We start from the raw sequence: 57,671 nt of genomic DNA on the forward strand, positions 1-57,671 counted from the left end.
TGTCCTGACGCTAGGCTCTTTCTTATGGCTTAATCGCCCGCTGGCGTGCCTGTTTATTCTGGTCGGCGCGTCGGCGCAATATTTCATCATGACCTATGGCATCGTCATCGACCGCTCGATGATTGCCAATATTATTGATACCACTCCGGCAGAAAGTTATGCGCTGATGACACCACAAATGTTATTAACGCTAGGGTTAAGCGGCGTACTTGCGGCGCTGATAGCCTGCTGGATTAAAATCAAACCTGCCAACTCACGTCTGCGCAGCGTTCTTTTCCGTGGGGCCAATATCCTGATTTCAGTGCTGCTGATTCTGCTGGTCGCCGCGCTGTTTTATAAAGACTACGCCTCGCTGTTTCGCAACAACAAAGAGCTGGTGAAATCCTTAAGCCCGTCTAACAGCATTGTCGCCAGCTGGTCATGGTATTCCCACCAGCGACGGGCAAATCTGCCGCTGGTGCGCATTGGTGAGGATGCTCACCGCAACCCGTTAATGCAAAACGAGAAACGTAAAAATCTGACCATTTTGATCGTCGGCGAAACCTCGCGGGCAGAGAACTTCTCGCTCAACGGCTACCCGCGTGAAACTAACCCGCGGCTGGCGAAAGATAACGTGGTCTATTTCCCCAATACCGCGTCTTGCGGCACGGCAACGGCAGTTTCAGTGCCATGCATGTTCTCGGATATGCCGCGTGAGCATTACAAAGAAGAGCTGGCACAGCACCAGGAAGGCGTGCTGGATATCATCCAACGGGCGGGCATTAATGTACTGTGGAATGATAACGATGGCGGCTGTAAAGGCGTCTGCGACCGCGTACCTCACCAGAACGTCACTGCGCTGAACTTGCCTGGTCAGTGCATCAACGGTGAATGCTATGATGAAGTGCTGTTCCACGGGCTGGAAGAGTACATCAATAATCTGCAAGGTGATGGCGTGATTGTATTACACACCATCGGAAGCCACGGCCCGACCTATTACAACCGTTATCCGCCGCAGTTCAGGAAATTTACCCCCACTTGCGACACCAACGAGATCCAAAACTGCTCGAAAGAACAACTGGTGAACACTTACGACAACACGCTGGTCTACGTTGACTATATTGTTGATAAAGCGATTAATCTGCTGAAAGAACATCAGGATAAATTTACCACCAGCCTGGTTTATCTTTCTGATCACGGTGAATCGTTAGGTGAAAATGGCATCTATCTGCACGGCCTGCCTTATGCCATCGCCCCGGATAGCCAAAAACAGGTGCCAATGCTGCTGTGGCTGTCGGAGGATTATCAAAAGCGGTATCAGGTTGACCAGAACTGCCTGCAAAAACAGGCGCAAACGCAGCACTATTCACAAGACAATTTATTCTCAACGCTGTTGGGATTAACCGGCGTCGAAACGAAGTATTACCAGGCCGCGGATGATATTCTGCAAACTTGCAGGAGAGTGACTGAATGAAAATTCTAATTGTTGAAGATGATACGCTGTTATTGCAGGGACTGATTCTGGCGGCACAAACCGAAGGCTACGCCTGCGACGGCGTCACAACCGCGCGGATGGCAGAGCAAAGTCTTGAAGCGGGTCATTACAGCCTGGTGGTGTTGGATCTAGGTTTACCTGACGAAGATGGGCTGCATTTTCTCGCCCGCATCCGACAGAAAAAATACACACTGCCGGTGCTGATCCTCACCGCCCGCGACACCCTGACCGACAAAATCGCCGGGCTGGATGTCGGGGCCGACGACTACCTGGTGAAGCCTTTTGCACTGGAAGAGTTACACGCCCGCATCCGCGCCCTGCTGCGACGCCATAATAATCAGGGCGAAAGCGAGTTGATTGTTGGCAACCTGACGCTGAATATGGGTCGCCGTCAGGTATGGATGGGCGGTGAAGAACTGATTCTGACGCCGAAAGAATATGCTCTGCTGTCGCGCTTGATGCTCAAGGCCGGCAGCCCGGTGCATCGGGAAATTCTCTACAACGACATCTATAACTGGGACAACGAACCCTCGACCAATACCCTGGAAGTGCATATTCACAACCTGCGCGACAAAGTAGGTAAGTCGCGTATCCGCACCGTACGCGGCTTTGGCTATATGCTGGTCGTAAATGAGGAGAACTAATTGAATCTGATGCGTTTTCTGCGTCGGCCAATATCGCTGCGCCAGCGGCTGATATTGACCATCGGGGCCATTCTGCTGGTGTTTGAGCTGATTAGCGTCTTCTGGCTATGGCATGAGAGTACCGAGCAGATTCAGCTATTTGAGCAGGCGTTACGCGACAATCGCAACAACGATCGTCACATCATGCGAGAGATCCGCGAAGCGGTTGCCAGTCTGATTGTCCCCGGCGTGTTTATGGTCAGCCTGACGCTATTTATCTGCTATCAGGCGGTACGCCGCATCACCCGTCCGCTGGCGGAGCTGCAAAAAGAGCTGGAAGCGCGTACCGCCGACAACTTAACGCCCATTGCCATTCACAGTGCCACCCTCGAAATCGAATCGGTGGTTTCGGCTTTGAACGATCTGGTATCTCGCCTGACCAGCACGCTGGATAACGAACGGTTGTTTACCGCTGACGTCGCTCACGAACTGCGAACGCCGCTGGCGGGAGTACGTTTGCATCTGGAGTTGCTGGCGAAAACGCATCACATTGATGTAGCGCCGTTAGTAGCGCGACTTGATCAGATGATGGAGAGCGTCTCCCAGTTGTTACAACTGGCGCGTGCTGGCCAATCATTTTCATCGGGTAATTATCAGCATGTAAAACTACTAGAAGATGTGATTCTGCCCTCGTATGACGAGTTAAGTACCATGCTCGACCAGCGTCAGCAAACCTTGCTGTTGCCAGAAAGCGCCGCCGACATCACCGTCCCGGGCGATGCTACCCTGCTGCGGATGTTATTGCGAAACCTGGTGGAAAATGCCCATCGTTACAGCCCACAAGGCAGCAACATTATGATTAAGCTGCAAGAAGATGGCGGTGCGGTAATGGCCGTTGAAGATGAAGGGCCGGGTATTGATGAGAGTAAATGCGGGGAGTTAAGTAAAGCGTTTGTACGAATGGACAGCCGTTATGGCGGAATTGGTCTGGGATTAAGTATTGTCAGCCGTATCACGCAGTTGCATCACGGGCAGTTTTTCCTGCAAAACCGGGAAGAAACTTCCGGTACGCGTGCCTGGGTACGGCTGAAGAAAGATCAGTACGTGGCAAACCAAATATAGAGAAAGCTACTGACTACCAACACGCTGAACACGGTAGTTAAACGTTCATAAATACGGTTTTTCATTGCACTCTCCTCCGTTAACCTGGAGGAGAGTATGCGCGTCAGAGATTAAGTGAACCTTAAGAGTTCGGGTGTAGGCCTGATAAAACAACCTCGCAGCAGGCAATCCATTTCAGGTTACTCATCAATACGTGGATGTTGCTGCACCAGACGAGAACGTTTCGCCTGCAAATCGGCAATCTCGTGGTCAATATCCTCGATTTTTTGCTCAATATTATCGTAATGCTCGACGAGAATTTCCTTCGCTTCCTGCAAATCTGACGCTGCCGGTGTCGCACCTTTCAGTGGACGATTCGCTGTCTCTTTCATGGTCACGCCGGTAATCAAACCAATCACCGCCACCACCATCAAGTAATACGCGGGCATCATCAGATTCTGCGAGCTTTCCACCAGCCAGGCCGCCAGTGTTGGCGTCAGACCGGCAATCAGCACCGAAATATTAAATGCCGCCGCCAGCGCACTGTAACGGATATGCGTCGGAAACATTGCTGGCAGCGTTGAGGCCATAACACCCGTAAAGCAGTTAAGGATCACTGCCAGCATCAACAACCCGGCGAAAATCAGGCCGATGATATTACTGTTAATCAGGATGAACGCCGGGATCGCCAGCGCAAACAGCGCAACACTACCAAGGATCACAAACGGCCGACGGCCAAAACGGTCACTGAGCAGTCCCATCACCGGTTGCACAAACAGCATACCAATCATAATGGCGATAATAATCAGCACTCCGTGGTCTTCGGAGTAGTGCAGATTATGCGACAAATAACTCGGCATGTAGGTTAGCAGCATGTAGTAAGTGACGTTGGTGGCAATCACCAGGCCAATACACGTCAACAGACTGCGCCAGTGTTTGGTGGCAATCTCTTTAAACGAGACTTTCGGACCATCCTGCAAACCTTCTCGGTCGCCCTGCTCCAGTTTCTCAACATGTTGTTGGAAAGCTGGCGTCTCTTCCAGGGCGTGGCGCAAGTAAAGCCCGATAATCCCTAAAGGCAGAGCGATAAAGAACGGAATACGCCAGCCCCAGTCGAGGAAGTTCTCTTCACCGACGATGGTCGAAATTAACACCACCACGCCCGCACCCAGCACAAACCCGGCAATAGAACCGAAATCCAGCCAACTGCCCATAAAGCCGCGTTTACGGTCAGGGGAGTATTCCGCAACAAATATTGACGCCCCGGTATATTCGCCCCCCACCGAGAATCCTTGCGCCATCTTACAGATCAACAACAGAATCGGTGCCCAAATACCAATAGAGGCGTAGGACGGTATTAAACCAATACAAAACGTACTGATCGACATAATCACAATAGTGATCGCAAGGATCTTCTGGCGACCATATTTGTCGCCCAGCATACCAAAGAAGAGCCCGCCAAGCGGTCGAATCAGAAAGGGAACGGAGAAGGTGGCAAGTGCAGCAACCATCTGCACGCTGGGGTCAGCCCCCGGGAAAAAGACTTTACCTAATGCGTAGGCAACAAAACCATAAACACCAAAATCGAACCATTCCATTGCATTACCCAGCGATGCTGCAGTAATGGCTTTGCGCAGTTTACCGTCATCAATAATAGTGACGTCACGAAGGGTAATCGGTTTTACTTTTTTCCTTTTCAGCATAGCTATCCTCGCAGAGTAAGCCCATTTCCGCACACGCCAGACAAATGACGTGGCGCCCGCAAAAGGGAAGCGGGAATTGCAGGGTGCAATCTCTGTAACAAGCGTAGCGGGTTTACTTACACGTTCCGATTAAGAACTGTACAACCAAACCAGTTGACGCCTGAATTGGGCAGTTAATGACCTTTTTACCCTACCAGCGTTTAAATTTGTGATCAACTTCACACATGAATTTCGTTAAACACTCACCAATGTAACTGATTATTTACACGTAATTTACAGAGAAGATTTCCTCAACCATTGCCTCCACCAGACGTTGCGCTGAACAGAGCCGTGGCATCCCTACCGCAACAGTTTGCCAGCGTTGGGTCACCGACCAGCAAACGGGCTGTTTATCTGCATCGGACCACTTACCCAACCAACCTAAAAAGTCAGCATGTTCCCCACTGCTTACAGCTGTAGGTGATGTGAACCACTGGTGGTAATAATGACGAGTAGTCGGTGCCGCGTTGATACTTTCAGCCAGATATTGCGTCGCTTTCACGCGCAAATCAGCAAGCAACAACGCTGCCGCTTGCGGACTTCCCAGACGGCAGGCATCGCCAAACGCCCCCCAACGCAGTTCTTCCAGAACGATGAAACAACGTCCAGGCAGCGACCAACTGCCATACGCCCCGGCACGCCAGCGAGTAAAAATTTGCTCGCTCTGTTCGCCCGCCTGCACCAGTAACCCTCGTTGCATTAACGCTTTTTCCTTCCAGTGACAACGGGCTGAAAACCACTCATATAAAGCGGTAATTTGCTGCTGGAGTTCCGGGAAAGCGGATTGTGGGCGGAGATCCCTTTTTTGCAGTAACGCCAGATATTGTGCGATCTGTGTCAACGCCAGATGACCGGGGTCAAGCATTGCCGCCAGTTTTTCCACCAATGCCAGGCGTAGACTAAGCGACGCATTTAACATTCCGGCATTCGCCCACGTCTGAAGCTGTGTGCGAGCAAGGATCTCCTGCATCAGTCGTTCACGAAACTGCTGCTGATGGGCATGCGGATGGCGGGTATCATCGCCCAGCGCCAGATCCACTAAAAAGCGGGGATGAACCGACTCCAGCACGCGGCCTGGGCCGTCCAGTAACGTCTTTGTCAATACTGTTCTGCCGTGAAAAGAGTTTGAATATCATCGCGTAACAACTGAGAGTCCGTATAAATCCAGCCGTGCGTTGTTGCAGCCTGCTGCAATTGCTGCTGCATTATTTTCACCACGGATTCATTTTGCTGTCGCAAAGCCAGACTTTCGCGTAAACGCGTGTGTAATTCCGTCAAACATACAGCGAAATCAGCGAAAAATGTGCTCATCCCTGCCGTGACAGAATCATCGACCTGAACCGCCAAAACTTTAGCCATTTGTTGGCAATAGAGGTCAAATTCTTCGGTCAACGTACGTTGTAGCACACTGTAATCAACGGCCTTTTTCGTAGATTTCTCATTACTCTGTCCCCAGTCAGGTTGATTCAACCAGCGCGAGAACGTCTCGCGTACAACGCCTAAACGGGTGACCTGCTCATCCGGCATTTCCTGAGGCGATATTGCATCGTTGAATAGCTGACGAGTATTGAAGTGGGGAACCGCGCTGCGAAAAACAGGAAAATCAAATCCAGGGCGAAACCCAGACTCACTCAATGCCACTTTAACCCGTTGCTCAATGGGACGAATAACATCAGTTAGTACCCGGCAAAGAGTTGATTCCAGTTCAGCAAAACGCAACGTGAAATCCCGGCTGATTTTGGTCTGCGCCGTCTGTAACAGTGTCTCGCAGCGAGTGCGAATCTCGCTTAATGGCCACGAATCATGTTGAAACAGCGCGGCTAACTGGGCATTCACCTCATCTTGCTGCTGACGCAAAAAATCGTTGGCTGATGCCAGGGCCAGCTCAATTTCATGTTGAATCTCACCGCTCACCTGCGCCTGATTGAGTTGCAATAGCTGCAAGTTTTCTTCGAGTTGGTGGATATTTTGCCGCAATTGTTCGCAGGCGACAGTCAGACCGTGGGCGCGAAAATCAAGGTATTCCCGCGCCTGCTGGGCGTAATTCAACAACTTATGCGAGGCAGAACGCAGAGCGTACAACGACGCGTTGGCATACGCGGCATGAAGCAACGCCTGCACCGGCTGTTCGAATAACGAGTCTTCCCACAATTGCTCAACGGCATGGCGAATATGGTCGATATCCTCCAGATCCGCGTTACGCCAGCGCCTGCCGAGCGCCGCATGGGCAAAATCCTCCACCCAGCGTTGCTGTTGAGGATCCGGCAGCCTGCCGCTGCTAGCTAACTCATGGCGCGCCCGATTCGCCAGATAGCCCCACATCGACGATACCGGAAATATCTGCCCTGGCGTAACACAGCCTTTCATCAACGTCCCGGAAATCAGCGCCCGCACCTGTTCGGCATCGTCGCTGTTACGATCCTGCTGATCGAATTTATTGACCAATACATACAGCGGCACCGACTTGCCGACGGCCATAACCGCCGCGCGCACCTCTTCATCGGAGATCGATTTCAGTTGCGTATAATCCATCACCGCCAGCACCGCAGAAGCGCGCGCCAGCTGCTCATTAAGCATTTTTTGCAGATGTGGTTGCCCGGCTTCGTTTGGCCCGGGAGTATCCAGTAATGTTAACTGCCCCGGATAACTTTCCAGCCCCGCCAGATGGACGAATTCCACTTCAATCACCGGGATATGTTCAATAGCTGCGTAAGCAGAAAAAGGAAAATCGACGTCCAGCGCTTTCGCCAGGCGCACCAAATCATTCAAACTTTTCAGACAATGAAAAATAGGCTGGGCGCCCTGGTAATATTTTTCGAAAGCGACGCCATTTTCGATCCGCTGCATAAGTGCACGCATATCTTTATCTATTTCCAGCAGATCGGCCAGATGCTTAATATCGTAATCACGCAGGCGCTGTTGTAATTGTTGGATTAAACAGTCAACTGGCGAGACATGCGAAAAATGCAGCACCGGTTCTTTTTGTCCCGGCGTATGGCGAATAAGCGTTGGCAGCGCAGTCATAGGGCGATTGCGATTAGGAAGAACCTCTGTGCCAACAATGGCATTAATGGTCGTTGATTTCCCTGCTTTCATAGTGCCGACAATCGCCAGCACCATTTCCAGACGGGAAATTTTACGCAGCTCATTATTCAGCATCACGTGACGCTCGACGATATTATGCTGACTCCAGGGTAAAGTCAGTGGCGGTGCATCTTCTCCAGGTACAGTGAGAGGCATTTTTTCCAGTAACTGCAACTGTTGTCGGGAAAGCAGTAACAAACGTTCCGCCTCCTGACTTAACTCATATATTGTCTGTGTGCACATGGAAAGTTCTTCCTTAAAGCAAATTTTATTACTTTTATTTAGCCAGATCGTTTTTTAGTTCTGTTTTCGGCTTTTATAATTACTGCGGGAAATAATTTATATTTAACTTATTTTTTTATTGGAATGACGAAGCCCCTTCCGACAAATTTAAAACGTCAGAAAGATAAAAAACAATTAAATAAAAAAAAGAACAAGAATAAAGTTAACCTTATCTCAAATAATAAACTGAGGCAAAAAGATTATTTTCTTTTTGTCTTCTCTTTCAAATGAAAACGATCGTCGTCTAAAATCAGCAGTACCCCCGACAAACTCAGGGATTTTGTGTATAATTGCGGCCTTTTTCGGCAATCTGCCGTTTTTTGGCGCTTTTGCCCCGCTGACTTTTGAGGAAATCCACATGTCATTACCACACTGCCCAAAATGCAACTCCGAATACACTTACGAAGATAACGGCATGTACATCTGCCCGGAATGCGCCTACGAATGGAACGACGCAGAACCTGCACAGGAAAGTGACGAGCTGATCGTTAAAGATGCTAACGGCAATCTGCTGGCTGACGGCGACAGCGTTACCATCATTAAAGATCTAAAGGTGAAAGGTAGCTCTTCAATGCTGAAGATCGGCACCAAAGTGAAAAACATCCGTCTGGTTGAAGGCGACCACAACATCGATTGCAAAATCGACGGTTTTGGTCCGATGAAACTGAAATCTGAGTTCGTGAAAAAGAACTGATTGTATTGCTCAATGTAATATTGGCACGTAATCGGTAGGCCGGATAAGGCGCTCGCGCCGCATCCGGCAACGGTGCCGAATGCCTGATGCGACGCTCGCGCGTCTTATCAGGCCTACAAATTCCCACACCATCCGGCAACTGTGCTAAATGCCTGATGCGACGCTTGCCGCGTCTTATCTGGCCTACTCGTCATCTGTACAAAATTCAAACTACACTTAACTGACTTCTCTTCACTGAGGTCACCATCATGCCGTTAAGTCCCTACATCTCTTTTGCCGGTAACTGTGCCGACGCCATTGCTTATTATCAACGCACATTGGGCGCGGAGCTGCTCTATAAAATCAGCTTCGGTGAAATGCCAAAATCAGCGCAGGAAAGCGCCGAGGGCTGCCCTTCTGGTATGCAATTTCCCGATACCGCCATCGCCCATGCTAACGTGCGCATTGCCGGAAGCGACATCATGATGAGTGATGCCATGCCGTCAGGAAAAGCCAGCTACTCCGGCTTTACGCTGGTGCTCGATTCACAACAGGTCGAGGAAGGGAAACGCTGGTTTGACAACCTTGCCGCCCACGGAAAAATCGAAATGGACTGGCAGGAAACCTTCTGGGCGCATGGCTTCGGCAAAGTCACCGATAAATATGGCGTGCCATGGATGATTAATGTCGTTAAACAACAACCAACGCAATAATCAGCCGGGAGGCCCGTCCTCCCGCTTTGCCAGCAGACGTTATTGTTGCAAGTGACCGAAGTCGAGGAGTCACTGACGATTCTGGCGACAAGCATTGCGGATAAACTGGAGCTGGAATTAACCAGCTATCAGACAAAAACAATCCGACTAACGCCCATACTCATCTTCCATTCTCCGCTCTTCATCTTCCAGTTGCCGACGCTCCTGATCAAGCTGGCGCTGGCGGTCGTCCAGCTGCCTACGGCGATCTTCAAACTGGCGGCGGCGGTCGTCATACTGTCTGCGACGATCGTCGCTCACTTCACGCTGCCAGCCGTCGTCGCGCGAATCTTCATAGTCTCGCCCACGGTCAGGGTTATAAGCGTCGTTAATCGCCTGCTGAATATTGCCAATGGTGTCGTCGATAATATCGGCCTGGGCCGGAACGGCACTCAGCGTGAGCTGGATAAATAAAAGAAATAGCGGATAGCGTTTCATTAGCCAACCTCAGAAAAAAACTCTATCCACATTAGTCATTACTCATCCATACACATAGTGGATGAATCTCAATTCCTTCGCTGCTCAATTGCCGTAATCGCCTCTACACGTTGTTGATGGCGACCACCTTCGTATTGCGCGCCCAGCCACGCGTCCACAATCATTTTCGCCAGTTCGAGGCCAACCACCCGTGAACCAAAGGCCAGCACGTTGGTGTCGTTATGTTGCCGCGAGAGTTGCGCGGAATAAGGTTCACTACAGACGACCGCGCGAATCCCGGCAAACTTGTTCGCTGCTATCGAAATACCGACACCAGTACCACAAATCAAAATCCCGCCATCAACCTCTCCGCCAGCAACTGCCAGTGCGACTTGACTGGCGTAATGCGGATAATCAGTACGCTCTGACGACCAGGTCCCTTTATCAATCACTTCAACGCCACGCTCAACTAAATGTGCCACTATTTCATGTTTTAAAATGAAACCGACATGATCACAGCCAAATGCAATCTTTTTCATTCATCTTCCCCGCTCGCGCAAAACTTCACAGTTAAAAAACATTTGTGATGTAAATGAATTAAAAACACCCATAATCGATGAAAACCGCCTTCCTGACCTGTTTTACAGAGTTAAATTCGGCAGCGCAATAGCGTTAAAGACACTCGCTATCCAGAAAGCTCTATCATCTAAAAAACAAGAAAAACAAATAAACTCATGTTTTTAAAGTGATTAAATAAAGTAATATTTTAAGTTACTCGCTTTTTTTCACAATAAAACAAACTTTATAAATTTTATTTTTTTGTGAAGTTACCAGCATCTTTTCTGTTCTTGCTGTGGTGATATAGTGGCGTCTTCAATTCAAGGACAAGAGAACGTGATGAGCCAGTCAGAGTTTGATTCAGCGCTTCCGAACGGTATCGGGTTAGCGCCTTACCTGCGAATGAAGCAGGAAGGGATGACAGAAAACGAAAGCCGCATCGTGGAGTGGTTACTCAAACCAGGTAACCTGAGTTGTGCACCCGCAATTAAAGATGTCGCAGAAGCTCTGGCGGTATCTGAAGCGATGATAGTTAAGGTATCAAAGCTGTTGGGGTTTAGCGGCTTTCGTAACTTACGCAGTGCGCTGGAAGATTATTTTTCTCAGTCAGAACAGGTATTACCTTCCGAGCTGGCTTTTGATGAAGCGCCGCAGGATGTGGTGAATAAGGTATTTAACATCACTTTACGCACCATTATGGAAGGCCAGTCGATCGTCAACGTTGATGAGATCCACCGTGCCGCTCGCTTTTTCTATCAGGCCAGACAGCGGGATTTGTACGGTGCCGGAGGATCAAATGCTATCTGTGCTGATGTACAGCACAAGTTCTTGCGTATTGGCGTACGCTGTCAGGCCTATCCGGACGCTCACATCATGATGATGTCCGCTTCGTTGTTACAGGAAGGAGATGTTGTGCTGGTAGTGACCCATTCCGGGCGAACCAGTGATGTAAAAGCGGCCGTAGAACTGGCAAAAAAGAACGGGGCAAAAATTATTTGTATAACGCATAGCTATCATTCACCAATAGCGAAACTGGCCGATTATATTATTTGCTCACCTGCCCCGGAAACGCCGTTATTAGGTCGAAATGCCTCGGCAAGAATATTACAACTGACTTTGCTGGACGCGTTTTTTGTTTCTGTTGCCCAACTCAATATTGAACAGGCCAATATTAATATGCAAAAAACTGGCGCAATTGTTGATTTCTTTTCACCAGGCGCGCTGAAATAAGAAAAGGTAATCCCGTGACAGCGGGATTCCTTCTTCCCTTACCGTGAGAACATTATTATGAATAAATATCTGAAATATTTCAGCGGCACACTCGTGGGCTTAATGTTGTCAACCAGCGCTATTGCTGCCGCCGAATATGCTGTCGTATTGAAAACGCTCTCCAACCCATTTTGGGTAGATATGAAAAAAGGCATTGAAGATGAAGCAAAAACGCTGGGCGTCAGCGTCGATATTTTTGCTTCGCCATCAGAGGGTGATTTTCAGTCCCAGCTACAGCTATTCGAAGATCTCAGTAATAAAAATTATAAAGGCATCGCCTTCGCGCCATTATCCTCAGTGAATCTGGTTATGCCTGTCGCTCGCGCATGGAAAAAAGGCATTTATCTGGTCAATCTCGATGAAAAAATCGACATGGATAACCTGAAAAAAGCAGGCGGCAATGTGGAAGGTTTTGTCACCACCGATAACGTTGCCGTCGGGGCGAAAGGCGCGTCGTTCATTATTGACAAGCTGGGTGCCGAAGGGGGGGAAGTTGCAATTATTGAGGGTAAAGCCGGTAATGCCTCCGGCGAAGCACGTCGTAATGGCGCCACCGAAGCCTTCAAAAAAGCAAGTCAGATCAAGCTTGTCGCCAGCCAACCTGCCGACTGGGACCGCATTAAAGCGCTGGATGTCGCCACCAACGTGTTGCAACGCAATCCGAATATTAAAGCGATCTATTGCGCGAACGACACGATGGCAATGGGTGTCGCTCAGGCAGTCGCAAACGCCGGAAAAACGGGCAAAGTGTTGGTCGTCGGTACAGACGGCATTCCGGAAGCCCGCAAAATGGTAGAGGCCGGACAAATGACCGCGACGGTTGCCCAGAACCCGGCGGATATCGGCGCAACAGGGCTGAAGCTGATGGTTGACGCAGAGAAATCTGGCAAGGTTATCCCGCTGAATAAAGCACCGGAATTTAAATTGGTCGATTCCATCCTGGTCACTCAATAAAACTGAATTACGCCGGATGATGATGCTAATGAAGTGTCTTATCCGGCCAACAAAATAACCTGAACGTAGACCTGATAAGCGTAGCCCATCAGGCAATAACACGATATTTAGTGCAGAGAGGTTATTTATGGCCACGCCATATATATCGATGGCGGGGATCGGCAAGTCCTTTGGTCCGGTTCACGCATTAAAATCGGTTGATTTAACGGTTTACCCTTATGAAATACATGCGTTATTAGGCGAGAATGGTGCGGGTAAATCCACGCTAATGAAAGTGTTATCCGGAATACATGAGCCGACCAAAGGCACCATTACCATTAATAACATTAACTATAACAACCTGGATCATAAATTAGCGGCACAACTTGGTATCGGGATTATTTATCAGGAACTCAGCGTTATTGATGAGTTAACCGTACTGGAAAATTTATATATCGGTCGTCATCTGACGAAAAAAATCTGCGGCATGAATGTTATCGACTGGCGAGAAATGCGTGTGCGCGCAGCCATGATGTTATTACGCGTGGGCTTGAAAGTTGATTTAGATGAGAAGGTGGCGAACTTATCTATCAGCCACAAGCAGATGCTGGAAATTGCCAAAACGCTGATGCTCGACGCCAAAGTCATCATCATGGATGAACCCACCTCCTCACTCACCAATAAAGAGGTGGACTATCTGTTTCTGATCATGAATCAGTTGCGTAAAGAGGGTACGGCCATCGTCTATATCTCGCATAAGTTAGCGGAAATTCGCCGTATTTGCGACCGCTATACGGTGATGAAAGACGGGAGCAGCGTTTGCAGCGGTATGGTGAGCGATGTGTCAAATGACGATATCGTCCGTCTGATGGTAGGCCGCGAACTGCAAAACCGTTTTAACGCGATGAAGGAAAATGTCAGCAACCTTGCGCACGATACGGTTTTTGAGGTGAAAAACGTCACCAGTCGCGACAGAAAAAAGGTCCGGGATATCTCATTTAGCGTCAGCCGGGGAGAAATATTAGGCTTCGCCGGGCTGGTCGGTTCCGGACGTACTGAGCTGATGAATTGCCTGTTTGGTGTTGATAAACGCGCTGGCGGAGAAATCCGTCTTAATGGCAAAGATATCTCTCCACGTTCCCCCCTGGATGCCGTGAAAAAAGGAATGGCTTACATCACTGAAAGCCGCCGGGATAACGGCTTTTTCCCCAACTTTTCTATCGCTCAGAACATGGCTATCAGCCGCAGTCTGAAAGACGGCGGCTATAAAGGCGCGATGGGCTTGTTTCATGAAGTTGACGAGCAACGTACCGCTGAAAATCAACGCGAACTGCTGGCGCTGAAATGCCACTCGGTAAACCAGAACATCACCGAACTCTCCGGCGGTAACCAGCAGAAGGTGCTGATCTCCAAATGGCTGTGCTGTAGCCCGGAAGTGATCATTTTCGATGAGCCTACCCGTGGTATCGACGTCGGCGCGAAAGCCGAAATTTACAAAGTGATGCGCCAACTGGCAGACGACGGAAAAGTCATCCTGATGGTGTCATCTGAACTACCTGAAATTATCGCCGTCTGCGACCGCATCGCCGTGTTCTGCGAAGGACGACTGACGCAAATCCTGACTAATCGCGATGACATGAGCGAAGAGGAGATTATGGCATGGGCTTTACCACAAGAGTAAAAAGCGAAGCGAGCGAGAAGAAACCGTTCAACTTTGCGCTGTTCTGGGATAAATACGGTACCTTTTTTATCCTGGCGATCATCGTCGCCATCTTCGGCTCGCTGTCGCCGGAATATTTTCTGACCACCAATAACATTACCCAGATTTTTGTTCAAAGCTCCGTGACGGTACTGATCGGCATGGGGGAATTCTTCGCCATTCTGGTTGCCGGTATCGACCTTTCGGTTGGCGCGATTCTGGCGCTTTCCGGTATGGTGACCGCCAAACTGATGTTGGCAGGTGTTGATCCGTTTCTCGCAGCGGTGATTGGCGGTGTACTGGTTGGCGGCGCACTGGGGGCGATCAACGGCTGCCTGGTCAACTGGACGGGGCTACACCCGTTCATTATCACTCTTGGCACCAACGCGATTTTCCGTGGGATCACGCTGGTGATCTCCGACGCCAACTCGGTATACGGCTTCTCGTTTGACTTCGTAAACTTCTTTGCCGCCAGCGTGATTGGGATACCCGTCCCCGTTATCTTCTCGTTAATTGTCGCGGTCATCCTCTGGTTTCTGACAACGCGTATGCGGCTCGGACGCAACATCTACGCACTGGGTGGCAACAAAAACTCGGCGTTCTATTCCGGGATTGACGTGAAATTCCACATCCTGGTGGTGTTTATCATTTCCGGTGTCTGCGCGGGGCTGGCAGGCGTCGTCTCAACGGCACGACTCGGTGCCGCAGAACCGCTTGCCGGTATGGGGTTTGAAACCTATGCCATTGCCAGCGCCATCATTGGCGGCACCAGCTTTTTCGGCGGAAAAGGACGCATTTTCTCTGTGGTGATTGGCGGCCTGATCATCGGCACCATCAACAACGGTCTGAATATTCTGCAGGTACAAACCTATTACCAACTGGTGGTGATGGGCGGATTAATTATTGCGGCTGTCGCCCTTGACCGTCTTATCAGTAAGTAAGGAATTGAACATGAAAATCTCCCCCTCATTAATGTGTATGGATCTGCTGAAATTTAAAGAACAGATCGAATTTATCGACAGCCATGCCGATTACTTTCACATCGATATTATGGACGGCCACTTTGTGCCGAATCTGACGCTCTCGCCGTTCTTCGTAAGCCAGGTAAAAAAGCTGGCAAGTATTCCGCTCGACTGCCATCTGATGGTGACGCGTCCGCAAGATTACATTACCCAACTGGCGCGCGCGGGTGCGGATTTCATCACTCTGCATCCGGAAACTATCAACGGTCAGGCATTTCGCCTGATTGACGAAATCCGCCGTCATGGCATGAAAGTGGGGCTGATTCTTAACCCGGAAACGCCGGTTGAGGCAATGAAATACTATATCCATAAAGCCGATAAAATTACGGTCATGACTGTCGATCCCGGCTTTGCCGGACAACCGTTCATTCCTGAAATGCTGGATAAAATTGCCGAACTGAAGGCATGGCGTGAACGAGAGGATCTGGAATACGAAATCGAGGTGGATGGTTCCTGCAACCAGGCAACCTACGAAAAACTGATGGCTGCCGGGGCAGATGTCTTTATCGTCGGCACATCCGGGCTGTTTAACCATGCAGAAAATATCGACGAGGCATGGAAAATAATGGCAGCGCAGATTCTGACTGCAAAAAGCGAGGTACAGCCTCATGCAAAAACAGCGTAACGTTGTTGCGGGCGTGGATATGGGGGCAACGCATATCCGTTTTTGTCTGCGGACAGCAGAAGGTGAAACGCTACACTGCGAAAAAAAACGTACTGTAGAAGTCATTGCTTCCGGCGTGATGGCGGGTATCGTCGGAATGCTCGACGAGCAACTCAGGCATTTTAACGCTCGCTGTCATGGTCTGGTGATGGGATTTCCTGCGTTGGTCAGCAAAGATAAGCGCACCATTATTTCTACACCTAACCTGCCATTAACAGCGGAAGCGTTACATGGCCTCGCCAGTAAACTTGAAGACGCGCTGAACTGTCCGGTTGAATTTTCCCGCGACGTAAACCTGCAACTCTCCTGGGACGTTATGGAAAATCGACTCACACAACAGCAGGTTCTTGGCGTCTATCTCGGTACTGGCATGGGCTTCGCGGTGTGGATGAACGGTGCCCCCTGGACTGGAGCACACGGCGTGGCTGGCGAACTGGGCCATATTCCCCTGGGGGATATGACCCAACACTGTGCCTGCGGCAACTTAGGGTGTCTGGAAACAGTCTGCTCCGGACTGACGCTAAAACGCTGGTATGAACAACAGCCCCGAAATTATGCGTTGAGTAATCTGTTCGTCCATGCGGGAAATGTCCCTTTCGTCCAGAGTCTGCTGGAAAACGCTGCCCGCGCAATGGCTACCAGCATAAACCTGTTCGATCCTGACGCTGTGATTCTGGGCGGCGGCGTGATGGATATGCCTGCCTTCCCGCACGAAACACTGATTGCGATGACCCAAACGTACCTACGTCGTCCACTGCCGCATCAGGCCGTGCGCTTTATTGCCGCCTCGTCTTCTGACTTTAATGGCGCTCAGGGGGCAGCGATATTCGCGCATCACCGTTTTTTATCGCAATCTGACACTGCCCTGCGCTAATTCCCTATGAGTAAAGCGTTGGCACAGTAGCGCAATATCCCGCTGTGCTAACCACATTACCGTTTATATATAATAAATGAATAAACCGCATCGTATTATTTATAAGGGAAATGAAACTATCGCCGTTTTATCTCTTCAGCACAAATGCCTAATAAAATGGCTTGTTCTGTTCACACTTCTGCTTATTCAATTCGTCGTTTCCCAATTATGATAACGTCAGCTTTAAATGACGTATTTTGCATGGATTACATATTTACGACACAAATGATAAATGGAGATTTATATGAATAACTCACGGTTATTCCGTTTGAGCAGGATTGTTATTGCATTAACTGCCGTCAGCGGCATGATGGTAAATACCGCTTACGCAACAGATGAAGCGAAAGCCGCCACTCAATATACCCAACAGGTTAATCAGAATTACGCTAAATCATTGCCGTTTAGCGATCGTCAGGATTTTGACGATGCCCAGCGTGGATTTATCGCCCCGCTGCTGGACGAAGGTATTTTGCGTGATGCCAACGGCAAAGTTTACTACCGCGCAGATGATTACAAATTTGATATTAATGCCGCCGCGCCGGAAACCGTAAACCCCAGCCTGTGGCGTCAGTCGCAGATCAACGGTATTTCTGGTCTGTTCAAAGTCACCGATAAAATGTATCAGGTGCGCGGCCAGGATATTTCTAACATTACGTTCGTGGAAGGCGAGAAAGGCATTATTGTTATCGACCCGCTGGTGACGCCGCCAGCCGCAAAAGCCGCGCTTGATCTCTACTTCCAGCATCGTCCGCAAAAGCCGATTGTTGCTGTTATCTACACCCACAGCCACACCGACCACTATGGCGGTGTTAAAGGGATTGTCTCTGAAGCCGACGTAAAATCCGGAAAAGTGCAGGTGATCGCTCCGGAAGGCTTTATGGACGAAGCCATCAGTGAAAACGTGCTGGCAGGTAACATTATGAGCCGCCGTGCGCTCTACTCTTACGGTCTGTTACTGCCGCACAACGCGCAAGGCAACGTGGGTAACGGCCTCGGCGTCACGCTGGCAACCGGCGACCCGAGCATCATCGCACCAACCAAAACCATTACCAAAACCGGCGAGAAGATGGTCATCGACGGTCTGGAGTTTGACTTCCTGATGACCCCGGGCAGCGAAGCGCCAGCCGAAATGCACTTCTATATTCCGGCGCTGAAAGCCCTGTGTACCGCCGAGAACGCCACTCATACCCTGCACAACTTCTACACCCTGCGCGGCGCGAAAACCCGCGATACCAGCAAGTGGACCGAGTACCTGAACGAAACGCTGGATATGTGGGGTAACGAAGCGGAAGTACTGTTTATGCCGCACACCTGGCCGGTCTGGGGCAATAAGCATATCAATGATTATATTGGTAAATATCGCGATACCATCAAGTACATTCACGACCAGACCCTGCACCTGGCAAACCAGGGCTACACCATGAATGAAATTGGCGACATGATTAAACTGCCGCCTGCTCTTGCTAATAACTGGGCCAGCCGTGGCTATTACGGTTCTGTCAGCCACAACGCTCGCGCGGTGTACAACTTCTATCTCGGCTATTACGACGGCAACCCGGCAAACCTGCATCCATATGGTCAGGTGGAGATGGGCAAACGTTACGTGAAAGCGCTGGGCGGTTCCGCACGCGTCATCAACATGGCGCAAGAAGCGAACAAGCAAGGGGATTATCGCTGGTCAGCAGAACTGCTGAAACAGGTGATTGCTGCCAATCCGGGTGACCAGGTGGCCAAGAATCTGCAAGCGAATAACTTTGAACAGCTTGGCTATCAGGCGGAGTCCGCCACCTGGCGCGGTTTCTACCTGACCGGCGCGAAAGAGCTGCGCGAAGGGGTGCATAAGTTCAGTCACGGCACCACCGGTTCCCCGGACACCATTCGCGGGATGTCGGTCGAAATGCTGTTCGACTTTATGGCCGTTCGTCTCGATAGCGAAAAAGCCGCTGGCAAAAATATCAGCCTGAACTTCAATATGAGCAATGGCGATAACCTCAATCTGACGCTGAACGATAGCGTACTTAACTACCGTAAAACGCTGCAACCGCAAGCCAATGCCTCTTTCTATATCAGCCGTGAAGATCTGCACGCCGTGCTGACCGGACAAGCGAAAATGGCCGATCTGGTAAAAGCGAAGAAAGCCAAAATTATTGGCAATGGTGCGAAACTGGAAGAAATTATTACCTGTCTGGATAATTTTGATTTGTGGGTGAATATCGTAACCCCGAATTAATGCCACTCACTTTTGGGGGCGCTCAGGCCCCCAAAAGTATTTACTCTAAAAATATATACAGCAAATTAATACACATAACATATAAGTTATGAATGCGGTGGCTGAATAAAGCTATTTTTATTCATCAAGAAAATAGCCATACTGACGCATTCAATGGATATTGATATTCACTACAGATATTGTTCGCAGCAGACAGGATGTATTTATTATGCCAACAGTTCTCTCTCGCATGGTGATGCAACTCAAAAAAGCAGCCTGGATAATTCCCGTCTTCACGGTTTCGGGATGCTCATTATCTCCGGCGATCCCGGTGATTGGCGCTTATTATCCCAGCTGGTTTTTCTGCGCTATTGCCAGCCTTATTTTGACGCTCATCACGAGGCGAATTATTCAGAGGGCGAATATTAATCTGGCATTTGTCGGAATTATTTATACCGCCCTTTTTGCTCTCTACGCCATGCTGCTCTGGCTGGCATTTTTCTAATCTAGTTTGAGACGCGCTCATGGAAAGTACGCCGAAAAAAGCTCCTCGCAGTAAATTTCCTGCTCTGTTAGTGGTTGCGCTGGCGCTGGTTGCCCTTGTTTTCGTTATCTGGCGCGTAGACAGTGCGCCATCAACTAACGACGCTTACGCGTCAGCCGACACCATTGATGTGGTGCCGGAAGTCAGCGGTCGCATTGTGGAGCTGGCGGTCACCGACAACCAGGCAGTCAAACAGGGCGATTTGCTGTTCCGCATCGACCCGCGCCCGTACGAAGCCAATCTGGCGAAAGCCGAAGCCTCCCTCGCCGCACTGGATAAGCAAATTATGCTCACCCAGCGTAGCGTGAACGCCCAGCAGTTCGGTGCCGACTCGGTTAACGCCACGGTAGAAAAAGCCCGTGCCGCCGCGAAGCAGGCCAGCGATACATTGCACCGTACCGAGCCATTACTGAAGGAAGGTTTTGTCTCAGCGGAAGATGTTGACCGCGCGAGAACCGCACAGCGTGCGGCAGAAGCGGATCTAAATGCCGTATTGTTACAGGCGCAGTCAGCCGCCAGTGCCGTCAGCGGCGTCGATGCGCTGGTCGCCCAACGTGCGGCGGTCGAAGCGGATATTGCCCTGACCAAACTGCATCTTGAAATGGCAACAGTACGCGCGCCGTTCGATGGTCGTGTCATTTCGCTGAAGACCTCCGTCGGGCAGTTTGCATCTGCCATGCGCCCTATCTTCACGCTAATCGACACTCGTCACTGGTATGTTATTGCCAACTTCCGTGAAACCGATTTGAAAAACATTCATGCCGGTACACCTGCAACGATTCGTCTGATGAGCGACAGCGGCAAAACCTTCGAAGGCAAAGTGGATTCTATTGGCTACGGTGTGCTACCTGACGACGGCGGTCTGGTGCTTGGTGGTCTGCCGAAAGTTTCTCGTTCTATTAACTGGGTCCGCGTCGCCCAGCGTTTTCCGGTCAAAATCATGGTTGATAAACCTGATCCGGAAATGTTCCGCATCGGCGCTTCGGCAGTCGCTAATCTCGAGCCGCAATAATGAGCGCGCTCAACTCCCTGCCATTATCGATGGTCAGGCTGCTGGCGTTCTTTCATGAAGAGTTAAGCGAGCGGCGACCAGGTCGTGTACCGCAGACCGTGCAGCTCTGGGTAGGCTGCCTGCTGGTGATTCTGATCTCAATGACCTTCGAGATCCCCTTCGTGGCGTTATCACTGGCAGTGCTGTTTTACGGTATTCAGTCGAACGCGTTTTACACCAAATTTGTGGCGTTCCTGTTTGTGGTCGCCACAGTGCTGGAGATCGGCAGCCTGTTTTTGATCTACAAATGGTCATACGGCGAACCGTTGATCAGATTGATCATCGCCGGGCCGATTCTGATGGGATGTATGTTTTTGATGCGTACCCATCGGTTGGGGCTGGTCTTTTTTGCCGTTGCGATTGTCGCCATTTACGGGCAAACCTTCCCCGCCATGCTCGATTACCCGGAAGTCGTTGTGCGCTTAACGCTGTGGTGTATCGTTGTCGGCCTCTATCCAACCTTACTGATGACGTTAATCGGCGTGCTGTGGTTTCCCAGCCGCGCCATCACTCAGATGCATCAGGCGCTTAATGACAGACTGGACGATGCCTTAAGCCATCTGGCAGAAAATCTCACGCCTTTACCGGAAAAACTGGTTGAAAGAGAGGCGTTGGCGCTGCAAAAACTGAACGTATTTTGCCTCGCGGACGACGCTGACTGGCGAGCAAAAAGCGCATGGTGGCAGAGCTGCGTAGCGACGGTGACCTACATTTACTCTACGCTAAATCGCTACCACCCCGCCGATTTTGCCGAATCACAGGCCACGAAAGAGCTGCGGCAAAAACTAGCGGCTGAAATCGAAAAACTTCAGCAAGCTATTGCGCTAGGTGAAAGTTGGCAAAGTGACTGGCGTCTTAGCGAAGAAGAAGCCGTAGCGGCCCGGGTATGCAACCTGGAGAATATCTGCCAGGCACTAATGCAGTTGGGTCAAATGGATCCCAACACACTGCCAACACCAGCAGCCAAACCACCATCAATGGTTCCCGATGCTTTTACCAATCCGGACTATATGCGCTATGCGGTAAAAACGCTGCTGGCCTGTTTAATCTGTTACACCTTCTACAGTGGTGTCGACTGGGAAGGCATTCACACCTGTATGCTGACCTGCGTGATCGTCGCTAACCCCAATGTTGGTTCGTCGTATCAGAAAATGGCGCTGCGTTTTGGCGGTGCCTTCTGCGGTGCGATTCTGGCGCTGTTATTCACACTGCTGGTCATGCCCTGGCTGGATAATATTGTCGAATTGTTGTTCGTTCTCGCCCCGATATTCCTGTTGGGCGCGTGGATTGCCACCAGTTCTGAACGCTCTTCCTATATAGGCACACAAATGGTGGTCACCTTCGCGTTGGCCACACTCGAAAACGTTTTTGGGCCAGTGTATGACCTGGTGGAAATTCGCGATCGCGCCATCGGTATTCTTATCGGCACGGCAGTATCGGCGGTGATTTACACCTTTGTCTGGCCTGAAAGTGAAGCGCGCGCACTGCCACAAAAACTGGCTGGCGCGCTAGGTATGTTAAGCAAGCTGATGCGTATTCCACGCCAGCAGGAAACCGCCACGCTACGAGGTTATCTGCAAATTCGCATCGGTCTACATGCGGCATTTAATGCCTGCGAAGAGATGTGTGACCGCGTGGCGCTGGAGCGTCAACTGGACGGACAGGAACGTGCAACGCTGGTGGCACGCGTGCAAAGTGTCATTCGTCAGGGGCGCGATATCCTGCACGCCTGGGACGTGACCTGGAATTCGGCACAAATGTTGGATCACGCACTACGCCCAGACAGGGCCGGTCAATTTGCCGATGCGCTGGAGAAATACACCGCCGGTCTGACGACGGCCTCCAGTCTCCCACCGCAAATCATGCCTGAAGAGTTATCGCCCTCGTCGGTCGAACTCTCCACTTTAGTAAAACAGGAGCAACAGGTCTGCCAGCTTATATCCCGCTTGCCAGACTGGACAGCCCCGGCATTAACGCCCGCCACGGAACAGGCACAAGGAGCCGCGCAATGATCAATCGTCAACTTTCACGCCTGCTGTTATGCAGCATTCTCGGCAGCGCGACCCTAATGTCTGGCTGCGCGTTGGTGCGTAAGGATTCGGCGCCTCATCAACAGCTTAAACCGGAGCAGATTAAACTTGCCGATGATATTCATCTGGCCAGCTCCGGCTGGCCGCAGGCGCAGTGGTGGAAACAGTTTAACGACCCGCAACTGGATGCCCTGATCCAGCGTACACTGCAAGGTTCACACACGCTTGCTGAAGCGAAACTGCGGGAAGAAAAAGCGCAATCACAGGCCGACCTGTTAGATGCTGGTTCACAATTGCAGGTGGCGGCATTAGGGATGCTCAACCGCCAACGTGTCTCGGCGAACGGCTTTTTAAGCCCTTATTCAATGGATGCGCCAGCACTGGGTATGGACGGGCCGTACTATACGGAAGCCACAGTCGGTTTGTTTGCCGGACTGGATCTTGATTTGTGGGGAGTACATCGCTCGGCGGTTGCCGCCGCCATTGGCGCGCATAATGCCGCCCTGGCAGAAACCGCAGCGGTGGAGTTATCACTCACAACGGGCGTGGCGCAGCTTTATTACAGCATGCAGGCCAGCTACCAGATGCTCGATCTGTTAGAACAAACTCGCGATGTGATTGATTACGCGGTGAGAGCGCACCAGAGCAAAGTGGCGCACGGCCTGGAAGCGCAAGTGCCTTTCCACGGCGCGCGGGCGCAGATTCTGGCGGTCGATAAACAAATTGCCGCTGTCAAAGGGCAGATTACCGAAACGCGAGAATCTCTGCGTGCATTGATTGGTGCAGGCTCCAGCGATATGCCGGAAATCAAGCCGGTGGCATTACCGCAAGTACAGACCGGCATTCCGGCGACTCTCTCTTATGAGTTGCTCGCCAGACGCCCGGATCTGCAAGCGATGCGCTGGTATGTTCAGGCGTCATTAGATCAGGTAGATTCCGCGCGGGCGTTGTTCTATCCGAGCTTTGATATCAAAGCGTTTTTCGGTCTGGACTCCATCCACCTGGATACCTTATTCAAAAAGACCAGTCGTCAGTTCAACTTCATTCCGGGTCTAAAATTGCCGCTGTTTGATGGCGGGCGATTGAATGCCAATCTCGAAAGCACTCGCGCCACCAGCAACATGATGATTGAACGTTACAACCAGTCAGTGCTGAACGCAGTGCGCGATGTTGCAGTCAATGGCACACGTCTGCAAACGCTCAATGACGAACGGCAGATGCAGGCCGAACGCGTGGAAGTGACCCGCTTCACGCAGCGTGCCGCTGACGCTGCCTACAAACGCGGTCTAACCAGTCGCTTACAGGCAACCGAAGCCCAGTTGCCGGTGCTTTCCGAAGAGATGTCATTACTGATGCTGGACAGCCGCCGTGTGATTCAAAGTATTCAGTTGATGAAATCGCTGGGCGGCGGATATCAGGCGGCTCCTGACATCGAGAAAAAATAAAATGTCTGCCGCGTGATGGCTGTCACGCGGTATTTCGTTTCGTCACGTCAAAACTGACGACAGCCTGTTTTTCGTCAGCGTTTTGAATAAATAGTGCCCGTAATATCAGGGAATAGCCTCAAATAAAATGTGGCATAAAAGATGCATACTGTGGTCGAGAGCGCGTATGCGTGATTTGATTAACTGGAGCGAGACTGATGAAAAAAGTCGTCACGGTTTGCCCATATTGCGCATCAGGTTGCAAAATCAACCTGGTCGTCGATAACGGCAAAATCGTCCGGGCGGAGGCAGCGCAGGGGAAAACCAACCAGGGTACTCTGTGTCTGAAGGGTTATTATGGCTGGGATTTTATTAACGATACCCAGATCCTGACCCCGCGCCTGAAAACCCCCATGATCCGTCGCCAGCGTGGCGGCAAACTCGAACCTGTTTCCTGGGATGAGGCACTGAATTACGTTGCCGAGCGCCTGAGCGCCATCAAAGAGAAGTACGGTCCGGATGCCATCCAGACGACCGGCTCCTCGCGTGGTACGGGTAACGAAACCAACTATGTAATGCAAAAATTTGCGCGCGCCGTTATTGGTACCAATAACGTTGACTGCTGCGCTCGCGTCTGACACGGCCCATCGGTTGCAGGTCTGCACCAATCGGTCGGTAACGGCGCAATGAGCAATGCCATTAACGAAATTGATAATACCGATTTAGTGTTCGTCTTCGGGTACAACCCGGCGGATTCCCACCCTATCGTGGCGAATCACGTGATTAACGCTAAACGTAACGGCGCGAAAATTATCGTCTGCGATCCGCGCAAAATTGAAACCGCGCGCATTGCTGACATGCACATCGCACTGAAAAACGGCTCGAACATCGCGCTGTTGAATGCGATGGGCCATGTCATTATTGAAGAAAATCTGTACGACAAAGCGTTTGTCGCTTCCCGTACGGAAGGCTTTGAAGAGTATCGTAAAATCGTTGAAGGCTACACGCCGGAGTCGGTTGAAGATATCACCGGCGTTAGCGCCAGTGAGATTCGTCAGGCGGCGCGGATGTATGCCCAGGCGGAAAGCGCATCTATTCTGTGGGGCATGGGTGTTACCCAGTTCTATCAGGGCGTGGAAACCGTACGTTCTCTGACCAGCCTCGCGATGCTGACCGGTAACCTCGGTAAGCCGCATGCGGGCGTTAACCCGGTTCGTGGTCAGAACAACGTGCAGGGGGCCTGTGATATGGGCGCACTGCCAGATACGTATCCTGGCTATCAGTACGTGAAAGATCCGGCTAACCGCGAGAAATTCGCCAAAGCCTGGGGCGTAGAAAGCCTGCCGGCCCATACCGGTTATCGCATCAGCGAACTGCCGCACCGTGCGGCGCATGGCGAAGTCCGTGCGGCGTACATTATGGGCGAAGATCCGCTGCAAACGGATGCGGAACTGTCGGCAGTACGTAAAGCCTTTGAAGATCTGGAACTGGTCATCGTCCAGGACATCTTTATGACCAAAACCGCGTCAGCGGCGGATGTCATTTTGCCGTCAACCTCGTGGGGCGAGCATGAAGGTGTCTATACTGCGGCAGACCGTGGCTTCCAGCGTTTCTTCAAGGCAGTTGAACCGAAGTGGGATCTGAAAACGGACTGGCAGATTATCAGTGAAATCGCCACCCGTATGGGTTATCCGATGCACTACAACAACACCCAGGAGATCTGGGACGAGTTGCGTCATCTGTGCCCGGATTTCTACGGTGCGACTTACGAGAAAATGGGCGAACTGGGCTTCATTCAGTGGCCTTGCCGCGATACTTCAGATGCCGATCAGGGAACCTCTTATCTGTTTAAAGAGAAGTTTGATACCCCGAACGGCCTGGCGCAGTTCTTCACCTGCGACTGGGTAGCGCCAATCGACAAACTCACCGACGAGTACCCGATGGTACTGTCAACGGTGCGTGAAGTTGGCCACTACTCTTGCCGTTCAATGACCGGTAACTGTGCGGCACTGGCGGCGCTGGCTGATGAACCTGGCTATGCGCAAATCAATACCGAAGACGCCAAACGTCTGGGTATTGAAGATGAAGCGCTGATTTGGGTCCATTCGCGTAAAGGCAAAATTATCACCCGTGCGCAGGTCAGCGATCGTCCTAACAAAGGGGCGATTTACATGACCTACCAGTGGTGGATTGGCGCCTGTAACGAGTTGGTTACCGAGAACTTAAGCCCAATTACCAAAACGCCGGAATACAAATACTGCGCCGTGCGCGTCGAGCCGATTGCCGATCAGCGCGCCGCCGAGCAGTACGTGATTGACGAGTACAACAAGTTGAAAACTCGCCTGCGCGAAGCGGCACTGGCGTAAATAAGTCCCTTCTACAGCCTCCTTTGGGAGGCTGTTTTTTTATCCATTCGAACTCTTTATACTGGATACACCCTACCCAATCGTATTATCAAAATGAAAAAAATTATCGCATTGATGTTGTTTTTGACATTCTTTGCCCACGCGAATGACTCTGAGCCTGGCAGCCAATATGTAAAGGCGGCAGAAGCCGGAGACAGACGCGCACAATATTTTCTTGCCGACAGCTGGTTTAGCTCCGGCGATTTGAGCAAAGCCGAATATTGGGCACAGAAAGCCGCCGACAGTGGTGATGCCGATGCCTGCGCGCTGTTAGCGCAGATTAAAATCACCAATCCGGTGAGTCTGGACTATCCACAAGCAAAAATTCTCGCTGAAAAAGCAGCGCAAGCGGGCAGTAAAGAAGGTGAAGTGACGCTGGCGCATATTCTGGTGAATACTCAGGCAGGTAAACCAGATTATCCGAAGGCGATTTCGCTGTTAGAAAACGCTTCGGAAGATCTGGAGAACGACTCCGCCGTCGATGCCCAGATGCTGCTTGGTTTGATTTACGCCAACGGCATAGGCATTAAGGCCGACGATGAGAAAGCGACCTGGTATTTCAAGCGTAGCTCCGCTATTTCCCGTACCGGTTATTCCGAGTACTGGGCGGGAATGATGTTCTTAAACGGTGAAGAAGGTTTTATCGAGAAGAACAAACAGAAGGCGCTGCACTGGTTGAACCTGAGCTGTATGGAAGGGTTTGATACCGGGTGTGAAGAGTTTGAAAAGTTAACCAACGGCTAAAATGATGTGTCGGATGCGGCGTAAACGCCTTATCCGACCTACCAAAATCACGCTAAATCAGGCTATTACGCTGTCTGGCGTAGGCCTGATAAGACGCGTTAAGCATCGCATCAGGCATTATTGATGTCGGATGCGGCGTAAACGCCTTATCCGACCTACCAAAATCACGCTAAATCAGGCTATTGCGCTGTCTGGCGTAGGCCTGATAAGACGCGTTAAGCGTCGCATCAGGCATCCGCACATTGCCGGGTGGATGACCCCGGCAATCTTCAATTACTGATCCGCAGTCTTATCAAATTTGCCCAGCATTTCACGTTCATAGGCCATCGCCTTTTTGCGGTCAAATTTGTGTTCCCACTTGGCAATCACCAGCACCGCCAGCGCATTACCCACCACGTTCAGCGCAGTTCGCGCCATGTCGAGAATACGGTCTACACCGGCAATAAACGCCAGACCTTCCAGCGGGATCCCCACACTTCCCAGCGTCGCCAGCAGCACCACAAACGACACGCCCGGTACGCCCGCAATCCCTTTCGAGGTCACCATCAGCGTCAGGACCAGGACAATTTCCTGCCAGATGGACAGGTCAATACCATACAACTGCGCGATGAAGATAGCCGCAATACTTTGATACAGCGTCGAACCGTCGAGGTTAAAGGAGTATCCCGTCGGCACCACGAAACTGGTGATCGACGCCGGGGCGCCATAAGCTTCCATCTTCTCAATAATTCGCGGCAGCACACTTTCAGAGCTGGCAGTGGAATACGCCAGAATCAGCTCATCTTTTAGAATACGAATCAGGATCCAGACGCTCAGTCCGCACAGGCGCGCCACAATACCCAGCACCACTAGCGCGAAGAACAGAATAGCGAAATGCACCAGCAGCACCAGCTTCGCCAGCGGCCACAGGGAAGAGAAACCGAAGTTAGCCACCGTCACCGCAATCAGCGCGAATACCCCCACTGGAGCGTAACGCATCACCATGTGAGTCACTTTAAACATGGTTTCGGAGATGGAGCGGAACACAGTCACCAGCGGTTCACGATGCAACGCGGGCAGGGAAGAAAGCCCCAGACCAAACAGCACCGAGAAGAAGATGATTGGCAGCATTTCGCCTTTCGCCATCGACGCCACAATGTTCGTCGGCACCAGCGACAAAATCGTCCCCATAATGCCGTGGGAACTGCTTTGGACAGCTTCAGTAGTGCTCTGATATTTCGAGATATCGACAGTCGCCAGCTGCGACATATCCACCCCAGCACCGGGCTGGAAGACGTTCGCCAGGGTGATCCCCAGAATGATGGCGATGGTAGTGATCACCTCGAAGTAGATAATGGTTTTCGCACCAATTCGCCCGAGCTGTTTGGCGTCGCCGACTCCAGCAATACCGACCACCAACGTGGAAATCACGATCGGCACAACGATCATTTTAATCAGGTGGATAAAGATATCACCTGCCGGGGAGAGAAAATTAACGACTAACCAGTCACGGCTGTCGCTGTGATAATGGAGGTAACTTCCCAGTAGAATGCCCAGCACCATAGCAATGAGTATCTGCCAGGCCAGGCTGATTTTTATATTTTTCATACGATTGACTTCCTCAGTGGAACGCCGTTCCCCGTTCAAAAACGCAAGAACGTTATAAACTGCAGGGTATGGATTGTGTTGCGTTGGTTTGTAGATTTTTTTAACGCCTATGATCAGTATCATTTGCGCGGTATGTTGCGCAACCCTTTAACAACAGAGCTTTTCGCTGCATTAATGCATAATAACGCGAGTTTATGGCAAGATTGATGAATAACTATTTGTTATGGAAAGATTTTTATTTGTTTGGTCTGCAATAATACTGATTGGTGATTATTTTTAGCACATGTTCATTCGGTTATTTTTTATGCAGCTCAATCACATAATCTTCAACACGAAAGATTAATCCGATCGCTGCAGCAACAGTTTTGCCATATTAATCGACTCGACCAACTGCGTTCGGTTAACTCGCGGTGAGTTGAGATCCATCACTTTTTGCCATAGTTCGATGGCTTGTGCGTAGTTCGCCTGCATAAACGCATCGGAAGCCAGCAGCATCAGAGCAGTGATTTCGTTTTCGTCCAGCATGAGAGCTTTATCGATCATCGTGCGAGTCTGAGCAGTCATATGCTGGCTTGCCTGATAGTAGAGCACCGTCGCCAGCGCCGCGTACAGTTCAGCGTTCTCACCACGTATCTGTAACGCCTGCCGGTACGCCAGCAGCGAATTGCGGTAATCGTTTTGCCACAGGTAATACTCACCCAGCAACGCCCATTGCTCGCTGTTTTGCGGGTTAGCGCGGATTTTATCCTGCAATGCCTGAAGCTGTGCCTCCGGCGTTTGCTGGCGGGCAAACTGATGTAACGGATCGCGCTGACGCTGATATTCACCGCGTACAGCTTGCCATCTCGGACTCAACAAATAACTGCTGATACAGAGAAATAACATCAAAATCGTGAGTGTTGTCAGCATTTTCACCGGAATTTGAGGCTGTCTCATCGCTTCGCCCTCACCCGCCAGAGGATCAGCGCCATCAGCAGTAACAACACCACGGGCAGCGCCCACAGGACCAGCGTCTGACCAGTTAATGGTGGGTTATAGCGAACAAAATCACCGTAGCGTTCAGTCATCCAGCCGATGATCTCGGCTTCGTTTTTCCCCTCCGCCACCATGCTGTAGACCTGATGGCGCATACTAACCGCCACCGGCGCGTTGGATTCCAGTAAGTTTTGATTCTGGCACTGCGGGCAGCGTAACTGGCTGGCAATATTTAACGCCTGTTCCTGTTGTTGTGGATTGGCAAATTGCCAGGTGTCTACGACCTGAGCACGCACAAAACAGGCGAACAGCAGCAGCAAAGTGAGAAACCCTTTATTCATCGCGCTTCCTCCCCCGCCATGCACTTAATAATGCGCCTGCAATCATCAACAATCCTCCCCCCCAGATCCAGCGCACGCCGCTTTGTACATACAAACGAAATGCGTAGCGATCCGACCCGGTTTTCTCGCCCATGACCGCATACCAGTCATGAATGCCGTTCCAGCGAATTGACGGCTCCATCATTTGCTGACGGCGTGCTTCATAAAAACGCCGCTCCGGCGTTAATTCACCAATACGTTGCTGATGGTCAAACAGTGCCACTACCGCTTTTTCGCTGGTGTAATTGCCTTTGGCTTGCAGATCGAGACGCTCAAAACGGAAGGTGTAACCCGCCAGCGTTACCTCCTGCCCGGGCTGTAAATTCAGGCTGATCTCCTGACGACTCATGCTGGAAACTACAATCCCGGCGGCAAATAACAGTACGCCCGCATGCGCCAGCAGCGCCGGAAGCTGCGCGCGTTTGCCAGAAACAAACGTCGCCAGCACAATCGCCACCAGCATCAACAGGCCAAACGGCAAGGTCGCGCGGTTGAAATACGGCGCGCCAACGGAGAGTCGCCCCCAGCCCAGCAGGCCGTAAATCATCGGATAAAGCGTTCCCACCAGCACGATCAGTAACACCGCGCAAAACAGCAACAGCGTTGCGAGGATTAACATTTCCCGCGATAACCCTGAAAAACGCATAACCGGACCACCGTCCCGCGCTCGCCAGCCATATAGCGCCAAAGACGCAAGGCTAATCAGCATAAACAGACTGAATAACGGCACGGCGCGGACGTTATCCAGCGCGAACGCATGAACCGAAACCAGAATACCGGAACGAACAATCAACGTACCCAGCAGCGACAGCATCAGAGTGACTATCGCCAGCAGCAGCGACCAGTGACGGAAAATCCCCCGCTGGCGTGTCAGGGACAAACTGTGCAACAGCGCAGTGGCAGAAAGCCAGGGTAATAAGGAGGCGTTTTCCACCGGGTCCCAGAACCACCAACCGCCCCACCCCAGTTCACAATAAGCCCACCAGGAACCGAGGATGATCCCCGCCGTTAATGCACACCACCCCGGCAGCGCCCAACGCCAACAAACATGGGCGCAGGCAGCATCAAACTCGCCACGCAGTAAACTTGCCAGCGCCACACTCGCCGCCACCATCAAACCGCCATAGCCAAGATAAAGCAGCGGCGGATGGAAGATAAGACCAGGATGCTGCAGCATCGGATTGAGATCGCGGCCTTCGATTGCTGGGGGGAATATCCGCACAAAGGGATCGGACCACAGCACCACAAACAGTAGCAGCGCGGCGAGCATGAGAGATAAAACGGATAACGTCAGCGGAAATAGCGGATCGGTTTGCTGCCGATAACGCCAGGCAAACAGCGCGCTCCAGGCGGAAAGCAACAGCACCCAAAGCAGCAGCGAACCTTCATGACCGCCCCACACCGCCGCCAGTTTAAGTTCCCACGACAGCAGGCTGTAGCTATGTTGGGCGACATAAATGACCGAGAAATCGCTGATGAGAAAACAATACGTCAGCACGCCAAAGGCGAGCAGCAGGAGCGCGAACTGCGCCAGGATGCCAATGCTGGTGAGTCGCATCATGGCAGGCCTGCGCAACCGCACTCCCGCGAAGGTTGTCAGCGGGGTCAACACGTTGACCCCGAGACTTAACAACAACGCCAGAAAACCGACTTCAGGAAGGAATACGTCCAGAAACCACCTCTTTTCTGGCTTACGCCACCGTTAACTGTCCGGCGTAGAGAATGAAAAAGCGCAGCATCAACACTCCGACCAGGCTGGCTCCACACGCCGTCAACACGGCAGGAATGCCGGAACTGCGATTCACCCACGGTTTGAGTAGCAGCGGTACAATCAGTCCCAGCCCGGCGACACCAAGCCAGAACCACCACGTCCAGAAACCGCCGCCCAATGCCGCCGCCAGTGCACGCACTTTACCGTCATCGCCCAGCGCGAGGCCGACGAAAAACGCCACCAGCAGGAAGATTTCGCCCCATACCACAGGGATTTCCATTCGGTGAACAAAGTGCGCTTCCGTGGAATGCGGATTACTACGCTGACGTATCGCCATAGCGATCAGCGCCACAGCCGCACCGGACGAGATGCCGGAAAAGAGAAACAGCACCGGCAGGATCGGGTTATTGAGGAACGGATACGATTTCAGCGCCGACAGCAGAAAACCGGTATAAGCCCCCAGCAGCACCGCCAGCACCAGCATCAACGTTTCCAGTCCGCGATGAACGGGCGTCAGCAGGCTCAGAACTTTTTGAACGATCCCCAGCTTCGGCAACCAGCGTTGTTGCAGGGCAAGCAAATCGTGTTCAAAGATTTTCGCCAGCCACAGCACCAGCACCACCATGTAGAGCTGAAACAGCATCACCCCCATCGACATGACCGAGGTAAAACTGTAGTGAAACATCAGCTTCCAGAAGGTCCACGGCTTTGTCAGGTGGAAGACGAGGATCAGCAAACCGAGGATCACCGCCCCAGGCCCGACAATCAGCGTGGTGCGCAGCAACGTGCTGTCTGCGCCGCCTGCCTGTGGATAGAAGCGACGCAGCAACACCGCCAGCGTCACCAGTCCGGCAGAAATACCAACCAAAAACAAATAGATGGCAATCGGCCAGTCCCACACCAGCGATTCAAAATGAAATGCGGAAGCCTGCGTCATTGGCTCACCTCCCCGTATTTAAACGGTACACGGTACAGCTTCGGTTTGGTTCCCAGCGCCAGCTTGTAGCGGTAAGTGGGCTTCTGGCGCAGCAGTTGCGAAATCTCACTGTTGGGATCGTCCAGATTGCCAAACGTCAGCGCCTTCGTCGGGCAAGCCTCAACGCACGCGGGTAGCTTACCGGCTTGCAAATTGGTCTTACGGCAGAAATCGCATTTGTCCGCCGTCTTCGTGACCGGATGGATAAAGCGCACGCGGTACGGACAGGCGGCGATGCAGTACTGACAACCGACGCAGAGATCCGGGTTAACATCGACAATCCCGCTGGCGGCATCGCGAAAAGACGCGCCCGTTGGGCAGACGTCAACGCACGGCGCATGGTCGCAGTGCTGACAAGACTTACGGAAGAAGCGATATTTCACATCAGGAAATTTGCCCTGCGGCTCGCTACGAATAATCGTCAGGCGCGACACACCTTCCGGCACCTTGTTCACTTCCCGACAAGCATCCATACAGGCGGTACAGCCGATGCATAACGACTCATCATGCACCATGCCGTAACGTACCCCATTGATATTCAACGTTTTCGCCACCACGCGCCCTGCGGTGCCGCTGACGGCTGCCAGCACGCCGACGCCGGTGAGAAACTGGCGACGTGACCAGGTCATGGCTGCTCCTTAAGCAACGGAACAGACGCCGGGTTAAAGTTCGGATTGGTGCGTTGATCGCTGTGGCAGTCGACGCAAATCTTAATCCGTCCTTTGTCACTTAACGTCTGCATCGTATCTTGCTGTGGATGCAGAGAATGGCAACTGGCGCACGCCACCTTGGTCACGTGGACATCGTGCGGCCAGAACGCTTTTTGCAACTGTTCCGGCAGATGGCAGGACATACAAACGCTGTTCTGCTCACCAACGTTGTACATCGGCTCGTTAAAGCGCATCACATCTTTCACCCCTTCGCGGTGTTGCGGTGACGGCTGGCCGTGACAGTTGGTACAGGTGACCGGCAGTTTGTTATTCGGGTTGATAACAGAAGCATGTTTGCCATGCATACCTTCGGTGTCTGGCTTATGACAGTCCAGACAGGCGGCATCCGGGTTACGCTGCTGGGTAACCTCGTAGCGATCATCAGATGCCTGCGCCGCAGGGGTAGCGGTAATTCCGTTCAGGCTCCACAACAGGCCCGACGCCAGCACCCCGGCAGTTAATAACGAACGTAATACGCTCATATTCACTCCATTGTGTTTTCCGCCCCTTGCGAGGCGGAACGGGGGTTATTGGCTTAACAGACCGTTTTTACGAGCCTGGTCTTCCCACTGCGGGATCACCGTTTTAATGAAATCCTGTTTCTCGGCTTTGATTTGCTCCATGTTCAGGCCAATTGCCTGCTGGGCTTTCTCTTTGGTCGAGATATCCGGGATCTGGATTTCATGGGTAATGCCTTTGGTCGCCAGCAAACGCGCCAGTTTGGTACGGGCATCTGCCGCTTTATCCATCGCCGTGCCAAGCATCCGCAGACCTTCTTCCGGCGCGTGCATATGAATGCCGTGGGAAGCGATCGCCAGATCCCAACGCCACTGGGCATGACGGATGTCGTCCTGAATCGGCTTCATCTCAGCTTCTGTCGCGCCTGCATCCAGCGCTGCTTTTGCTTCGAAGTGGGCGTGTACCAGTTGGTCTTCAACCTTGATTTTCAGGTCATTAATCGACTGTTTACGTTCCGCGACCACTTTTTGCAGCGTGGCTTTGTCCTGGGTATGACAGTTCGCACAGGTCTGGGCGAAGTTATCAAACGGATTGCCAATTTTATGGTCGGTGTAAAGTTTGCCTTCGGCGTTCTGCACTTTCGGCATATGGCAGTCGATACAGGTCACGTTGTTTTTGCCGTGAATGCCCGCACTCCAGGTTTCATATTCCGGGTGCTGCGCTTTCAGCATTGGCGTTTTCGACAGGGAGTTAGTCCAGTCAGAGAAGGCAATTTTGTCGTAATACTGCTCCATATTTTCGACTTTCATGCCGTTATCCCACGGGAATTTTACGGCCTTATCTTTACCGTCAAAGTAATATTCCACGTGGCATTGACCGCAGACCATTGACTGCTGGTCGAAGCGTCCGCCTTTCTCAAAAGGCTTGCCAATCGCTTCCATCGCACGTGCCGCATACGGACGTGAAAGGGTTAACTCCGGTTTACCTTTGGCGAACTCTGGTGAGGCGGTGTTATGGCAGTCGGCACAACCTAAGTTGTTGACGATTTCCGGGCCGCCGCGCGCCCATTTACCGTGGAAGTAACCATCTTCTCCATCTTTCTGGATTAACCGCGCCACGTCCGGGCTTTTACAGCTCCAGCAGGCCATCGGCATCGTGCCATCTTCGGCATTTTTCGGTGCACCGGTACGCAAAGTTTCACGCACATCGGTCACAGCAAAGGCATGCCCGCGCGGCTTGTTGTAATCGCGTGAGAAGGGATATCCCGCCCACAGGATCACCAGACGTGGATCTTCCGCCAGTGCGTCAACACGCTCTGATTGTTCCGAGGTAGCTTTCCAGGAGAGATATTGATCGGGGTGCTGTGGGGCAAAGGTTTCATTCTTCGCTTCCACAGTTACAGGTTTCGCGGGAGCAGCCGTTTGTTCAGCGTGAACAGAAGTGAAAAAGAAAAAAGGAATCAATAAGCTGAAGATACGGCGTGCGTTTATTTTTATCCTTGTCATAGGGGCTTCATCCAAATTTTGCCATTGAGGTAATGGCAGTTTTTATTGTTTTTTCATAACAGTAACCGCACATACACTGTTATGACATTGCTCGCCCCTATGTGTAACAAATAACCATACTCATAATGTTGTCTTTAATCAATTGTAAGTGCATGTAAAATACCACTTTAGAGTTAGTCAGTATTCCTCCTGTTTTCAACAGCATGCATAACTGCATGTTCCAGAAAGAAAATGCCAACTTTTGTTGGTACCCTTCAAAAATAATCCTGTCGCTTATTTGCACAATTCTACTTTTGCGTGATCTGCCGCCCAAATACTAAACAAAACTGCCAATACCCCTACGTTTAACGCTTATGCCACATATTATTAACATCCTACAAGGAGAACAAAAGCATGAGTCAAATACACAAACACACCATTCCGGCCAACATCGCAGACCATTGCCTGATAAACCCTCAGCAGTACGAAGCGATGTACCAACAATCAATTAACGCACCTGATACCTTTTGGGGCGAACAGGGAAAAATTCTCGACTGGATCAAACCGTATCAGAAGGTGAAAAACACCTCCTTTGCCCCGGGTAATGTCTCGATTAAATGGTACGAGGACGGCACGCTGAATCTGGCGGCCAACTGCCTCGACCGCCATCTGCAAGAAAACGGTGATCGTACCGCCATCATCTGGGAAGGCGATGACGCCAGCCAGAGCAAACATATCAGCTATAAAGAGCTGCACCGCGACGTATGCCGCTTCGCCAATACCCTGCTCGAGCTGGGCATTAAAAAAGGCGACGTGGTGGCAATTTATATGCCGATGGTGCCAGAAGCTGCGGTTGCGATGCTGGCTTGTGCGCGCATTGGCGCAGTGCACTCAGTGATTTTCGGCGGCTTCTCACCGGAAGCGGTTGCCGGGCGCATTATCGATTCCAGCTCACGACTGGTGATCACGTCCGATGAAGGCGTGCGGGCCGGACGCAGCATCCCGCTGAAGAAAAACGTGGATGATGCGCTGAAAAACCCGCATGTCACCAGTGTTGAGCACGTCGTGGTACTGAAGCGTACTGGCGGAAAAATTGACTGGCAGGAAGGGCGCGACCTGTGGTGGCACGACCTGATTGAGCAAGCGAGCGATCAGCACCAGCCGGAAGAGGTAAACGCCGAAGATCCGCTGTTTATTCTCTACACATCCGGTTCTACCGGAAAGCCGAAAGGCGTGCTGCACACTACCGGTGGTTATCTGGTGTACGCGGCGCTGACCTTTAAATATGTCTTTGATTATCATCCGGGCGATATCTACTGGTGCACCGCCGATGTGGGCTGGGTGACCGGACACAGTTACTTGCTGTATGGCCCGCTGGCCTGCGGCGCGACCACGTTGATGTTTGAAGGCGTGCCCAACTGGCCGACGCCTGCCCGTATGGCGCAGGTGGTGGACAAGCATCAGGTCAATATTCTCTATACCGCGCCCACGGCGATTCGCGCGCTGATGGCAGAAGGCGATAAAGCGATTGAAGGCACCGACCGTTCGTCGCTGCGCATTCTCGGTTCCGTGGGCGAGCCAATTAACCCGGAAGCGTGGGAGTGGTACTGGAAGAAGATCGGCAACGAGAAATGCCCAGTGGTTGATACCTGGTGGCAGACCGAAACTGGCGGTTTCATGATTACACCGCTGCCTGGGGCGACCGAACTGAAAGCCGGTTCTGCGACGCGTCCGTTCTTCGGCGTGCAACCGGCGCTGGTGGATAACGAAGGCAATTCGCTGGAAGGGGCCACTGAAGGCAGTCTGGTAATCACTGACTCCTGGCCGGGTCAGGCACGTACGCTGTTTGGCGATCACGAGCGTTTTGAACAGACTTACTTCTCCACCTTCAAAAATATGTATTTCAGCGGCGACGGCGCGCGTCGAGATGAAGATGGCTATTACTGGATCACCGGGCGTGTGGACGACGTGCTGAACGTCTCCGGTCACCGTCTGGGGACGGCGGAGATTGAGTCAGCACTGGTAGCGCATCCGAAGATTGCCGAAGCCGCCGTGGTGGGTATTCCGCACAATATTAAAGGCCAGGCGATCTACGCCTACGTCACGCTTAATCACGGGGAGGAACCATCACCAGAACTGTACGCAGAAGTCCGCAACTGGGTGCGTAAAGAGATTGGCCCGCTGGCGACGCCAGACGTGCTGCACTGGACCGACTCCCTGCCTAAAACCCGTTCCGGCAAAATTATGCGCCGTATTTTGCGCAAAATTGCGGCGGGCGATACCAGCAACCTGGGCGATACCTCGACGCTTGCCGATCCTGGCGTGGTCGAGAAGCTGCTTGAAGAGAAGCAGGCTATCGCAATGCCATCGTAACTCTCAATTGCCGGATGCAGCGTAAACGCCTTATCCGGCCTACGTTCGGCAAGGGTTACCCAAGCGTTAACCTTCTCCCAAACGGGAGCTGGAATTAAAACAATCCCTACATTACCTCTGGAGAATCTGTGATGAATGGCACTATTTATCAGCGGATAGAAGACAATGCGCATTTCAGGGAGTTAGTCGAAAAACGGCAACGGTTTGCCACCATCCTGTCGATTATTATGCTGGCAGTTTATATCAGCTTTATTTTACTGATCGCCTTCGCGCCCGGCTGGCTGGGCACCCCGCTGAATCCGAACACCAGCGTCACACGCGGTATTCCCGTTGGCGTTGGGGTAATTGTTATCTCCTTTGTTCTCACTGGTATCTACATCTGGCGGGCGAACGGTGAATTCGACCGTCTAAATAATGAAGTCCTGCATGAGGTACAAGCATCATGAAAAGAGTTCTGACGGCGCTTGCCGCCACACTCCCTTTCGCAGCTCACGCCGCGGATGCTATTAGCGGGGCCGTTGAGCGCCAGCCAACAAACTGGCAGGCGATTATTATGTTCCTGATTTTCGTCGTGTTTACGCTCGGCATTACCTATTGGGCGTCAAAACGCGTGCGTTCTCGTAATGACTACTACACCGCAGGCGGCAATATCACAGGCTTCCAGAACGGGCTGGCGATTGCCGGTGACTATATGTCTGCCGCCTCATTTTTGGGGATCTCCGCGCTGGTGTTTACCTCCGGCTATGACGGGCTGATCTACTCGCTGGGCTTCCTGGTGGGCTGGCCGATCATTCTGTTCCTGATTGCCGAACGTCTGCGTAACCTGGGCCGCTATACCTTTGCGGATGTGGCTTCTTACCGCCTGAAACAAGGGCCGATTCGTATTCTTTCGGCCTGTGGTTCTCTGGTGGTGGTGGCGCTTTACCTTATCGCCCAGATGGTCGGCGCCGGTAAATTGATCGAGCTGTTGTTCGGCCTTAACTATCACATTGCAGTGGTGCTGGTCGGCGTGCTGATGATGATGTACGTCCTGTTCGGCGGCATGCTGGCGACCACCTGGGTACAGATTATCAAAGCCGTGCTGCTGCTGTTCGGCGCCAGCTTTATGGCCTTTATGGTGATGAAACACGTCGGCTTTAGCTTCAACAATCTGTTCAGCGAAGCGATGGCGGTACACCCGAAAGGTGTCGACATCATGAAGCCGGGCGGACTGGTGAAAGATCCGATCTCAGCACTGTCGCTGGGGCTTGGACTGATGTTTGGTACGGCTGGGTTACCGCACATTCTGATGCGTTTCTTTACGGTCAGCGATGCCCGCGAAGCACGTAAGAGCGTGTTCTACGCCACCGGATTTATGGGCTACTTCTACATCCTGACCTTTATTATCGGCTTTGGCGCGATCATGCTGGTTGGTGCGAATCCGGAATATAAAGACGCGGCGGGTAAGTTGATTGGCGGTAACAACATGGCGGCGGTTCACCTGGCTAATGCGGTGGGCGGCAACCTGTTCCTCGGCTTTATTTCAGCGGTTGCTTTCGCCACCATCCTCGCGGTGGTTGCGGGTCTGACGCTGGCGGGCGCATCAGCGGTTTCTCACGACCTGTACGCCAACGTCTTCAAAAAAGGCGCAACTGAACGTGAAGAGCTGCGGGTATCGAAAATCACCGTGCTGATCCTCGGCGTGATTGCCATTATCCTCGGCGTGCTGTTTGAGAATCAGAACATCGCCTTCATGGTGGGCCTGGCGTTTGCCATCGCCGCGAGCTGTAACTTCCCGATCATTCTGCTTTCCATGTACTGGTCGAAACTGACCACCCGTGGGGCGATGTTGGGCGGCTGGTTAGGGCTGATTACTGCGGTGGTGCTGATGATCCTCGGCCCGACTATTTGGGTACAGATCCTCGGTCACGAAAAAGCCATCTTCCCGTACGAATACCCGGCGCTGTTCTCCATCTCCGTGGCATTCCTCGGCATCTGGTTCTTCTCGGCAACCGATAATTCAGCGGAAGGGGCGCGTGAGCGTGAACTGTTCCGTGCGCAATTTATCCGTTCCCAGACCGGCTTTGGCGTTGAGCAAGGCCGCGCGCATTAATCTCTACCCTTCCCCGGTCGCCTGATCGGGGAATTTCTTCAGAACATCATCCAGGCCACCAGCGGCGAAACCAGTACCATCAATATGCCAGAAAGCATCATGACCAGACTGGCAACCACGCCCTCTTGTTGACCCAGTTCATACGACCGCGCAGTCCCGGCGCCATGAGACGCCGCGCCAAATCCGGCGCCTTTCGCCATCCCTTCGCGAATAGAGAGACGTAAAAACAGCACGTCGCCAATCGCCATACCAAACACGCCGGTGACCACCACAAACAGCGCCACCAGATCGGGCTGTCCGCCGAGCGACTGGCTCGCTGCCAGAGCAAATGGCGTAGTGACCGAACGCACCGCCAGGCTACGCTGGATTTCATCCGGCAGGGTAAATAATCGTGCCAGCCATACCGAGCTGGTCACGGCCACCACCGTTGCCGTCAGTACGCCCGCCGTCAGCGACATCCAGTGACGTTTAATGATCGCCCGATTGTCATACACCGGCACCGCAAAAGCGATGGTTGCCGGGCCTAATAACCATAGTAGCCAGTGCGCTTCGCCAATATAGTTTTGCCAGGAAATATTGCCAAAAACCAGCAGCATAACCAGTAGCGCAGGCGTCAGCACCAGAGGCATCAACGGCAGTTTACGAAAGCGGCGATAAAGGCGTTTGTTTAGAAAATAGATAACCAGCGTAATCGCCAGGCAGAGCATACTTAGCTGAAAATTAGTCACGGTTTAACCTGCGCATTTCATAGCGATAGACTTTTTCCACTACCCAGGCGGTCGTGCCCAGTACCATCACCGTGCTCAACGCGATCACCGCAAAAATACGCCAACCATCCACCAGTAACAGTTGTGCATAGTTCACCACCGCCACCACGGCAGGAACAAAAAACAGCAGCATTTCGGCCAGTAGCCAGCGCGCCCCGGCACGTACCCATTGCAGCGGAATAATGCGGCAAACAATCAGCGCCAGCATCAGGATCATCCCCACCAGGTTGGCGGGCAGCGGCAAATGCAGCCAGGAGACGAGATATTGCGCAAAAATAAATAAACCTGCATACAGCACAACCTGGACAAATACCTGGATAGATTGCACAACGGCAGGGGTAATGCGGCGAAGCGCCACGGACATGAGGGGATATCCTGAAAATAAAACAGAACGTTAAGTATAGAGAGCCCCATGCCGCTACTGAAATGAATTAAAATCATTGCAGGTATAGTCAAAGGGAATAGTTATGGATATCAGAACGCTGCGTTATTTTGTCGAAGTGGTGCGCCAGCAAAGCTTCACCCGCGCAGCGGAGAAGTTGTTTGTGACCCAGCCAACTATCAGCAAGATGCTGAAGAATCTCGAAGATGAGCTGAACTGTATATTGTTGATCCGCGATGGTCGTCGGCTGCTTCTCACTGATACTGGTCACGTCGTGTTTGAGCGCGGGCTGGCTATACTGGCTGAGTTTCGGCAACTGGAGGCTGAACTTGGCGATATCAATCAGCTTAAAACCGGCGTTTTGCGGCTGGGGATCCCGCCGATGGTTGGCATGTTAATGGCCGGGCCGATTGGCCTGTTTCGCCAGCGTTACCCCGGCGTCGAGCTGAAGATTTCGGAATTTGGCGGGCTGACCGTGCAGCAGGCGGTAATGAACGGCGAACTGGATATGGCTCTGACCGCCCTACCGGTAGAAGAAAGCGGCCTGACAACGTTATCGCTGTTTAGTCATCCGCTTTGTGTGCTGGCGCCGCGTTCAGGTAAATGGCTTGAGCGTGATGCCGTCTCACCGGAGACACTGGCGGAACATCCTCTACTTATCTATAACGAAGATTTTGCCTTAAGTAAGCAATTGATGGCGTTATTCGATGAACATGGCGTTAAACCGAGGATTGCGGTTCGCAGCGGGCAATGGGATTTCCTCGCCGCGATGGTTCAGGCAGGTGTCGGTATAGCCATTTTGCCGGAACCCATTTGCCAGCGATTAGATAAAAACACCTTAAAATGGCTGCCGCTGGAAAGCGAACTAAGCTGGAAATTAGGAATGATTTGGCGTGAGGGCGTTTACCTTTCCCACTGTGCTCAGGCGTGGCTGACCTGTTGTGAAGGTTACTGGTTAACGCCAGAGTAAGACGGGTTGGCGGGCTCGCCCGCCAACCATGCAGGTTATTGATTTTCTTCAATCAACAACGCTTCCAACAAATCGAGATCGTGCAGTAATTTTTGCAGCGTTTCGTTGCTGATCTCCCGCGTGGCGCGCAGGTGATAAAGTTCCGCACGTTCAGAACGCAGTGCCGCCAGACGGAAGCGACGTTCCAGGTTCTCTTCCTGCACCGAACTTTCAACGTCATTACGTCCATCGGCGCGACGACGCAAGTTACCAATGACGCGAGAGCTGACTTCGGTAAGCAACTGGTTGTCGATATTCTCTTCAGCGTCTGCCGCCAGTCGTTCTTCCATTTTCTGGATCGCCACAATCGCCACTTCTGCCGTTGCCGCGCGCGCAATGCGTTCCTCTTTCAACTGCTGCGAATGGTCTGCAACTTCAATGTGTTGTAGCAGAACAGGCAGCATCACCACGCCAACAAACAGCGAGAAAAGAATGACGCCAGCCGCCAGGAACACCAGCTCATAACGTGCCGGGAAGACGTTACCATCCGGCAACAGCAGCGGAATAGAGAGCACACCGGCCAGGGTGATGGCACCGCGAACTCCGGCAAAAGACGCGATAAGAATTTCTCGTGTGGTCCACGAACCAAACTCCATCGGTTTCTTCTTCAGGAAGCGGTTACTGAATTTTTTCATCGTCCACAGCCAGCCGAAACGGACCAGCATGAGCGCGGCGTAAATCAAGATGATGTCGGTAAATAGCATCCAGATTTCGACGTTCGGGTCGATCTCTGCCGCCATCAGCGACGTCTCCAGAATACCCGGTAGTTGCAGGCCCAACAGCAAGAACACCATGCCGTTAAAGACAAACTCCAGCATCGCCCAGGTGCTGTTCGCACGCAGACGCATCGCCAGCGGCGCACGGCGCATCACGCCTGAACGGGTGATAGTCATCCCGGCAGCAACCGCCGCAAGGATACCGGAAACGCCAATATGTTCGGCAATCAGATAAGAGGCGAACGGCAGCAGGAACAGCAGTACGATCTGTGTCGCAGGTTCATCGCCGCCCCAGCGGCTCAGGAAGCGCAGCGAGCGACCATACAGCCAGCTCACTACAAACCCCGCGAGAATACCGCCGATCGCGACTTTCATAAATTCGACCGTCGCACCACCAACAGTGAAGATCATGGTCCCCATCGCAACTGCCACGGCAAACTTCAGCGACACCAGGCCGGAGGCGTCATTCATCAACGCTTCGCCCTGCAAAATGCCCATGATTTTTTTCGGTATTCGCCCTTCACCGACAATCCCGGAAAGCGCCACGGCATCGGTCGGAGAGAGCACCGCCGCCAGCGCAAAGGCCGGAATTAGCGGAATGCCTGGCACCACCCAGTAAATGAGGAAGCCAATGCCGACTACGGTGACGACCACCAGCGCCAGCGCAAGACCGAAGATCTCTCGGCCATGTTCGAGAAATTCGCGGGTCGGCGTTTTCCAGCCATCAGCAAACAGCAGCGGCGGGATAAACAAAACTAAAAAGAGTTCAGGATCAAACTCCACATGCAAACCAAACGTCGGCCACGCCAGTAGCGCACCAATGGCGATTTGCATAAGCGGAAGCGGGATCTGAAAGGGCATGACACGAGTGACCACCCCGGACAGCGAAACCACGAGGGTCATTATCAGTATGGTAAAGAAGATTTCCATGCGTTCCCTGTTTGCAATGTTTTTTATGATTTGAGAAAGGCGTTATGCCCAGACTCTCAGTATTTTCAGAATATCGCAAAAGCTCACACAATGTACGGAGAAAATAAAAACGGGCAGCCATTGCCGCCCGTTTTCAGAATCTTATTAAAGCTTAGATAGCCCAGCCACCCGCGTAGAAGGTGACCAGCGCCACGGCGATAACGACCGTACCAATATTCAGTTTACGCCATTCGCCAGAAACCAGACGACCAATCACAAGGGTCGCGAAGCCGATCATGATGCCAGTTACGATGTTACAGGTCAGCACGATGAATACCGCCGTCACCAGCCCCGCCATCGCATCGACGAAATCAGCAAAGTCGATTTTCGCCACGTTGCTCAACATCAGCAGGCCAACGTACATCAGCGCCGGAGCCGTTGCGTAACCAGGAACAAGGTAAGAGAGCGGAGAGAGGAACAGAATCAGCAGGAACAATACGCCAACGGTGATAGCCGTCAGACCAGTTTTACCGCCCGCCGCCGTACCCGCCGCAGATTCGATGTATACCGCTGCCGGAGCCGCGCCCACCAGGCCTGAGAAAACGCTGCTCAGGGAGTCGGTGGTCAGCGCTTTGCCGCCATCAATGATCTGCCCGTCTTTATCCAGCAGGTTCGCCTGACCGGCGACTGCACGGATGGTTCCGGTCGCGTCGAAAACAGCAGTCATCACCAGCGCCAGTACGCTCGGCAGTACCACCGGATTCAGCGCGCCCATAATGTCCAGGCTACCAATTAGCGAATTACCATTTTCATCGCTCAGTGACGGCATGGCGAAAACGCCAGAGAAGTGGACATTAGGATCGAAGAGCAGGCCCACAATCGAGATACCGATAATAGTCAGCAGAATGCCGCCCGGCACTTTCAGTTTTTCCAGACCGATAATCACCGCCAGACCTACCAGCGACATAATGACCGGGAAGGTTGCGAAATCCCCCAGCGCAACCGGCAGACCATCAAGCGGGTTTTTAATGACCAGGCCAACACCATTAGCTGCAATCAGCAGCAGGAACAGGCCGATACCAATCCCCGTACCGTGCGCCACACCGTGCGGCAAGTTGCGCAAAATCCAGCTACGGATACCCGTTGCAGAAATGACTGTAAACAGCACCCCCATCAGGAACACGGCGCCCAGCGCGACCGGAACGCTAATATGCTGCCCCAGCACCAGGCTGAATGCAGTAAACGCCGTCAGGGAGATGGCGCAACCGATAGCCAACGGCAGATTGGCCCACAGCCCCATCGCGATAGAACCAATCCCGGCAACCAGACAGGTCGCAACAAAAACTGCCGCTGGCGGGAAGCCCGCTTTACCCAACATGCCCGGAACGACGATTACCGAGTAGACCATCGCCAGAAACGTTGTTAACCCGGCAACCACTTCCTGACGGACAGTGCTTCCACGTTGTGAAATTTTAAACCAGGCGTCGAGTGAACCGCCGGTACGCGCTGATGGCGTAGACATAGAAAACATCCCCTGAGAGTTTATTTTTCGTCAAGATGCGTGGCGGACAATCCCCTGCCAGCGAAACGTTATCTTCCTGCTCCAGGTTTGCGACAATTTGGGGCGTCGCAAAAAAGCAAACGTTTAGCTCCGCGCATACAAAACGGGTGGTAAAAAAAAGCAAACGATTATCCGGCGATCATAGCGGCTTTTTCAACCGAAGTTTGCTGCTTTTTTCCCTTTTCTTGTATTGCCGATGAAAAACCAGGCAATTGATGCGCAAACGTTATCGTCGATGCGCAAGATTGCAGCGTTATCGAGCCGTATACCGTTCAGGATTGCGATAAAAAATCGTCTGAGATGACAAAAATATTGCGGCTAAAAAGTGTACTTTTACACTGGCGAAGAAACGCCGGTAACATACAATTAAAGCATCAACACCAACCGGAACCTCCACCACGTGCTCGAATGAGGTGTGTTGACGTCGGGGGAAACCCTCCTGTGTACCAGCGGGATAGAGAGAAAGACAAAGACCGGAAAACAAACTAAAGCGCCCTTGTGGCGCTTTAGTTTTGTTCATCTTCCAGTAAGCGTGCGCCGGTACCTTCTTCTCCTAATCGGTCGCCCGGGTTACGCAACGGGCAATCACTGCGCGAAAGGCAGCCACAACCAATACATCCATCCAGTTCGTCACGCAGCGCCACTAAGGTATGAATGCGCCGATCCAACTCTTCTCGCCATTGGGACGAAAGCTGTTTCCACTCTTTCGCACTTAACGTATGCCCTTCTGGCAACACGCCAAACGCTTCACGAATGGTTGCGAGCGGAATGCCAATACGCTGAGCAATTTTGATAATTGCGACATATCGCAACACATCACGTTTATATCGCCGCTGATTGCCGCTATTACGGATACTGGTAATCAACCCTTTGCTTTCATAGAAATGCAGCGCCGATACCGCCACACCGCTGCGTTTCGCCACTTCGCCGGGGGTTAGCAGCGCTTTAATGCGGGGTAATTTCTTTTCCATAAATCGCTTTACCTCAAGTTAACTTGAGGAATTATACTCCCCAACAGATGAATTAACGAACTGAACACTGAAAAGAGGCAGATTTATGTCCCATCAGAAAATTATTCAGGATCTTATCGCATGGATTGACGAGCATATTGACCAGCCGCTTAACATTGATGTCGTCGCAAAAAAATCTGGCTATTCAAAGTGGTACTTGCAACGGATGTTCCGCACGGTGACGCATCAGACGCTTGGCGATTACATTCGCCAGCGCCGTCTGTTACTGGCCGCCGTTGAGTTGCGCACCACCGAGCGTCCGATTTTTGATATCGCAATGGACCTGGGTTATGTCTCTCAGCAGACCTTTTCCCGCGTTTTCCGTCGGCAGTTTGATCGCACTCCCAGCGATTATCGCCACCGTATCTAGAATTATTGCCCGCACATTAACTCATGTGCGGGCAATTTCCCTGTCCATTCCATAAACATTTGCGGTGGCATCGCCTTTGCAAAGTACCAGCCCTGACAATAACGCACGCCGCGTTTGCGCAGCCAATTAACTTGCTCCGACGTTTCTACCCCTTCCGCTATCGTTTTTAGCCCCAGACTATGCGCCAGTTCAATGATGTGTTCCGCAATCAAATGGCTGGTTTTGTGCGTGGTCAGCGTCTCAACAAACGATTTATCGATTTTCAAAATATCGATATTCAATGAATTAAGGTTGTGCAAGTTAGAGTAGCCAATGCCGAAGTCATCAATCGCAACTTCATAACCGGCCTGACGGAAAGCATGAATAATCGGCGTCATTTTGGTGACATCAAGAAACGCATGTTCAGTGACTTCAAATTTAATTTGCTGCGGATGCACCGCGTATTGCTCTATTTTCTGATTGGTGCACGCAATTAAACGCGATGTATGAAAATCGGAGGCCGACAGGTTAATAGAAATATAGCGATCGGCATGTGTTGCCAGATACGCCCCCAGATCGCTGAATACATTATCAATAACATAATCAGTTACTAACTCAATCATCCCCTCTTTTTCCGCCAACGGGATAAACTCTGCCGGACTCATCACTTGCCCCTGGCCACCAGGCCAACGTAGCAACGCTTCAGCGCCAATACATTTTTCTGTTTTGATATCGATAATTGGCTGGTAATAAAGACAAAGCTGTCGTTTTTCGAGGGCGCGTTGCAATTTGCGTTTAGGTGACTGATACTCCTGGCTAATCCGCAACCAGAGTAACAGCAGTACCAGACTGCAAAAAATACCTGCGGGCAAAGCAAAGATAAGGTGATTATAAAAATGAGCGATAAGACGTTTATTTGAAGTGGCAACAATGGCCGCAATCGGGCGTTTTGTCGAATGTACCATTGCATACAAATGACCATTTCGTTGCACAGTTAACTCATTCAGATGAATTAGCGGAGTAAACGTTTCAGCCGAGGCCTGGTTGCTTAACGAAAAAAAGGTTTTCGTCACCGTATCATACACGCCCCATTGCAGCGTCGGATCGTCAGATATCACCTCACTCCAGAATAAAGGATTGATGACCGCCACATAATTACCCCGCTGCATATAAGTCATTTTATAACCGGAGAAAAAAGGGGTATCTCGGTAATAATAGATAGAAATATCAGGGGCGCGCTTATAATCTGCGGGGGAAATCATATACCCGTCAACAGGAGCGATAAGCGAAGAACATAAAAAACGGTTGTCATGGGCGTATATCAGTTCATTGATATAAAGATAGCCACGAATAATATTCAACATTCGCTTTTGATGATCCGGAGTACAAACTTGCCCCTGATAGCGTTCCGCTTCATCGCTCGCTGAATCTGCCTGTTGAATCACCAGCTCGGATTTATCCAGCGCCAGTTGGGCAAAGACACGAAGCTGATTGTTCACTTCTGATTTTGCCCAAATGAAGGCAATCCATAGTGACAAGATGATGGGAAGAAGAGCTACAAAGGTAATGCCCGGCAACGCCAGCAATTTGTGTCGTGCACGATGACTCATTTCTATCAATTCCCTGTCTGGTTATAGCTGGTCATTGCAAGGTGGAAACCCTGGCCACCGACGACGTTAGATAAATCTTACGGTATAAATAGCACTTTTGCCTGATTTGAAATTGATACCTTTATAATCGTTGTTTTAATAAAAATAACATGCTGATATCAAAAGGAATTTACTAAAAATGCGCGTCAGTCAGGAAGATACGATATTTTATATTTCTGCGTCGCCACTGAAAAACCACAAGATAAGCACGCTAATAAAAATAACGACACTATCTGGCTAACAAACAACCAATTGTGATATAGTTCACAAAAATAATGAAACACACTAATTGTTTCATTTTGGTATTTCGCAGGCCCCATGATAGCCAGAGTGCATCACGCCCCCCGTGAGAAAGCCGTGCTGTCCAGGGCATCGGTTATTTTCAGAGGAAATGTTCGATGGCTACCCTCACCACTGGCGTGGTTCTTCTTCGCTGGCAGCTTCTTAGCGCCGTACTGATGTTTCTGGCAAGTACGCTCAACATCCGTTTTCGTCGGTCTGATTACGTAGGGCTCGCGGTGATCAGCAGTGGTCTGGGCGTTGTTTCCGCCTGCTGGTTTGCGATGGGGCTGCTCGGAATCACAATGATGGATATTGCCGCAATCTGGCACAATATTGAGTCGGTAATGGTGGAAGCAACAAATCAGGCACCGCCACAATGGCCGATGATTTTGGTGTGATATACAGAAGCCTCCATATTGGAGGCTTCTTTTTTATCCCTGGCAGATGCGTTAATCACCTACCTTAAAACAATATAATCTATTGTTTTAGACAAAAATCAGAATGGGATATCGTCATCGAAATCCATCGGCGGCTCGTTAGACGGCGCTGCCGGTGCGGACTGCTGCGGGCGAGACTGCGCGCCGCCGCTGAACTGATTGCCACCCTGCGGCTGCTGAGGCTGACCCCAACCGCCCTGCGGCTGACCGCCGCCCATATTGCCGCCTGCCGGTGCGCCACCGCCCTGACGACCACCCAGCATCTGCATGGTGCCGCCAACGTTCACCACCACTTCTGTGGTGTAGCGCTCCTGACCAGATTGATCGGTCCATTTGCGGGTACGCAGCTGACCTTCGATATAAACCTGGGAACCTTTGCGCAGATATTCGCTGGCCACTTCAGCCAGTTTGCCGAACAGCACAACGCGGTGCCATTCAGTCTGCTCTTTCATCTCGCCGGTCGCTTTATCACGCCAGGATTCGGAAGTAGCCAGCGTAATGTTGGCAACTGCGCCACCATTTGGCATGTAGCGTACTTCCGGGTCCTGACCCAGATTACCAACGAGAATAACCTTGTTTACGCCTCTGCTGGCCATGTTCATGTCTCCTGAAAAAAACGTTCTAATAAGTGTAAACGCGCGATTGTAGCATTACCAATAGCGGTTTTACTATGTTGTGACCTCGGTTCCGCTAAACAATTCTGGTCAAACATTGTTACATAGCGCTCTGGGTTTTGCATTCCAACACTGTATATTCATTCAGGTCATTCTGTGTCATAATTAACCGTTTGTGATCGCCGGTAGCACCATGCCACCGGGCAAAAAAGCGTTTAATCCGGGAAAGGTGAATGGATAAGATCGAAGTTCGGGGCGCCCGCACCCATAATCTCAAAAACATCAACCTCGTAATCCCCCGCGACAAACTCATTGTCGTGACCGGGCTTTCGGGTTCTGGCAAATCCTCGCTAGCTTTCGACACCTTATATGCCGAAGGGCAGCGTCGTTACGTTGAATCCCTTTCCGCCTACGCGCGGCAGTTTCTGTCACTGATGGAAAAGCCAGACGTCGATCATATTGAGGGGCTTTCTCCTGCCATCTCAATTGAACAGAAATCGACGTCTCATAACCCGCGCTCCACGGTGGGGACAATCACCGAAATCCACGACTATTTGCGTCTGCTGTACGCTCGCGTCGGTGAGCCACGCTGCCCGGACCACGATGTTCCGCTGGCGGCGCAAACCGTCAGCCAGATGGTGGATAACGTGCTGTCGCAGCCGGAAGGTAAACGTCTGATGCTGCTGGCGCCGATTATTAAAGAGCGCAAAGGCGAACACACAAAAACGCTGGAGAATCTGGCAAGTCAGGGCTACATCCGTGCGCGCATAGATGGCGAAGTCTGCGATCTTTCCGATCCACCGAAACTGGAACTGCAAAAGAAACACACTATTGAAGTGGTTATTGATCGTTTCAAAGTGCGCGACGATCTCACCCAACGCCTGGCAGAGTCGTTTGAAACGGCGCTGGAGCTTTCTGGCGGTACGGCGGTCGTCGCTGATATGGACGATCCCAAAGCGGAAGAGCTGCTCTTCTCCGCCAACTTCGCCTGTCCGATTTGCGGTTACAGTATGCGTGAACTGGAACCGCGTCTGTTTTCGTTTAACAACCCGGCGGGGGCCTGCCCGACCTGTGACGGCCTCGGCGTACAGCAATATTTCGATCCTGACCGCGTGATCCAGAATCCGGAGCTGTCGCTGGCTGGCGGCGCGATCCGCGGCTGGGATCGCCGCAACTTCTATTACTTCCAGATGCTGAAATCGCTGGCAGATCACTATAAGTTCGACGTCGAAGCACCGTGGGGCAGCCTGAGCGCGAACGTGCATAAAGTGGTGCTGTACGGTTCTGGCAAAGAAAACATCGAATTCAAATACATGAACGATCGCGGCGATACCTCCATCCGCCGCCATCCGTTCGAAGGCGTACTGCATAATATGGAGCGCCGTTATAAAGAGACGGAATCCAGCGCGGTACGTGAAGAATTAGCCAAGTTTATCAGCAATCGTCCGTGTGCCAGCTGCGACGGAACACGTCTGCGTCGGGAAGCGCGCCACGTTTATGTCGAGAATACGCCGCTGCCTGCTATCTCCGACATGAGCATTGGCCATGCGATGGAATTCTTCAACAATCTCAAACTTGCCGGGCAAAGAGCGAAGATTGCGGAAAAAATCCTCAAAGAGATTGGCGACCGCCTGAAATTTCTCGTTAACGTCGGTTTGAACTATCTGACACTTTCCCGCTCGGCAGAAACGCTTTCCGGCGGTGAAGCCCAGCGTATCCGTCTGGCGAGTCAGATTGGCGCGGGGCTGGTTGGCGTTATGTACGTGCTCGATGAGCCGTCTATCGGCCTGCACCAGCGCGATAACGAGCGCCTGCTGGGTACGCTTATCCACCTGCGCGATCTGGGTAATACCGTAATTGTGGTGGAGCACGACGAAGACGCTATTCGCGCCGCTGACCACGTTATCGACATTGGCCCGGGCGCTGGCGTACACGGTGGTGAAGTGGTCGCGGAAGGTCCGCTGGAAGCGATTATGGCCGTGCCAGAGTCGTTAACCGGACAGTACATGAGCGGCAAACGCAAGATTGAAGTGCCGAAGAAACGCGTTCCGGCGGATCCAGAAAAAGTGCTGAAGCTGACAGGCGCACGCGGCAACAACCTGAAAGACGTGACGCTGACGCTGCCGGTGGGTCTGTTTACCTGCATTACTGGTGTTTCAGGTTCCGGTAAATCCACGCTAATTAACGACACGCTGTTCCCGATTGCCCAACGCCAGTTGAACGGCGCGACTATCGCCGAACCGGCACCGTATCGCGATATTCAGGGGCTGGAACATTTCGACAAAGTGATCGATATCGACCAGAGCCCGATTGGTCGTACTCCGCGTTCTAACCCGGCGACCTATACCGGCGTGTTTACGCCTGTACGTGAACTGTTTGCGGGCGTACCGGAATCCCGTGCGCGCGGCTATACGCCAGGTCGTTTCAGCTTTAACGTTCGTGGCGGACGCTGCGAAGCCTGTCAGGGCGATGGCGTGATCAAAGTGGAGATGCACTTCCTGCCGGATATTTACGTGCCGTGCGACCAGTGCAAAGGTAAACGCTATAACCGTGAAACGCTGGAGATTAAGTACAAAGGCAAAACCATCCACGAAGTGCTGGATATGACCATCGAAGAGGCGCGAGAGTTCTTTGATGCGGTGCCAGCTCTGGCGCGTAAGCTGCAAACGTTGATGGACGTTGGCCTGACGTACATCCGCCTCGGGCAGTCCGCCACCACACTTTCTGGTGGTGAAGCCCAGCGCGTGAAGCTGGCGCGTGAGCTGTCAAAACGCGGCACCGGGCAGACGCTGTATATTCTCGACGAGCCGACTACCGGCCTGCACTTTGCCGATATTCAGCAACTGCTCGACGTACTGCATAAACTGCGCGATCAGGGCAACACCATTGTGGTGATTGAGCACAATCTCGACGTGATCAAAACCGCCGACTGGATTGTTGACCTGGGGCCGGAGGGCGGCAGCGGCGGCGGCGAAATCCTCGTCTCCGGCACGCCAGAAACCGTCGCGGAGTGTGAAGCCTCACATACGGCACGCTTCCTCAAGCCGATGCTGTAATCGTTAAGGCCGCTTTCTGAGCGGCCTCAGATTATTAACAAAGTGCGCTTTGTTCTTGCCGGATGCGGCGTGAACGCCTTATCCGGCCTACAAAAACATGCAATTTCAATATATTGCAGAGGTTACGTAGGCCTGATAAGCGTAGTGCATCAGGCAATTTTGCGTTTGTCATCATTCTCAGGCCGCTTTCTGAACGGTCTTTTCCTTTCAGAGTTACACCAGCAATTTACGTTTTTCTTCCGGCAGCAAATTCACCGCCTGCTGATACGACGCATCGACCAGATAATAGATTTGCGAATCCGGCAACGACCCGTCGAGATACACGGTGCTCCAGTGCGCTTTGTTCAGATGTCGGCTGGGACGAACATCGCTATGCTGCTGTCGCAAAAGCTCGGCCAGCGCAGGGCTGGTTTTCAGCGAAACCGCTGGGCGATTTTCCACTTCTTTCACCATCGCAAACAGCACATCTTCCACTTTGATTTGCGTTGCTTTCCAGTCGCTATGCACACTCTGTTCTGCGCCTGGTTTTGCCATGCAATATTGTAGCAACTCCGAAATAGTCATTTTTTACTCCCCTTGAAGTGTCGCAATGATGCGACGCGATCCGCCGTGGATGCGATGTTCCCCAAGCCATATTCCCTGCCAGGTGCCGGTCTGAATACGCCCCTTATGCACTGGCAATACGAGCGATACCCCCAGCATCGAGGATTTGATATGAGAAGGCATATCGTCTGCCCCTTCATAGTCATGCTCATAGTTTCCGTGGTCGGGAACGGTGCGGAGGAAAAAACGTTCCATGTCATGGCGTACCGTGGGGTCGCAATTCTCATTAAGTGTCAGAGAGGCGGAAGTGTGTTGCAGCAACAGGTGCAGTAAACCGACATTAACACGCGGCATATCATCTAGTTGAGTCAGGATTTCATCCGTTACCAAATGAAACCCACGAGATTTAGCGCTAAGTGTGAGCGTCTTTTGAAACCACATGTGCTGCTCCTTGATAAAACTCTCTTAATCAGTTTGCAGTAAGACAGCGAAAGGATAAAGGTGTGATTAAAAAAACAGCACTCGGGAGAGCCAGACACTCTCCCGACTTATCAGTACTCTGAATTGATGATCACCTCTTCACCGAATGCACCCGCTTGTGGCAAGGGTTTGTAGGTGGAGTTGGAGGCTCGCAGAATGCGGATGCCACGGATGCCAGCATCACGCGCAGCGGTAATATCGTTATCGGAATCACCATAAAAAATTCGGATATTTTTATCCTGTAGCCACTGCGTTTTTGTATTTTGTCCTGCTTTATCGCCCGCAAAAATCACCGGATTCATACTGGTTGCAGGAATATGAAAGTCATCAGCCAGCGTTTTTGACACTGTTTCAGTTTTCGTCGGGCTACGACCCGTCACAAAGAAAATGGTGTCGCCACGGCGGACATGCATATCAATTAGCTGACGCGCGACCTCTTTTGGAATACTGAATTCATCCCAACCGTTGTTCATCTTTTCCCAGAATGCTGGGTTTTTTAGATAATCTTCGCTTTCTGGCGAGAAGGTTTTTTTGCCGCGCCAGAATCCGGGGCTGGAAAACAGAACAGTGTCATCAATATCAAAGCCAACAGCCATCTGTGGACGTCCTGCCAGACTATTTTCAATTTGGGCGACTGAAACCCAATGAATTGGCGCCTGTTCAGCGAGTTTGGCTACGTTAGTACCCGGATTAAGCGGTGAAGGTGATGAGGCCAGGGCAACAGCGGAACTGTTTAGAGCGAACAATAAGCAAACGGCACTCAATGCCTGTGTAATCTTGCGCATATTTTTCCCTAAATAGTCAGTAAGTTAAAACTTTTTATTGTGAGATTTGTTGAAAAAACCATCTGACCATAACGCCAGCAGCGGGGGAAAGGAAGGATTATCTGCGGTTTTGTTAGAGAAAGGGAGCAGGATCACATGAGAGAAGTTCGTGTTTTTTAATAACTTAATGTCTATCCATGGTGTAGGTATATCCATTTAGTCCGTGGTTAATATCGCTTTACAGAAGGAAGCGGCTTCGTATGAGGGGGCAGAATATTTCTCTCACTCTATTCTCCAGTATAGTAATTGTATTAATAAGTTAAAATTGAGCAGGCGGCTGTTCAACCACCTGCTAACGACATCACATCACTGCTGCGAACGCCTTCGCCACGCGATGCACATTTTGCGCGTTAAGCCCGGCAACACACATGCGCCCGCTGGCAATCAGGTAAACACCAAACTCTTCACGCAGTCGGTCAACCTGAGCAGCACTTAAACCGGTATAGCTGAACATGCCGCGCTGCTTAAGCAGATAATCAAAATTGCGTTCTGGCATCTCTTTACTCAATACCTTCACCAGTTCCTGACGCATCGCCAGAATACGGGTACGCATTTCTTCTACTTCCGCCAGCCAGCTGGCTTTTAACGCCACATCATTCAGCACCGTAGCCACCACCTGCGCACCAAAATTCGGCGGGCTGGAGTAAATACGGCGCACAGTAGCTTTGAGTTGCCCCAGCACGCGGCCTGCGACTTCGGCATCTTCACACACCACAGAAAGACCACCGACACGTTCGCCGTAAAGGGAGAAAATTTTCGAGAATGAATTGCTCACCAGAGCAGGTAATCCAGCGCTGGCGATCGCGCGAATGGCGTAGGCATCTTCTTCCATACCGGCACCAAATCCTTGATAGGCAATATCGAGGAATGGGATAAGTTCGCGTGCTTTGAGAATTTCAATCACCGCGTCCCATTGGTCGTTGGTGAGATCGGCGCCCGTTGGGTTATGACAGCACGGATGCAGCAGCACAATGCTGCGGGCAGGTAATGTTTTCAGCGTCGCCAACAGGTCATTAAAACGCACACCGTTGGTTGCTTCATCATACCAGGGGTAAGTACTCACTTCGAATCCAGCTCCCGCGAATATTGCCACATGGTTTTCCCAGGTGGGATCGCTGACCCAGACGCCTGATTCCGGGAAGTAGCGTTTCAGGAAGTCAGCGCCCACTTTCAATGCCCCCGAGCCGCCAAGCGTTTGAATGGTTGCTACGCGCTGTTGTTGCAGTACCGGATGGTCGGTGCCAAACAGCAGCGGCGCAATGGCATGGCGATAGCTGGTAAGCCCTTCCATTGGCAAGTAAAGCGAAGCACCGTGAGGCTGCGCATTCAGACGCGCTTCTGCTTCTGCCACGGCTTTTAGTTGCGGAATAATCCCGTCTTCGTTGTAGTACAGACCGATACTCAAATTCACTTTGTCGCTGCGAGTGTCTTCTTTAAAACGCTCCATAAGCGAAAGAATCGGGTCGCCAGCGTAGGCGTCAACTTTTTGAAACACGCGATGGTTCTCCAGGTTTACGGGCAGGTGGTTAAAACACAATAAACCGGAAGATGGCGAAGATCGAGAGGATGTTCAGCGGCGAACGACAATTAACAACGGAGTAAGACTGATGGCAAACGCAAAACCGCCAGATGCCTGGCGTTTATCATGCGTTGCAAGAATATCAATTTATTGAATTTACAAGATATTATGGACCGGATAAGACATTAACGCCGCATCCGGCACAGACAATCAACTATTGCAGAACGATTAATCGACGTATTTCATCGCGACCCTTGACGTCAGGCGCGTGATAAGTTCGTAAGCACTCACTTTTGTTATTTCAGCGATACGCTCTACGGGCAAACCTTCGCCCCATAAAATGACCTGATCCCCGGCTTTATCCTGCGCCTGCGGGCCTAAATCAACGCAGATCATATCCATCGCCACGCGACCGACAATCGGCACTTCGCGACCATTGACCAGCACCGGAGTACCAGACGGTGCAGCACGCGGATAACCATCGCCATAGCCCATTGCGACTACGCCGAGACGGGTATCACGTTCGCTAATCCAGGTTCCGCCATAACCTACCGGTTCACCCGCTTTATGCTCGCGCACGGCAATCAGGCTGGAGGTCAGTGACATCACCGGCTGGCAGCCGAAATCGGCACCGGTGGAGCGATCTTCCAGTGGCGACACGCCGTAAAGAATGATGCCCGGGCGCACCCAGTCAAAATGCGACTGTGGCCACAGCAAAATGCCACCTGACGCAGCAATCGAACGCTGACCCGGTTTGCCTTCGCAAAAGGTGTTGAAGATATCGAGTTGTTTTTCAGTTGCGCCACATTGCGGTTCATCAGCACGAGCAAAGTGACTGACAATATTCACCGGCTGACGGACGTTTTTACATTGCGTAAGACGATGATAAAACGCCTCGGCTTGTTCCGGCCTGACGCCCAGACGGTGCATACCCGTATCGAGTTTCATCCAGACGGTAACCGGCTCTTCCAGGCTAGCCTCTTCCAGAGCTGCGAGCTGTTCTTCGTTATGCACAGCAGTGTGAAAATGCTGGGCAGAAATTGTCGGCAGATCTCTGGCGTCAAAAAAGCCTTCGAGCAGCAACACAGGTTTGGTGATTCCTCCCGCCCGGAGTCGCTGGGCTTCTTCGAGACGGGCAACGCCAAAGGCGTCGGCATCAGGAAGCGTTCGCGCGGTTTCAAGAAGACCGTGACCATAAGCGTTC

General features: G+C 51.7%; 51 protein-coding genes (2 of these 51 cut by a window edge). 25 read left to right on the forward strand and 26 right to left on the reverse strand.

What is annotated here, in order from left to right; translation table 11 throughout:
- The 3 genes in view from eptA to pmrB are tightly spaced (each overlapping or abutting the next) and all read left to right on the forward strand, a layout consistent with a single transcriptional unit that may run on beyond the window.
- Positions 1-1,453 carry the 3' portion of a phosphoethanolamine transferase EptA gene (eptA, locus tag H9644_RS02270; RefSeq protein WP_191772934.1) on the forward strand. It extends 191 nt beyond the left edge of the window, so the window shows 1,453 of its 1,644 coding nt (coding positions 192-1,644); its start codon lies off the left edge, out of view; it ends in the stop codon at positions 1,451-1,453.
- Positions 1,450-2,118: a two-component system response regulator BasR gene (gene basR, locus H9644_RS02275; protein WP_064525700.1), complete on the forward strand. Its 669-nt coding sequence runs from the start codon at positions 1,450-1,452 to the stop codon at positions 2,116-2,118. Before eptA ends, basR begins: the two co-directional genes overlap by 4 nt.
- Complete coding sequence (gene pmrB / locus H9644_RS02280) at positions 2,119-3,219, forward strand: two-component system sensor histidine kinase PmrB (RefSeq protein WP_187649014.1); 1,101 nt, start codon at positions 2,119-2,121, stop codon at positions 3,217-3,219. It abuts the gene before it with no gap.
- Here pmrB and pmrR read toward each other — a convergent pair.
- The 4 genes from pmrR to crfC form a co-directional block, all read right to left on the reverse strand.
- Positions 3,195-3,284 (reverse strand): LpxT activity modulator PmrR, encoded by a 90-nt coding sequence (pmrR, locus tag H9644_RS02285; RefSeq protein ID WP_074399408.1) that lies wholly within the window; start codon positions 3,282-3,284, stop codon positions 3,195-3,197. The two genes, pmrB and pmrR, sit on opposite strands and share 25 nt — an antisense overlap.
- A gap of 114 nt (positions 3,285-3,398) precedes the next feature.
- Entirely contained in the window at positions 3,399-4,901 is a 1,503-nt protein-coding gene (proP, locus tag H9644_RS02290) for a glycine betaine/L-proline transporter ProP (protein WP_191772935.1), read from the reverse strand.
- A 262-nt stretch (positions 4,902-5,163) separates the two neighbouring features.
- Entirely contained in the window at positions 5,164-6,042 is an 879-nt protein-coding gene (locus tag H9644_RS02295) for a diguanylate cyclase regulator RdcB family protein (RefSeq protein ID WP_064525694.1), read from the reverse strand.
- Positions 6,039-8,267 carry a clamp-binding protein CrfC gene (gene crfC, locus H9644_RS02300; RefSeq protein ID WP_064525692.1) on the reverse strand — a complete coding sequence of 743 codons (2,229 nt, stop codon included), beginning with the start codon at positions 8,265-8,267 and terminating at the stop codon, positions 6,039-6,041. The genes H9644_RS02295 and crfC overlap by 4 nt, the downstream gene beginning before the upstream one ends.
- Before the next feature lie 397 nt (positions 8,268-8,664).
- Here crfC and H9644_RS02305 point away from each other — a divergent pair, with 397 nt between their 5' ends.
- Together H9644_RS02305 and yjdN are read left to right on the forward strand one after the other, a co-directional pair.
- Positions 8,665-9,000: a zinc ribbon domain-containing protein YjdM gene (locus H9644_RS02305; RefSeq protein WP_001300891.1), complete on the forward strand. Its 336-nt coding sequence runs from the start codon at positions 8,665-8,667 to the stop codon at positions 8,998-9,000.
- Between the two features lie 248 nt (positions 9,001-9,248).
- A complete protein-coding gene (yjdN, locus tag H9644_RS02310) occupies positions 9,249-9,692 on the forward strand; it encodes a VOC family metalloprotein YjdN (RefSeq protein WP_064525684.1) in 444 nt (147 codons plus the stop codon).
- Between the two features lie 147 nt (positions 9,693-9,839).
- Here the strand turns inward: yjdN and yjdP are convergent, their stop codons facing one another.
- Both yjdP and rpiB read right to left on the reverse strand, forming a co-directional pair.
- Positions 9,840-10,169, reverse strand: coding sequence for a DDRRRQL repeat protein YjdP (gene yjdP / locus H9644_RS02315; protein WP_064525680.1), 330 nt, complete (start codon positions 10,167-10,169; stop codon positions 9,840-9,842).
- A 68-nt stretch (positions 10,170-10,237) separates the two neighbouring features.
- Positions 10,238-10,687: a bifunctional allose-6-phosphate isomerase/ribose-5-phosphate isomerase RpiB gene (rpiB, locus tag H9644_RS02320; protein WP_000716794.1), complete on the reverse strand. Its 450-nt coding sequence runs from the start codon at positions 10,685-10,687 to the stop codon at positions 10,238-10,240.
- A 358-nt stretch (positions 10,688-11,045) separates the two neighbouring features.
- Here rpiB and H9644_RS02325 point away from each other — a divergent pair, with 358 nt between their 5' ends.
- The 13 genes from H9644_RS02325 to yjcO all read left to right on the forward strand — a co-directional run bounded on the left by H9644_RS02325 (position 11,046) and on the right by yjcO (position 27,613).
- Positions 11,046-11,936 carry a MurR/RpiR family transcriptional regulator gene (locus tag H9644_RS02325; protein ID WP_000083216.1) on the forward strand — a complete coding sequence of 297 codons (891 nt, stop codon included), beginning with the start codon at positions 11,046-11,048 and terminating at the stop codon, positions 11,934-11,936.
- Positions 11,937-11,993: 57 nt separating this feature from the next.
- Positions 11,994-12,929 carry a D-allose transporter substrate-binding protein gene (alsB, locus tag H9644_RS02330; protein ID WP_064525677.1) on the forward strand — a complete coding sequence of 312 codons (936 nt, stop codon included), beginning with the start codon at positions 11,994-11,996 and terminating at the stop codon, positions 12,927-12,929.
- 127 nt (positions 12,930-13,056) lie between these two features.
- The gene (alsA, locus tag H9644_RS02335; RefSeq protein ID WP_191772936.1) at positions 13,057-14,589 is read left to right on the forward strand and encodes a D-allose ABC transporter ATP-binding protein AlsA; all 1,533 of its coding nucleotides are present in this window, start codon (positions 13,057-13,059) and stop codon (positions 14,587-14,589) included.
- Positions 14,568-15,548 (forward strand): D-allose ABC transporter permease, encoded by a 981-nt coding sequence (gene alsC, locus H9644_RS02340; protein WP_064525671.1) that lies wholly within the window; start codon positions 14,568-14,570, stop codon positions 15,546-15,548. The genes alsA and alsC overlap by 22 nt, the downstream gene beginning before the upstream one ends.
- Before the next feature lie 10 nt (positions 15,549-15,558).
- On the forward strand, positions 15,559-16,254 hold the full coding sequence (gene alsE, locus H9644_RS02345) for a D-allulose-6-phosphate 3-epimerase (protein WP_105289451.1): 696 nt from the start codon (positions 15,559-15,561) through the stop codon (positions 16,252-16,254).
- Entirely contained in the window at positions 16,238-17,167 is a 930-nt protein-coding gene (alsK, locus tag H9644_RS02350) for an allose kinase (protein WP_191772938.1), read from the forward strand. The genes alsE and alsK overlap by 17 nt, the downstream gene beginning before the upstream one ends.
- Before the next feature lie 283 nt (positions 17,168-17,450).
- Positions 17,451-19,436 (forward strand): alkyl sulfatase YjcS, encoded by a 1,986-nt coding sequence (yjcS, locus tag H9644_RS02355; RefSeq protein WP_191772940.1) that lies wholly within the window; start codon positions 17,451-17,453, stop codon positions 19,434-19,436.
- A gap of 208 nt (positions 19,437-19,644) precedes the next feature.
- Positions 19,645-19,920 carry a YtcA family lipoprotein gene (locus H9644_RS02360; RefSeq protein ID WP_064525658.1) on the forward strand — a complete coding sequence of 92 codons (276 nt, stop codon included), beginning with the start codon at positions 19,645-19,647 and terminating at the stop codon, positions 19,918-19,920.
- A 19-nt stretch (positions 19,921-19,939) separates the two neighbouring features.
- Entirely contained in the window at positions 19,940-20,971 is a 1,032-nt protein-coding gene (gene mdtN, locus H9644_RS02365; protein ID WP_191772942.1) for a multidrug efflux transporter periplasmic adaptor subunit MdtN, read from the forward strand.
- The gene (gene mdtO, locus H9644_RS02370) at positions 20,971-23,022 is read left to right on the forward strand and encodes a multidrug efflux transporter permease subunit MdtO (protein ID WP_064525652.1); all 2,052 of its coding nucleotides are present in this window, start codon (positions 20,971-20,973) and stop codon (positions 23,020-23,022) included. The genes mdtN and mdtO overlap by 1 nt, the downstream gene beginning before the upstream one ends.
- Positions 23,019-24,485 (forward strand): multidrug efflux transporter outer membrane subunit MdtP, encoded by a 1,467-nt coding sequence (gene mdtP, locus H9644_RS02375; protein ID WP_064525649.1) that lies wholly within the window; start codon positions 23,019-23,021, stop codon positions 24,483-24,485. Before mdtO ends, mdtP begins: the two co-directional genes overlap by 4 nt.
- A 197-nt stretch (positions 24,486-24,682) precedes the next feature.
- A complete protein-coding gene (gene fdhF, locus H9644_RS02380) occupies positions 24,683-26,830 on the forward strand; it encodes a formate dehydrogenase subunit alpha (protein ID WP_077883481.1) in 2,148 nt (715 codons plus the stop codon).
- A gap of 93 nt (positions 26,831-26,923) precedes the next feature.
- Positions 26,924-27,613, forward strand: coding sequence for a Sel1 family TPR-like repeat protein YjcO (gene yjcO, locus H9644_RS02385; RefSeq protein ID WP_064525643.1), 690 nt, complete (start codon positions 26,924-26,926; stop codon positions 27,611-27,613).
- Positions 27,614-27,886: 273 nt separating this feature from the next.
- Here yjcO and gltP read toward each other — a convergent pair whose 3' ends face one another.
- The 8 genes from gltP to nrfA form a co-directional block, all read right to left on the reverse strand.
- Positions 27,887-29,200: a glutamate/aspartate:proton symporter GltP gene (gltP, locus tag H9644_RS02390; RefSeq protein ID WP_064525874.1), complete on the reverse strand. Its 1,314-nt coding sequence runs from the start codon at positions 29,198-29,200 to the stop codon at positions 27,887-27,889.
- A gap of 339 nt (positions 29,201-29,539) precedes the next feature.
- Positions 29,540-30,136, reverse strand: coding sequence for a heme lyase NrfEFG subunit NrfG (nrfG, locus tag H9644_RS02395; protein ID WP_064525641.1), 597 nt, complete (start codon positions 30,134-30,136; stop codon positions 29,540-29,542).
- Positions 30,133-30,516 carry a heme lyase NrfEFG subunit NrfF gene (gene nrfF, locus H9644_RS02400; protein WP_064525637.1) on the reverse strand — a complete coding sequence of 128 codons (384 nt, stop codon included), beginning with the start codon at positions 30,514-30,516 and terminating at the stop codon, positions 30,133-30,135. Before nrfF ends, nrfG begins: the two co-directional genes overlap by 4 nt.
- Positions 30,509-32,227, reverse strand: coding sequence for a heme lyase CcmF/NrfE family subunit (locus tag H9644_RS02405; protein ID WP_074399407.1), 1,719 nt, complete (start codon positions 32,225-32,227; stop codon positions 30,509-30,511). Before H9644_RS02405 ends, nrfF begins: the two co-directional genes overlap by 8 nt.
- Positions 32,228-32,246: 19 nt before the next feature.
- Positions 32,247-33,203: a cytochrome c nitrite reductase subunit NrfD gene (gene nrfD, locus H9644_RS02410; protein WP_064525632.1), complete on the reverse strand. Its 957-nt coding sequence runs from the start codon at positions 33,201-33,203 to the stop codon at positions 32,247-32,249.
- Positions 33,200-33,871, reverse strand: a complete 672-nt coding sequence (nrfC, locus tag H9644_RS02415) for a cytochrome c nitrite reductase Fe-S protein (RefSeq protein WP_052908218.1) — start codon at positions 33,869-33,871, stop codon at positions 33,200-33,202. The genes nrfD and nrfC overlap by 4 nt, the downstream gene beginning before the upstream one ends.
- On the reverse strand, positions 33,868-34,434 hold the full coding sequence (gene nrfB / locus H9644_RS02420; RefSeq protein ID WP_064525629.1) for a cytochrome c nitrite reductase pentaheme subunit: 567 nt from the start codon (positions 34,432-34,434) through the stop codon (positions 33,868-33,870). Before nrfB ends, nrfC begins: the two co-directional genes overlap by 4 nt.
- Before the next feature lie 45 nt (positions 34,435-34,479).
- Positions 34,480-35,916: an ammonia-forming nitrite reductase cytochrome c552 subunit gene (gene nrfA, locus H9644_RS02425; protein WP_064525626.1), complete on the reverse strand. Its 1,437-nt coding sequence runs from the start codon at positions 35,914-35,916 to the stop codon at positions 34,480-34,482.
- 393 nt (positions 35,917-36,309) lie between these two features.
- On the opposite strand from nrfA, the gene acs reads away from it, so the two are divergent.
- From acs to actP, 3 genes are all read left to right on the forward strand, one after another.
- Positions 36,310-38,268, forward strand: coding sequence for an acetate--CoA ligase (gene acs, locus H9644_RS02430; RefSeq protein WP_064525623.1), 1,959 nt, complete (start codon positions 36,310-36,312; stop codon positions 38,266-38,268).
- A 131-nt stretch (positions 38,269-38,399) separates the two neighbouring features.
- Entirely contained in the window at positions 38,400-38,714 is a 315-nt protein-coding gene (locus H9644_RS02435; RefSeq protein ID WP_001337746.1) for a DUF485 domain-containing protein, read from the forward strand.
- Positions 38,711-40,360 (forward strand): cation/acetate symporter ActP, encoded by a 1,650-nt coding sequence (gene actP, locus H9644_RS02440; protein ID WP_064525620.1) that lies wholly within the window; start codon positions 38,711-38,713, stop codon positions 40,358-40,360. The genes H9644_RS02435 and actP overlap by 4 nt, the downstream gene beginning before the upstream one ends.
- Positions 40,361-40,398: 38 nt before the next feature.
- Here actP and H9644_RS02445 read toward each other — a convergent pair whose 3' ends face one another.
- Together H9644_RS02445 and H9644_RS02450 are read right to left on the reverse strand one after the other, a co-directional pair.
- Positions 40,399-41,088 (reverse strand): LrgB family protein, encoded by a 690-nt coding sequence (locus H9644_RS02445; RefSeq protein WP_064525617.1) that lies wholly within the window; start codon positions 41,086-41,088, stop codon positions 40,399-40,401.
- A complete protein-coding gene (locus tag H9644_RS02450; protein ID WP_064525613.1) occupies positions 41,081-41,491 on the reverse strand; it encodes a CidA/LrgA family protein in 411 nt (136 codons plus the stop codon). The genes H9644_RS02445 and H9644_RS02450 overlap by 8 nt, the downstream gene beginning before the upstream one ends.
- Before the next feature lie 103 nt (positions 41,492-41,594).
- Between H9644_RS02450 and H9644_RS02455 the strand changes: the two genes are divergently transcribed.
- Entirely contained in the window at positions 41,595-42,479 is an 885-nt protein-coding gene (locus tag H9644_RS02455) for a LysR family transcriptional regulator (protein WP_064525610.1), read from the forward strand.
- A gap of 35 nt (positions 42,480-42,514) precedes the next feature.
- Here H9644_RS02455 and H9644_RS02460 read toward each other — a convergent pair whose 3' ends face one another.
- The 3 genes from H9644_RS02460 to soxR all read right to left on the reverse strand — a co-directional run bounded on the left by H9644_RS02460 (position 42,515) and on the right by soxR (position 46,675).
- A complete protein-coding gene (locus H9644_RS02460) occupies positions 42,515-44,164 on the reverse strand; it encodes a Na+/H+ antiporter (RefSeq protein WP_064525607.1) in 1,650 nt (549 codons plus the stop codon).
- Between the two features lie 151 nt (positions 44,165-44,315).
- Positions 44,316-45,665 carry a guanine/hypoxanthine transporter GhxP gene (gene ghxP, locus H9644_RS02465; protein WP_000106865.1) on the reverse strand — a complete coding sequence of 450 codons (1,350 nt, stop codon included), beginning with the start codon at positions 45,663-45,665 and terminating at the stop codon, positions 44,316-44,318.
- 545 nt (positions 45,666-46,210) lie between these two features.
- Positions 46,211-46,675 (reverse strand): redox-sensitive transcriptional activator SoxR, encoded by a 465-nt coding sequence (soxR, locus tag H9644_RS02470; protein ID WP_000412431.1) that lies wholly within the window; start codon positions 46,673-46,675, stop codon positions 46,211-46,213.
- A gap of 85 nt (positions 46,676-46,760) precedes the next feature.
- On the opposite strand from soxR, the gene soxS reads away from it, so the two are divergent.
- Entirely contained in the window at positions 46,761-47,084 is a 324-nt protein-coding gene (gene soxS, locus H9644_RS02475; protein ID WP_000019357.1) for a superoxide response transcriptional regulator SoxS, read from the forward strand.
- A gap of 2 nt (positions 47,085-47,086) precedes the next feature.
- Here soxS and H9644_RS02480 read toward each other — a convergent pair whose 3' ends face one another.
- Positions 47,087-48,673, reverse strand: a complete 1,587-nt coding sequence (locus H9644_RS02480; protein WP_064525604.1) for an EAL domain-containing protein — start codon at positions 48,671-48,673, stop codon at positions 47,087-47,089.
- 437 nt (positions 48,674-49,110) lie between these two features.
- Here H9644_RS02480 and H9644_RS02485 point away from each other — a divergent pair, with 437 nt between their 5' ends.
- Positions 49,111-49,392: a YjcB family protein gene (locus H9644_RS02485; RefSeq protein WP_064525602.1), complete on the forward strand. Its 282-nt coding sequence runs from the start codon at positions 49,111-49,113 to the stop codon at positions 49,390-49,392.
- 98 nt (positions 49,393-49,490) lie between these two features.
- Here H9644_RS02485 and ssb1 read toward each other — a convergent pair whose 3' ends face one another.
- The gene (gene ssb1, locus H9644_RS02490; protein ID WP_064525598.1) at positions 49,491-50,027 is read right to left on the reverse strand and encodes a single-stranded DNA-binding protein SSB1; all 537 of its coding nucleotides are present in this window, start codon (positions 50,025-50,027) and stop codon (positions 49,491-49,493) included.
- Between the two features lie 251 nt (positions 50,028-50,278).
- On the opposite strand from ssb1, the gene uvrA reads away from it, so the two are divergent.
- Positions 50,279-53,101: an excinuclease ABC subunit UvrA gene (gene uvrA, locus H9644_RS02495; RefSeq protein WP_064525595.1), complete on the forward strand. Its 2,823-nt coding sequence runs from the start codon at positions 50,279-50,281 to the stop codon at positions 53,099-53,101.
- Positions 53,102-53,314: 213 nt separating this feature from the next.
- Here uvrA and H9644_RS02500 read toward each other — a convergent pair whose 3' ends face one another.
- The 5 genes from H9644_RS02500 to alr form a co-directional block, all read right to left on the reverse strand.
- Entirely contained in the window at positions 53,315-53,665 is a 351-nt protein-coding gene (locus tag H9644_RS02500) for an MmcQ/YjbR family DNA-binding protein (protein ID WP_064525589.1), read from the reverse strand.
- A gap of 3 nt (positions 53,666-53,668) precedes the next feature.
- Positions 53,669-54,085: a secondary thiamine-phosphate synthase enzyme YjbQ gene (locus H9644_RS02505; protein WP_191772944.1), complete on the reverse strand. Its 417-nt coding sequence runs from the start codon at positions 54,083-54,085 to the stop codon at positions 53,669-53,671.
- Between the two features lie 110 nt (positions 54,086-54,195).
- Entirely contained in the window at positions 54,196-54,909 is a 714-nt protein-coding gene (gene aphA, locus H9644_RS02510; protein WP_191772946.1) for an acid phosphatase AphA, read from the reverse strand.
- Between the two features lie 340 nt (positions 54,910-55,249).
- Positions 55,250-56,443 (reverse strand): aromatic amino acid transaminase, encoded by a 1,194-nt coding sequence (tyrB, locus tag H9644_RS02515; RefSeq protein WP_064525580.1) that lies wholly within the window; start codon positions 56,441-56,443, stop codon positions 55,250-55,252.
- 252 nt (positions 56,444-56,695) lie between these two features.
- On the reverse strand, positions 56,696-57,671 hold the 3' portion of the coding sequence (gene alr / locus H9644_RS02520; protein WP_064525578.1) for an alanine racemase. It continues 104 nt past the right edge of the window; only the last 976 of its 1,080 coding nucleotides appear in the window; the start codon falls outside the window, past its right edge — the gene reads right to left on this strand; it ends in the stop codon at positions 56,696-56,698.

The organism is Escherichia whittamii (assembly GCF_014836715.1).
Lineage (GTDB): Bacteria > Pseudomonadota > Gammaproteobacteria > Enterobacterales > Enterobacteriaceae > Escherichia > Escherichia whittamii.

Coding starts and splice junctions, on each gene's coding strand:
- aphA (WP_191772946.1), bottom strand. CDS start 54,909: ATGCGCAAGATTACACAGGCATTGAGTGCCGTTTGCTTATTGTTCGCT.
- ghxP (WP_000106865.1), bottom strand. CDS start 45,665: ATGTCTACGCCATCAGCGCGTACCGGCGGTTCACTCGACGCCTGGTTT.
- H9644_RS02485 (WP_064525602.1), top strand. CDS start 49,111: ATGGCTACCCTCACCACTGGCGTGGTTCTTCTTCGCTGGCAGCTTCTT.
- yjdP (WP_064525680.1), bottom strand. CDS start 10,169: ATGAAACGCTATCCGCTATTTCTTTTATTTATCCAGCTCACGCTGAGT.
- nrfC (WP_052908218.1), bottom strand. CDS start 33,871: ATGACCTGGTCACGTCGCCAGTTTCTCACCGGCGTCGGCGTGCTGGCA.
- pmrR (WP_074399408.1), bottom strand. CDS start 3,284: ATGAAAAACCGTATTTATGAACGTTTAACTACCGTGTTCAGCGTGTTG.
- alsE (WP_105289451.1), top strand. CDS start 15,559: ATGAAAATCTCCCCCTCATTAATGTGTATGGATCTGCTGAAATTTAAA.
- nrfD (WP_064525632.1), bottom strand. CDS start 33,203: ATGACGCAGGCTTCCGCATTTCATTTTGAATCGCTGGTGTGGGACTGG.
- yjdN (WP_064525684.1), top strand. CDS start 9,249: ATGCCGTTAAGTCCCTACATCTCTTTTGCCGGTAACTGTGCCGACGCC.
- mdtO (WP_064525652.1), top strand. CDS start 20,971: ATGAGCGCGCTCAACTCCCTGCCATTATCGATGGTCAGGCTGCTGGCG.
- rpiB (WP_000716794.1), bottom strand. CDS start 10,687: ATGAAAAAGATTGCATTTGGCTGTGATCATGTCGGTTTCATTTTAAAA.
- H9644_RS02325 (WP_000083216.1), top strand. CDS start 11,046: ATGAGCCAGTCAGAGTTTGATTCAGCGCTTCCGAACGGTATCGGGTTA.
- H9644_RS02305 (WP_001300891.1), top strand. CDS start 8,665: ATGTCATTACCACACTGCCCAAAATGCAACTCCGAATACACTTACGAA.
- actP (WP_064525620.1), top strand. CDS start 38,711: ATGAAAAGAGTTCTGACGGCGCTTGCCGCCACACTCCCTTTCGCAGCT.
- H9644_RS02360 (WP_064525658.1), top strand. CDS start 19,645: ATGCCAACAGTTCTCTCTCGCATGGTGATGCAACTCAAAAAAGCAGCC.
- mdtN (WP_191772942.1), top strand. CDS start 19,940: ATGGAAAGTACGCCGAAAAAAGCTCCTCGCAGTAAATTTCCTGCTCTG.
- nrfF (WP_064525637.1), bottom strand. CDS start 30,516: ATGAATAAAGGGTTTCTCACTTTGCTGCTGCTGTTCGCCTGTTTTGTG.
- acs (WP_064525623.1), top strand. CDS start 36,310: ATGAGTCAAATACACAAACACACCATTCCGGCCAACATCGCAGACCAT.
- proP (WP_191772935.1), bottom strand. CDS start 4,901: ATGCTGAAAAGGAAAAAAGTAAAACCGATTACCCTTCGTGACGTCACT.
- alsK (WP_191772938.1), top strand. CDS start 16,238: ATGCAAAAACAGCGTAACGTTGTTGCGGGCGTGGATATGGGGGCAACG.
- crfC (WP_064525692.1), bottom strand. CDS start 8,267: ATGTGCACACAGACAATATATGAGTTAAGTCAGGAGGCGGAACGTTTG.
- soxR (WP_000412431.1), bottom strand. CDS start 46,675: ATGGAAAAGAAATTACCCCGCATTAAAGCGCTGCTAACCCCCGGCGAA.
- H9644_RS02455 (WP_064525610.1), top strand. CDS start 41,595: ATGGATATCAGAACGCTGCGTTATTTTGTCGAAGTGGTGCGCCAGCAA.
- alsC (WP_064525671.1), top strand. CDS start 14,568: ATGGGCTTTACCACAAGAGTAAAAAGCGAAGCGAGCGAGAAGAAACCG.
- basR (WP_064525700.1), top strand. CDS start 1,450: ATGAAAATTCTAATTGTTGAAGATGATACGCTGTTATTGCAGGGACTG.
- H9644_RS02460 (WP_064525607.1), bottom strand. CDS start 44,164: ATGGAAATCTTCTTTACCATACTGATAATGACCCTCGTGGTTTCGCTG.
- H9644_RS02450 (WP_064525613.1), bottom strand. CDS start 41,491: ATGTCCGTGGCGCTTCGCCGCATTACCCCTGCCGTTGTGCAATCTATC.
- mdtP (WP_064525649.1), top strand. CDS start 23,019: ATGATCAATCGTCAACTTTCACGCCTGCTGTTATGCAGCATTCTCGGC.
- alsB (WP_064525677.1), top strand. CDS start 11,994: ATGAATAAATATCTGAAATATTTCAGCGGCACACTCGTGGGCTTAATG.
- yjcS (WP_191772940.1), top strand. CDS start 17,451: ATGAATAACTCACGGTTATTCCGTTTGAGCAGGATTGTTATTGCATTA.
- alsA (WP_191772936.1), top strand. CDS start 13,057: ATGGCCACGCCATATATATCGATGGCGGGGATCGGCAAGTCCTTTGGT.
- H9644_RS02480 (WP_064525604.1), bottom strand. CDS start 48,673: ATGAGTCATCGTGCACGACACAAATTGCTGGCGTTGCCGGGCATTACC.
- nrfG (WP_064525641.1), bottom strand. CDS start 30,136: ATGAGACAGCCTCAAATTCCGGTGAAAATGCTGACAACACTCACGATT.
- H9644_RS02435 (WP_001337746.1), top strand. CDS start 38,400: ATGAATGGCACTATTTATCAGCGGATAGAAGACAATGCGCATTTCAGG.
- yjcO (WP_064525643.1), top strand. CDS start 26,924: ATGAAAAAAATTATCGCATTGATGTTGTTTTTGACATTCTTTGCCCAC.
- H9644_RS02505 (WP_191772944.1), bottom strand. CDS start 54,085: ATGTGGTTTCAAAAGACGCTCACACTTAGCGCTAAATCTCGTGGGTTT.
- soxS (WP_000019357.1), top strand. CDS start 46,761: ATGTCCCATCAGAAAATTATTCAGGATCTTATCGCATGGATTGACGAG.
- H9644_RS02500 (WP_064525589.1), bottom strand. CDS start 53,665: ATGACTATTTCGGAGTTGCTACAATATTGCATGGCAAAACCAGGCGCA.
- uvrA (WP_064525595.1), top strand. CDS start 50,279: ATGGATAAGATCGAAGTTCGGGGCGCCCGCACCCATAATCTCAAAAAC.
- nrfB (WP_064525629.1), bottom strand. CDS start 34,434: ATGAGCGTATTACGTTCGTTATTAACTGCCGGGGTGCTGGCGTCGGGC.
- nrfA (WP_064525626.1), bottom strand. CDS start 35,916: ATGACAAGGATAAAAATAAACGCACGCCGTATCTTCAGCTTATTGATT.
- gltP (WP_064525874.1), bottom strand. CDS start 29,200: ATGAAAAATATAAAAATCAGCCTGGCCTGGCAGATACTCATTGCTATG.
- ssb1 (WP_064525598.1), bottom strand. CDS start 50,027: ATGGCCAGCAGAGGCGTAAACAAGGTTATTCTCGTTGGTAATCTGGGT.